Annotated in this window: 45 protein-coding genes (1 of these 45 cut by a window edge); 25 read left to right on the forward strand and 20 right to left on the reverse strand. The window is 55.0% G+C overall.

The window, feature by feature from the left end:
* The 3 genes in view from ACQK2Q_RS10985 to ACQK2Q_RS10995 are tightly spaced (at most 28 nt apart) and all read right to left on the reverse strand, a layout consistent with a single transcriptional unit that may run on beyond the window.
* A protein-coding gene (locus ACQK2Q_RS10985) for a hypothetical protein (protein ID WP_425409787.1) crosses the window boundary here: on the reverse strand, positions 1-448 show its 5' portion. 215 nt of this gene lie to the left of the window's left edge; 448 of the gene's 663 nt are visible here — the first part of the coding sequence; it begins with the start codon at positions 446-448; its stop codon lies beyond the left edge, outside the window.
* Complete coding sequence (gene icmF / locus ACQK2Q_RS10990) at positions 445-3,723, reverse strand: fused isobutyryl-CoA mutase/GTPase IcmF (protein WP_425409788.1); 3,279 nt, start codon at positions 3,721-3,723, stop codon at positions 445-447. Before icmF ends, ACQK2Q_RS10985 begins: the two co-directional genes overlap by 4 nt.
* A 28-nt stretch (positions 3,724-3,751) precedes the next feature.
* Entirely contained in the window at positions 3,752-5,542 is a 1,791-nt protein-coding gene (locus tag ACQK2Q_RS10995) for an acyl-CoA dehydrogenase (protein ID WP_425409789.1), read from the reverse strand.
* A 185-nt stretch (positions 5,543-5,727) separates the two neighbouring features.
* On the opposite strand from ACQK2Q_RS10995, the gene ACQK2Q_RS11000 reads away from it, so the two are divergent.
* Complete coding sequence (locus ACQK2Q_RS11000) at positions 5,728-6,624, forward strand: LysR family transcriptional regulator (RefSeq protein WP_425409790.1); 897 nt, start codon at positions 5,728-5,730, stop codon at positions 6,622-6,624.
* A 38-nt stretch (positions 6,625-6,662) separates the two neighbouring features.
* Positions 6,663-7,217, forward strand: a complete 555-nt coding sequence (locus ACQK2Q_RS11005; RefSeq protein WP_425409791.1) for a cob(I)yrinic acid a,c-diamide adenosyltransferase — start codon at positions 6,663-6,665, stop codon at positions 7,215-7,217.
* A gap of 35 nt (positions 7,218-7,252) precedes the next feature.
* Here ACQK2Q_RS11005 and ACQK2Q_RS11010 read toward each other — a convergent pair whose 3' ends face one another.
* The 8 genes from ACQK2Q_RS11010 to ACQK2Q_RS11045 all read right to left on the reverse strand — a co-directional run bounded on the left by ACQK2Q_RS11010 (position 7,253) and on the right by ACQK2Q_RS11045 (position 17,681).
* A complete protein-coding gene (locus ACQK2Q_RS11010; RefSeq protein ID WP_425409792.1) occupies positions 7,253-8,170 on the reverse strand; it encodes an ABC transporter permease in 918 nt (305 codons plus the stop codon).
* Entirely contained in the window at positions 8,163-9,095 is a 933-nt protein-coding gene (locus tag ACQK2Q_RS11015; protein ID WP_425409793.1) for an ABC transporter permease, read from the reverse strand. The genes ACQK2Q_RS11010 and ACQK2Q_RS11015 overlap by 8 nt, the downstream gene beginning before the upstream one ends.
* On the reverse strand, positions 9,092-10,735 hold the full coding sequence (locus tag ACQK2Q_RS11020; RefSeq protein WP_425409794.1) for an ABC transporter substrate-binding protein: 1,644 nt from the start codon (positions 10,733-10,735) through the stop codon (positions 9,092-9,094). Before ACQK2Q_RS11020 ends, ACQK2Q_RS11015 begins: the two co-directional genes overlap by 4 nt.
* Before the next feature lie 8 nt (positions 10,736-10,743).
* The gene (arcC, locus tag ACQK2Q_RS11025) at positions 10,744-11,667 is read right to left on the reverse strand and encodes a carbamate kinase (protein WP_425409795.1); all 924 of its coding nucleotides are present in this window, start codon (positions 11,665-11,667) and stop codon (positions 10,744-10,746) included.
* A gap of 31 nt (positions 11,668-11,698) precedes the next feature.
* Positions 11,699-12,709, reverse strand: coding sequence for a D-cysteine desulfhydrase family protein (locus tag ACQK2Q_RS11030; RefSeq protein WP_425409796.1), 1,011 nt, complete (start codon positions 12,707-12,709; stop codon positions 11,699-11,701).
* Positions 12,710-12,791: 82 nt separating this feature from the next.
* A complete protein-coding gene (locus tag ACQK2Q_RS11035; protein ID WP_425409797.1) occupies positions 12,792-14,354 on the reverse strand; it encodes a gamma-glutamyltransferase family protein in 1,563 nt (520 codons plus the stop codon).
* Positions 14,351-15,001: a cyclase family protein gene (locus tag ACQK2Q_RS11040; RefSeq protein ID WP_425409798.1), complete on the reverse strand. Its 651-nt coding sequence runs from the start codon at positions 14,999-15,001 to the stop codon at positions 14,351-14,353. Before ACQK2Q_RS11040 ends, ACQK2Q_RS11035 begins: the two co-directional genes overlap by 4 nt.
* Positions 15,002-15,104: 103 nt before the next feature.
* Complete coding sequence (locus ACQK2Q_RS11045) at positions 15,105-17,681, reverse strand: TonB-dependent receptor (protein ID WP_425409799.1); 2,577 nt, start codon at positions 17,679-17,681, stop codon at positions 15,105-15,107.
* A 303-nt stretch (positions 17,682-17,984) separates the two neighbouring features.
* On the opposite strand from ACQK2Q_RS11045, the gene ACQK2Q_RS11050 reads away from it, so the two are divergent.
* The 8 genes from ACQK2Q_RS11050 (at position 17,985) to ACQK2Q_RS11085 (ending at position 26,856) form a co-directional block, all read left to right on the forward strand.
* Positions 17,985-19,538 (forward strand): ABC transporter substrate-binding protein, encoded by a 1,554-nt coding sequence (locus ACQK2Q_RS11050; protein WP_425409800.1) that lies wholly within the window; start codon positions 17,985-17,987, stop codon positions 19,536-19,538.
* Positions 19,539-19,541: 3 nt separating this feature from the next.
* The gene (gene fdrA / locus ACQK2Q_RS11055) at positions 19,542-21,089 is read left to right on the forward strand and encodes an acyl-CoA synthetase FdrA (RefSeq protein ID WP_425409801.1); all 1,548 of its coding nucleotides are present in this window, start codon (positions 19,542-19,544) and stop codon (positions 21,087-21,089) included.
* A gap of 12 nt (positions 21,090-21,101) precedes the next feature.
* A complete protein-coding gene (locus ACQK2Q_RS11060) occupies positions 21,102-21,275 on the forward strand; it encodes a hypothetical protein (protein WP_425409802.1) in 174 nt (57 codons plus the stop codon).
* Positions 21,276-21,351: 76 nt separating this feature from the next.
* On the forward strand, positions 21,352-22,602 hold the full coding sequence (locus tag ACQK2Q_RS11065) for a DUF1116 domain-containing protein (protein ID WP_425409803.1): 1,251 nt from the start codon (positions 21,352-21,354) through the stop codon (positions 22,600-22,602).
* Positions 22,603-22,633: 31 nt separating this feature from the next.
* Positions 22,634-23,899, forward strand: a complete 1,266-nt coding sequence (locus ACQK2Q_RS11070) for a DUF1116 domain-containing protein (RefSeq protein WP_425409804.1) — start codon at positions 22,634-22,636, stop codon at positions 23,897-23,899.
* Positions 23,900-23,914: 15 nt separating this feature from the next.
* A complete protein-coding gene (locus ACQK2Q_RS11075; RefSeq protein WP_425409805.1) occupies positions 23,915-24,946 on the forward strand; it encodes an ABC transporter ATP-binding protein in 1,032 nt (343 codons plus the stop codon).
* Entirely contained in the window at positions 24,943-25,911 is a 969-nt protein-coding gene (locus tag ACQK2Q_RS11080; RefSeq protein ID WP_425409806.1) for an ABC transporter ATP-binding protein, read from the forward strand. Before ACQK2Q_RS11075 ends, ACQK2Q_RS11080 begins: the two co-directional genes overlap by 4 nt.
* A gap of 12 nt (positions 25,912-25,923) precedes the next feature.
* The gene (locus ACQK2Q_RS11085) at positions 25,924-26,856 is read left to right on the forward strand and encodes a DUF2877 domain-containing protein (RefSeq protein ID WP_425409807.1); all 933 of its coding nucleotides are present in this window, start codon (positions 25,924-25,926) and stop codon (positions 26,854-26,856) included.
* Here the strand turns inward: ACQK2Q_RS11085 and ACQK2Q_RS11090 are convergent.
* A complete protein-coding gene (locus tag ACQK2Q_RS11090) occupies positions 26,837-27,241 on the reverse strand; it encodes a GlcG/HbpS family heme-binding protein (RefSeq protein WP_425409808.1) in 405 nt (134 codons plus the stop codon). The genes ACQK2Q_RS11085 and ACQK2Q_RS11090 overlap by 20 nt on opposite strands.
* A gap of 191 nt (positions 27,242-27,432) precedes the next feature.
* Here ACQK2Q_RS11090 and ACQK2Q_RS11095 point away from each other — a divergent pair, with 191 nt between their 5' ends.
* Positions 27,433-28,953: an amidohydrolase family protein gene (locus ACQK2Q_RS11095; protein ID WP_425409809.1), complete on the forward strand. Its 1,521-nt coding sequence runs from the start codon at positions 27,433-27,435 to the stop codon at positions 28,951-28,953.
* Here ACQK2Q_RS11095 and ACQK2Q_RS11100 read toward each other — a convergent pair.
* The 6 genes from ACQK2Q_RS11100 to ACQK2Q_RS11125 form a co-directional block, all read right to left on the reverse strand.
* Complete coding sequence (locus tag ACQK2Q_RS11100; protein WP_425409810.1) at positions 28,950-30,257, reverse strand: NAD(P)/FAD-dependent oxidoreductase; 1,308 nt, start codon at positions 30,255-30,257, stop codon at positions 28,950-28,952. The two genes, ACQK2Q_RS11095 and ACQK2Q_RS11100, sit on opposite strands and share 4 nt — an antisense overlap.
* A 71-nt stretch (positions 30,258-30,328) precedes the next feature.
* Positions 30,329-31,702 carry an aspartate aminotransferase family protein gene (locus tag ACQK2Q_RS11105; protein ID WP_425409811.1) on the reverse strand — a complete coding sequence of 458 codons (1,374 nt, stop codon included), beginning with the start codon at positions 31,700-31,702 and terminating at the stop codon, positions 30,329-30,331.
* A gap of 144 nt (positions 31,703-31,846) precedes the next feature.
* Positions 31,847-33,157, reverse strand: coding sequence for a Rieske 2Fe-2S domain-containing protein (locus tag ACQK2Q_RS11110; RefSeq protein WP_425409812.1), 1,311 nt, complete (start codon positions 33,155-33,157; stop codon positions 31,847-31,849).
* A 12-nt stretch (positions 33,158-33,169) separates the two neighbouring features.
* Positions 33,170-34,948: an amidohydrolase gene (locus ACQK2Q_RS11115; RefSeq protein ID WP_425409813.1), complete on the reverse strand. Its 1,779-nt coding sequence runs from the start codon at positions 34,946-34,948 to the stop codon at positions 33,170-33,172.
* Positions 34,945-35,445, reverse strand: coding sequence for a nuclear transport factor 2 family protein (locus ACQK2Q_RS11120; protein WP_425409814.1), 501 nt, complete (start codon positions 35,443-35,445; stop codon positions 34,945-34,947). Before ACQK2Q_RS11120 ends, ACQK2Q_RS11115 begins: the two co-directional genes overlap by 4 nt.
* Before the next feature lie 293 nt (positions 35,446-35,738).
* Positions 35,739-36,560 carry an IclR family transcriptional regulator domain-containing protein gene (locus ACQK2Q_RS11125; RefSeq protein ID WP_425409815.1) on the reverse strand — a complete coding sequence of 274 codons (822 nt, stop codon included), beginning with the start codon at positions 36,558-36,560 and terminating at the stop codon, positions 35,739-35,741.
* Positions 36,561-37,002: 442 nt separating this feature from the next.
* Between ACQK2Q_RS11125 and ACQK2Q_RS11130 the strand changes: the two genes are divergently transcribed.
* The 8 genes from ACQK2Q_RS11130 to ACQK2Q_RS11165 all read left to right on the forward strand — a co-directional run bounded on the left by ACQK2Q_RS11130 (position 37,003) and on the right by ACQK2Q_RS11165 (position 47,448).
* Positions 37,003-38,379, forward strand: a complete 1,377-nt coding sequence (locus ACQK2Q_RS11130) for a glutamine synthetase family protein (RefSeq protein WP_425411150.1) — start codon at positions 37,003-37,005, stop codon at positions 38,377-38,379.
* A 58-nt stretch (positions 38,380-38,437) separates the two neighbouring features.
* Complete coding sequence (locus ACQK2Q_RS11135; RefSeq protein WP_425409816.1) at positions 38,438-39,574, forward strand: aminotransferase class V-fold PLP-dependent enzyme; 1,137 nt, start codon at positions 38,438-38,440, stop codon at positions 39,572-39,574.
* Between the two features lie 70 nt (positions 39,575-39,644).
* Positions 39,645-40,631 carry an aspartate carbamoyltransferase gene (gene pyrB / locus ACQK2Q_RS11140; protein WP_425409817.1) on the forward strand — a complete coding sequence of 329 codons (987 nt, stop codon included), beginning with the start codon at positions 39,645-39,647 and terminating at the stop codon, positions 40,629-40,631.
* A gap of 230 nt (positions 40,632-40,861) precedes the next feature.
* Entirely contained in the window at positions 40,862-42,274 is a 1,413-nt protein-coding gene (locus ACQK2Q_RS11145; RefSeq protein ID WP_425409818.1) for an aldehyde dehydrogenase family protein, read from the forward strand.
* A 1-nt stretch (position 42,275) separates the two neighbouring features.
* Complete coding sequence (locus ACQK2Q_RS11150; protein WP_425409819.1) at positions 42,276-43,547, forward strand: MFS transporter; 1,272 nt, start codon at positions 42,276-42,278, stop codon at positions 43,545-43,547.
* The gene (locus tag ACQK2Q_RS11155; protein WP_425409820.1) at positions 43,547-45,073 is read left to right on the forward strand and encodes an acyl--CoA ligase; all 1,527 of its coding nucleotides are present in this window, start codon (positions 43,547-43,549) and stop codon (positions 45,071-45,073) included. The genes ACQK2Q_RS11150 and ACQK2Q_RS11155 overlap by 1 nt, the downstream gene beginning before the upstream one ends.
* Positions 45,070-46,044, forward strand: coding sequence for a 2-dehydropantoate 2-reductase (locus tag ACQK2Q_RS11160; RefSeq protein ID WP_425409821.1), 975 nt, complete (start codon positions 45,070-45,072; stop codon positions 46,042-46,044). The genes ACQK2Q_RS11155 and ACQK2Q_RS11160 overlap by 4 nt, the downstream gene beginning before the upstream one ends.
* Before the next feature lie 30 nt (positions 46,045-46,074).
* Positions 46,075-47,448 carry an MBL fold metallo-hydrolase gene (locus ACQK2Q_RS11165; RefSeq protein ID WP_425409822.1) on the forward strand — a complete coding sequence of 458 codons (1,374 nt, stop codon included), beginning with the start codon at positions 46,075-46,077 and terminating at the stop codon, positions 47,446-47,448.
* A gap of 23 nt (positions 47,449-47,471) precedes the next feature.
* On the opposite strand, the gene ACQK2Q_RS11170 is transcribed toward ACQK2Q_RS11165, so the two are convergent.
* The gene (locus ACQK2Q_RS11170) at positions 47,472-49,037 is read right to left on the reverse strand and encodes a GMC oxidoreductase (RefSeq protein ID WP_425409823.1); all 1,566 of its coding nucleotides are present in this window, start codon (positions 49,035-49,037) and stop codon (positions 47,472-47,474) included.
* Positions 49,038-49,454: 417 nt separating this feature from the next.
* Here ACQK2Q_RS11170 and ACQK2Q_RS11175 point away from each other — a divergent pair, with 417 nt between their 5' ends.
* Positions 49,455-49,874, forward strand: coding sequence for a gluconate 2-dehydrogenase subunit 3 family protein (locus ACQK2Q_RS11175; RefSeq protein ID WP_425409824.1), 420 nt, complete (start codon positions 49,455-49,457; stop codon positions 49,872-49,874).
* A 122-nt stretch (positions 49,875-49,996) separates the two neighbouring features.
* Here ACQK2Q_RS11175 and ACQK2Q_RS11180 read toward each other — a convergent pair whose 3' ends face one another.
* Positions 49,997-52,630: a helix-turn-helix transcriptional regulator gene (locus ACQK2Q_RS11180; protein ID WP_425409825.1), complete on the reverse strand. Its 2,634-nt coding sequence runs from the start codon at positions 52,628-52,630 to the stop codon at positions 49,997-49,999.
* Between the two features lie 226 nt (positions 52,631-52,856).
* On the opposite strand from ACQK2Q_RS11180, the gene ACQK2Q_RS11185 reads away from it, so the two are divergent.
* Genes ACQK2Q_RS11185 through ACQK2Q_RS11205 form a run of 5 tightly spaced genes read left to right on the forward strand, consistent with a single transcriptional unit; the run spans position 52,857 to position 57,638 of the window.
* The gene (locus ACQK2Q_RS11185; protein WP_425409826.1) at positions 52,857-53,708 is read left to right on the forward strand and encodes a hypothetical protein; all 852 of its coding nucleotides are present in this window, start codon (positions 52,857-52,859) and stop codon (positions 53,706-53,708) included.
* Complete coding sequence (locus ACQK2Q_RS11190) at positions 53,701-55,947, forward strand: LamG domain-containing protein (RefSeq protein WP_425409827.1); 2,247 nt, start codon at positions 53,701-53,703, stop codon at positions 55,945-55,947. The genes ACQK2Q_RS11185 and ACQK2Q_RS11190 overlap by 8 nt, the downstream gene beginning before the upstream one ends.
* 40 nt (positions 55,948-55,987) lie before the next feature.
* The gene (locus tag ACQK2Q_RS11195) at positions 55,988-56,587 is read left to right on the forward strand and encodes a hypothetical protein (protein WP_425409828.1); all 600 of its coding nucleotides are present in this window, start codon (positions 55,988-55,990) and stop codon (positions 56,585-56,587) included.
* A gap of 2 nt (positions 56,588-56,589) precedes the next feature.
* A complete protein-coding gene (locus tag ACQK2Q_RS11200) occupies positions 56,590-57,066 on the forward strand; it encodes a hypothetical protein (protein WP_425409829.1) in 477 nt (158 codons plus the stop codon).
* 44 nt (positions 57,067-57,110) lie between these two features.
* Positions 57,111-57,638 carry a hypothetical protein gene (locus ACQK2Q_RS11205; protein WP_425409830.1) on the forward strand — a complete coding sequence of 176 codons (528 nt, stop codon included), beginning with the start codon at positions 57,111-57,113 and terminating at the stop codon, positions 57,636-57,638.
* The last annotated feature ends 33 nt before the right edge of the window (positions 57,639-57,671 follow it).

Here is a 57,671-nt window from a genome sequence, read left to right on the forward strand (position 1 = left end):
CACAGCTTTCGCAAGGGCGGGGACGCCTATCGCTGGGCGGCAATTCCAGCTTTTCGGCAATCGCCAGCGCGCCGCGCCAGGCGTGCCACAGCCCGTATTCGGGATGGATGAGCATGCCGATTTCCGATGGCGCCACGGGTTCCGCCTTTTGCGCCCAGCGTATGAAAGGCATGAGGGGCGTTGTGAACGGGAAGCAGGGTTTGGCGCCGAGTTCCCGCGCGAGCGCCGAGATAACGCGGTGCGACCAGCGATCCAGCGGATGCGGTTTGCCGTCTTTATATTCTGGCGAGGCTGCAAAGCCGGCCCACTGCTCGCCGCCGACAAAGCCCAGCATCACAATTGTTCCGGCGTCAAGACCGTGCGGCAAATCATCAGGGCCGGGATGGAATGCGCCGCGATGAGCAAGACCGGCGTCTTCGACCTCGGCCTTTATACTCTCAAGCCTCACATATTCCGCCGATACTGTCCGCCAACTTCAAACAATGTATCGGTGATCTGCCCGAGCGAGCAATATCTAACCGCCTCCATCAAGACGGAAAAAACGTTTTCGTTATTGACAACAGCATCGCGTAACGCCTGGCGCACGTCTTCCGATTTTTTCGGTTCGCGCTTCTGGAACGCTCGCAACCGGGTAATCTGGTTGTCTTTTTCCTCGGTTGTGGACCGCTGCAACGGCGGCGACGGCGGTTCAGGCGCGTCAGGATCGACAAACGTGTTAACACCTACAATTGGCAGAGAGCCGTCATGTTTTTTATGTTCGTAATAGAGGCTTTCTTCCTGAATCTTGCCGCGCTGGTAGCCGGTTTCCATGGCGCCCAGAACGCCGCCGCGTTCTGCAATCCGCTCAAATTCTTTCAAGACGGCTTCCTCAACCAGATCGGTTAATTCATCAATGACAAATGCGCCCTGATTGGGGTTCTCATTCTGCGCAAGGCCCCACTCCTTGTTGATAATCATCTGAATCGCCATGGCGCGGCGAACGGAATGTTCCGTCGGCGTTGTGTAGGCTTCGTCATAGGCGTTTGTGTGCAGCGAATTGCAATTGTCATAAATTGCAATCAACGCCTGCAAGGTTGTCCGGATGTCGTTGAAATCCATTTCCTGCGCATGCAATGAACGCCCTGATGTCTGGACATGGTATTTTAGTTTTTGAGACCGCTCATTCGCGCCGTAGAGGTCGCGCATGGCGACGGCCCATATGCGCCGGGCCACCCTGCCGATGACGGAATATTCCGGATCCATGCCGTTGGAAAAGAAATAGGAAAGGTTCGGCGCAAAATCGTCTATATTCATGCCGCGCGCGAGATAGGATTCGACGAATGTAAAGCCGTTGGACAGCGTAAAGGCGAGTTGCGAGATCGGATTGGCCCCGGCTTCGGCGATGTGATAGCCGGATATGGATACGGAGTAGAAATTCCGCACACGGTTTTCGACAAAATATTCCTGAATATCCCCCATCATTTTCAGCGCAAATTCGGTTGAAAAGATGCAAGTGTTCTGACCCTGATCTTCTTTGAGAATATCCGCCTGGACCGTGCCGCGCACCGTCTCCAGCGCCCAGGCGCGGACCTTGTTCGCCTCATCTTCCGTGGGTTGTCGGTCGTTTTCAGCGACGAATTTGTCAAGCTGCTGATCAATAGCTGTGTTCAGAAACATTGCGAGGATCATCGGCGCAGGGCCGTTGATCGTCATGGAAACGGAAGTCGTTGGCGAGCAAAGATCAAACCCGTCATACAGCGCTTTCATGTCGTCGAGCGTCGCCACCGAAACGCCGGAATTGCCGACCTTTCCGTAAATGTCGGGGCGTTCGTTCGGATCGAACCCGTAAAGCGTTACTGAATCAAACGCCGTGGACAGACGTTTTGCATCGGAATCTTTCGACAGATATTTGAACCGCGCATTGGTGCGGAACGGGTCGCCCTCGCCTGCAAACATTCGCGTCGGGTCTTCGCCCTCGCGTTTAAATGCAAAGACCCCGGCGGTATAGGGAAAAGAGCCCGGAACATTTTCACGCAGCATCCAGGTTAAGAGCTCGCCGTCGTCTTCGTAGCGCGGCAGCACCACTTTGCGGATTGTAGTGCCGGATAGCGTCTCTCGCGTCAGTTTTGTGCGAATTTCCTTGTCGCGAATTTTCACGACATATTCATCGCCCGCATAACTTTCTTTCACCTTCGGCCAGTTTTCGAGCAGTTTTTTCGCCCGGACATTCTGCCGTTCCTTCCGCTCGGTAATTAACGGCGCCAGTTGGTCGCTTTCACTTCCCGCTTTATCAAGCATCGCCTGCGTCGATTGCAATTGCTGGATTTCCCGCGCGAGGGTCGCTTCCTCTCGCGCCTTTTCATGATAGCCGCGCACCGTCTGCGCGATTTCAGCAAGATAACGCTGGCGCGAGGGCGGCACCACCGCTTCACGCGCGGAGGGCATGCGTTTGCCATTTGCCTCGAACCGCGTTTCGGGAACGATGAAATCCTTCTGTTCGATTTTTTCACGAAGCCCCAGATAAAGTCCCGTGACGCCGTCATCCTGATAGCGGGAGGCGATCGCGCCATAGACCGGCATTTCTTCCGTTGGGCGCGTAAAATCTTCGCGGTTTCGCTGCACCTGCTTCCTGACATCGCGCAGCGCGTCTTCGGCGCCCTTGCGATCGAACTTGTTGATTGCAACGATATCGGCGAAATCGAGCATATCGATTTTTTCAAGCTGCGATGCGGCGCCGAATTCCGGCGTCATCACATAAAGGGAAACGTCGGCGATTTCCGCGATCGCGGCGTTGCCCTGCCCGATACCGGGGGTTTCGACAATGATCAGATCGAAGCCCGCAGCACGGCAGGCTTTTACTGCGCGAAAAACAAAATCCGGAACTTCGCGTTCGGATTCGCGCGTCGCAATGGAGCGGAAAAAGATTTGCGGCGCATTGATTGAGTTCATCCGGATGCGGTCGCCCAGAAGCGCGCCGCCGGATTTGCGGCGCGACGGATCGATCGCGAGGACGGCGATTTTAAATTCGGACGAATCCATACGGAAACGCGTGATAATCTCATCACAAAGCGATGATTTCCCCGAGCCTCCTGTGCCCGTCATGCCGAGAACCGGCGCGCGCGGATTTTCTGCGGCGGCTTTTTCAAGCGCTTTTAGGGCATCGCCGCCGACGCCGTCCTGTTCGAGACTGGTGAGAAACCGCGCAAGCGGGCGCCAGCTCTCATCGCCGAGGTCGTCCACATTGGCGCCGGCCACCGCGACAGGGTCAAAATCGGCGCGCGACACCATATCCTCGATCATTCCCTGCAGGCCCATTTTCTGCCCGTCTTCAGGAGAATAGATCCGTTCAACACCGTAATCGTGAAGCTCTTTTATCTCTTCACGAACGATAACGCCGCCGCCGCCGCCGAAAACCTTGATGTGCCCGGCGCCGCGCTCTTTCAACAGGTCGACCATATATTTGAAATATTCGATATGGCCGCCCTGATAAGAACTGACCGCAATGCCCTGAACGTCTTCCTGGATAGCAGCGGTGACGATTTCATCGACCGAACGATTGTGACCCAGGTGAATGACTTCCGCGCCAAGGGACTGCAGAATGCGCCGCATGATGTTGATCGCGGCGTCATGCCCGTCAAAAAGGCTTGTCGCCGTGACGAAGCGCACATTGTTCTGGCGCGATCCCGCCTCCGCTTTTGTTTCGGCTGTTGCAGGTTTTTCGGCGAGCTTGATATCGTCAGGCATGAATTTCCTCCTGGGCGAATTTTTGACTTTAAAGATCGTTATCGGCGATCGCCATCAGCGACGCGGCGCCGGCTGTCGCTTCCTCTTTATATGAGAGTGCGCGCGGGAGGATGCGTTCTCCAAAAAATTGCGCGGTTGCAATTTTCGCTTTCAAAAACGCGTCGTCGCCTTTGCCCGCATCAAGGTCCGCTTTCGCAGCCAGCGCGGCCCGCGCCATCAACCAGCCGCCGGCAACAACGCCCCACAAGCGTAAATACGGCATGGCGCCGGCTGCCGCGTCTTCAATATCGCTTTTGGATTGTTCCAGCAGCCAGTCTGTGGCCGCCTCCAGCGCCGTTACGCCTTTGGCGAGTGCATCGCGCAACACAGCCATCTCGCCGCCGCCATCTGCGAGCGCGCCGTCAAGGTCGCGCATTTCATCGATCATCGCGCGCGCCGCCGCGCCGCCATCGCGCGCAAGCTTGCGGCCAATCAGGTCATTCGCCTGAATACCGTTCGTGCCTTCATAGATTTCCGCGATTTTCGCATCGCGCATGAATTGCGCTGCGCCTGTCTCTTCGACATACCCCATGCCGCCATGCACCTGTACGCCGTTCCACGCCGCTTCCGAGCCGCATTCCGTACACCAGCCTTTGACAATCGGTATCAATAAATCGACGCGGGCCTGCGCCGCTGCGCGTTCATCAGTGTCCGGCGCGCGCTGCGCTATATCCAGCTTGCCGGCCGTGTAATAGGCGAGCGCCCGGCCCGACTCCGCCAGCGCCCGCATGGTCATCAGCATACGGCGCACATCAGGATGGCGGACAATGGCGACCGGGTCAGGATTATCGCCGGTGATCTCCCGGCTTTGTATGCGATCGCGCGCGAAAGCGGCCGCCTTTTGATAGGAACGCTCCGAAATGCCGACGCCTTCAAGCCCGACGGAAAGGCGCGCATTGTTCATCATCGTGAACATGTAATTGAGACCCTTGTTTTCCTCTCCCACAAGATAGCCGATCGCGCCGTCATCTTCGCCAAAAGACATTACTGCGGTCGGGCTGGCGTGTATGCCCAGCTTTTCTTCAATAGAGACGCACCGCACATCATTGCGTTCACCGAGTGAGCCGTCGTCATTGACTATGAACTTCGGCACGATGAACAGCGAAATGCCTTTCACGCCCGCCGGCGCATCAGGCGTGCGCGCCAGGACCATATGGATCATGTTCTCGGTCAGATCGTGTTCGCCATAGGTGATGAATATCTTCTGTCCCGTAATGCGATAGGCGTCGCCGTCCTTCACCGCCTTGGTGCGCACCTGCGCCAGATCTGAACCCGCCTGAGGTTCAGTTAGCTGCATGGTGCCTGTCCATTCGCCGGAAACCATCTTTTCAAGATATTTCGCTTTTTGCGAATCGGAGCCATAACGCGTGACCGCTTCAACGGCGGCCTGCGTCAGCATCGGGCAAAGGGTGAACGCCATGTTGGAGGAATGCCACAGATCGAACAGCGCCGTCGCCACCAGCCAGGGCAGGCCCTGCCCGCCAAACTCCGGATCAAACGGCACGGCGTTCCAGCCGCCCTCTACAAATTGTCTGTATGCATCCTTCCAGCCGTCGGGCGTTTGCACCTTGCCGTCGACCAACCTTGACCCTTGGGTATCGCCAATCCGGTTCAGCGGCGCCAGAACGCCTGTGGCGAATTTACCGCCTTCTTCCAGGATGGCGTCGAGCAATTCCTGACTAAGCTCGTCTTTTTCGCCGTGCGATGCGATCTCATCGAAACCGGCGAGCCTCGTGGCGGCAAAACGCATATCGGCGATGGGTGCGGCGTAATCTGTCATAGCTGGTCTTTATCCTGTTGGATCGCTCGCGCCTTCTAACCGGAGCGATATGTTCTCAATGACGGTATAACAAAGAGGCGGCGCCGAATCTCGTCGCGCCAGCCATAATTCCTTTCGTCATGGGCTTTTGACTATTATTTGTCAAATTCATAATATGCTTATACTATGCAAAAAACGCATGCCTTATGATCGCAGCCAAGCTCAAGCATATTATCGCCGTTGATCACGCCGGCTCTATCACCGCCGCCGCCCGGGCGCTGGGGGTCACGCAATCGACAGTCAGCCGCAGCCTCGCCGATGTCGAGGCGGAAATTGGCTACGGCCTGTTTGACAGGCGCGCCAGAGACGTTGTCGCCACGGATCGCGGCCGGGATTTTATCAACCGCGCCGCCAGAATTATCTCTGACCTCGACCAGCTTTCTGAAGACGCCCGGCTGGGCCGCGAAGCCGGGGAAACCCTGGTCCGCGTCGGCGTCAGCCCGGCCTCGATGCAAGGTCTCGTGAACAAGGCGGCGGTTACGTTGATGCAACGCCATAGTGAACTGCGCATCCACCTTGAAGCGTTTTCCGCCGGCAGCGGCGTGCGCGCGCTCCGCCGCGGCGATATCGACGCGCTGATCAGCCCTCGCGCGCCGGTGACGGGCGACGGATCGTTTGTTTTCGAGCAGCTTGGCGATCTCAATACGCGCCTGTTCGCCCGCAAACGTCACCCGCTTGCCGGTAAGGCCGTGTTGAAACGCAGCGAAATCGTCAAATACCCGGTGATCGCGCCGGATCAGATGAGTTGGCATACGGATCAGTTACGCACGCTGTTCGGCGCAACCGGCGGAGATGCGGCACGGCGCATGCATGTTGTGGAATACTTTCCGCTTGTGGCGGATATTGTGGCGGAAACCGATTCAATTGGCGTCATCGGCGATGAATATGCCCAGTCAACCGCCTTTATGCGCCGGTTCACACTGCTTGAGATTGATTTTTTTGCGCCGCTCGCCGTCGGATACGCCGTACGAAAACGCTGGTTGCCAACCCCGGCCGTGCGGACTTTCCTTGCGGCGTTAAAGGAATTTCCACCGGGCGTTTGAGTATGCCATAAGGCGGCGAGCAAGCAGGAGATATCTTTATGGGTGACCCCAAAATTTATACGCGCGGCGGCGACGCAGGACAAACATCCATGCTCTCGGGCGAACGGGTCTCAAAAGCGGACCCTCAAATCAACGCGGTGGGCGATTTCGACGAACTCTCCGTCGCGTTGGGCTTTGCGCGGCTCGGTCATCCCAAAAGAGAACCCGAATTGAAGGATTTCCAGAAAAAGCTTTATCAGTTAAGCGCAACTGTAAGCTACACCGGTGAAAAGCATGCGGAGAAATTCGCGCTCGATCCCGGCGCCGTAAAAGCGCTCGAAAAGATGATCGACGACATTCAGGAAACCCTGCCGCCTCTGAAAGACTTCATTTATCCCGGCCAGACAGAAGGCGGATGCCGCTTGCACCAGGCGCGCGTCGTCGCCCGCCGGGTGGAGCGTAATCTGGCCTTGCTGCCCGCCGAAAAAGCGCAGGCGTCGATCCCTTACATAAATCGCCTGTCGGACCTGCTTTTTGTACTCGCCCGGGAAGCCGATATGGAGGCGGGCGCCGATGATGAAGCGTATCGCGGTTCTGGCGGCAAAAATCGGTAAAAATCGTCTGTATTATTGAAGGAAACGCGTTGCGCTCATCGCATGCGCTGGGTCGGGTCCAGCGCATCCCGCAAGCTTTCGCCGAGCAGATTTGACGCGAGAACGACGCACATAATTGAAAGGCCGGGAAAGACCGCGGTCCAGGGCGCCGCGCGCAGGAGCGAACGCGCATCATTCAGCATGCTGCCCCATTCAACGGTCGGCGGCTCGGCGCCGAGCCCGAGAAAACTGAGCCCCGCTGCGCTCAAGAGCGCCCAGCCATATGACATGCTCACAAGCACCAGCACCGGCGGCAATGCATTGGGCAAAATATGCTGGAAAATAATCCGCAAATCGCCGGCCCCGACGGCGCGGATCGCCTGAATGTAAGGTTGTTCGCGTACAGACAGAACACTGCCGCGAACAAGCCGCGCATAATTCGCAACGCCTCCGATTCCCACAGCGATCATCACATTGGTCAGTCCCGGTCCCAGCAACGCCACCACGGTCAGGGCAAGTAAAATACCCGGAAACGCCATCAGCATATCTATAAAACGCATGATCAGCGTATCTGCGAATTTTCCGTAAAATCCGGCGACAAGCCCCAGTAAAATACCGACGGCGGACGAAATCGCCACAGACACGAAACCGATGAACAGCGATAAACGCGCGCCATATAATACTCTGCTTAAAATATCCCGGCCGATCAGATCAGCGCCGAAAGGGTGCGCGGCGCTTGGCGGCGCCAGCGAATGTTCCGGGTTGGCCATGAACGGATCGTACGGCGCAATAACGGGCGCAAAAATCGCAATCAGAAAGAAAAACGCCAGCACGCTGGCGCAGGTGACGGCGACTTTATCCCGCGCCAGCTGGCGCATGGTCAGCGCCCACGGCGTTTCAGAATCGACAGGCGCTGACTGCTCCGCGTCCGGAGTTCGATTTACATCATCAGTGGTGGTCAAGATGTCACTCATAGCTGATCTGGGGGTCCACTGCGGCGTAAATAATATCGACTAGAAGATTGAGCAGCACATACATCAAGGCGGAGATCAGTATCGCGCCCTGCACGACTGGAAAATCACGCTCAATGATTGAAGACAGCAGTAATTGGCCAATCCCCTGGCGGGAAAATACGGATTCGATGATAACCGACCCCGACACCAGCCAGCCAAACTGCAGACCGACAATGGTAATAATGGGAATGAGCGCGTTTCGTAACGCATGTTTGTACAATACCATTCGCCGCGTCAGCCCTTTGGCCCATGCCGTGCGGATGTAATCCTGTTTCAAAACGTCAAGCATGCTCGTGCGCGCAGTTCTGGCGATTGTTCCCACGGCGCCGAACGCCATGACGCCCGCAGGCAAGACAAGATGCGCAAGCCCGCCGGCGCCAAACGCTGGAAACCAGCCAAGCCAGACAGAAAACAGCAGAATAAACATTAGCGCGAGCCAGAAGCTCGGCATGGAAACGCCGATCGAAGACAACACGATAATCGCGCGATCAACCCAGCTGTCCTTGTTGATCGCCGCCGCGACGCCGAGCCATGCGCCAATGGGCACGGCGATAAAAAGTGCGGCGAAAACGAGTTCCAGCGTTGTGGGCAGTCGCGACCAGAGAAGCGTTGCAACCGGCTCCTGACTGACAATGGAACGCCCCAGATCGCCCTGAAGCAGATTCCCGATATAATGGAAATACTGAATGAAAAATGGAGAATCGAGCCCCATATCAGCGCGCAGCTCAGCGATCTGTTCTGCGGAAGCGCCCGATCGCGCCAGCATCGCCGACGCCGGATCGCCGGGCAAGAGATACATGAGTGCAAACGCAATGGTCGCAACGCCGAAAACAACCGGCGCAACCATCAGAACGCGTCTGAACAGATAGGCTCCCTTGCCGCTCATTGCGAAACCGCCGTTTGATCAAGGGCTAATTCATCGAGATTCGGCGCCAGGCCGGCAATCCCCCATTTCAGCCCTTCGACCCGATTATTGACACCAACGAGCAAAACATAATCATAAATCGGCAGGATGAGCGCCTGTTCCATAATGCGCATTTGCGCTTTTCCATAAAGATCGTCGCGCACAGCCCGGTCCGTCACCAGCACGGCCTCGTTCAAATATGCATCGATCTCAGGGTCGGCGAATTTCGACCAGGCAAAGCCGGACGGTACATTGTCGGAATGAAAATATCCCCTCAATGAATCGGCGGCGGAATGGCCGGAGCCGCCCATGAAAAGCATATTCTTTTCGCTGCGCCGTCCGGCTTCCATCTGGACGGAGAAGTCCATCATCTCCAGCTTCAAATCAATCCCGATGCTGCGCAATTGGGAATAAAGCAGTTCGCTGAACATTCTGCTCTTACCCCATGTCACCATCGACATTTCAATGGTGAGTCTGCGTCCTTCTTTTTCGCGCACGCCGTCGCCGTCTTCGTCGACCCAACCCGCTGCTTCAAGCAGTGCGCGCGCTTTTGCCGGATCGTGATTATACATCGATTGCAATTCTTGCGAATAACCCGGCGTCACAGCTGAAAGCGGACCGAAAGCGCGCGGATTATATCCGCGCGTAATCGCCTTGACGGCGGCGTCCATGTCCGCGCCATAGAGTATCGCTTGTCGAACGCGGATGTCATCGGTGGGGGGGCGCTCTGCGTTAATAAACCAGAATGCCGGCTGTCCGCTCAGATATGCGCGGGAGATAAATACATTCTCCGAGCTTTCCAGTGCTTCCGCATCGACAGGATCGAGATCGAAAGCGATATCGATATCGCCGGAAGCCAATGCGGGAGAGCGCGTAGAGGGTTCCGGCAGAAACCGCCAGACCACTTCTTCGACTATTGCCTTTTCAACTGCTTTTCCTGTTTCATCTTGCCATTGATTATCGCGATTGCGCTGCAACCTGTAAAATTCGCCGACATTGTATTCGGCAAACGCAAACGCGCCCGTCCCCGCCTGATGATGATGATACTGGTCTCCCCACCTCTCAGCGGCCTGCGGAGACACCATGCCGAGATACGGCAGGCTCAATGAATAAAGAAAGGAACTGTCCGGCTGCGTCAGAACGAACCTAATCCTGAAGGGAGAAACGATTTCTACAGTTTCAAAATCCGGCAGAAGGCTTCTGGCCTTCAATGATTGCGGCCCCAGTTTCCGGATGCGGTCAAAATTAAACTTAACCGCCGCGGCATTGAACGGTGCTCCGTCATGAAATGAAATATCATTGCGAAGGTCGAACGTGTAGCTCAGCCCGTCCGCGCTGACGCGCCACGCGCTGGCAAGACGCGGTTGTGTCTCGCCGTTTTCATCCGTCTCAACTAGCGTATCATAGACCGCGGAAAGCACATAAATGACCTCCCACTGCGCATCCATATGCGGGTCGAGGCGCACCCCGGGTTTGGTCCCTGACAATACGAGCGACGTTCCTTCCGAACGCTCGGCCTGCGTGTCATTTTCACCAGCACACGCCGCCGCAAATATTGCAGACGCCAATACGCTGCTGAGTTTGAAAGCCTTTGAGACTGGACCTGCCCGCAATAATCCCATTCGACTTTCTACACCGTTTCAACATCTGCTTCGATACTTGTACCCGATTGGCCGCCGATAATCGTTTCAATTTCGTCTAACGCGCCGATGACCGCCCGCTTTCCCGTTTCGCGCACGAACCAGCTTGCAGCGTCCACTTTCGGTCCCATGGAACCGGATGAATAAGAGCCCGCTTCCAGTTTGTTCGGCGTGGTTTGTTTGATCAGGTTCTGTTCAGGCGTGCCAAAGCCCTCGTAAACGCCGTCCACATCCGTCGCGATGATAAACAGATCGGCGGACAACTCCTGCGCGAGAAGGCTGCTGGTTCTGTCTTTGTCAATGATCGCCTCCACGCCCTCCAGGCGGCCGTTGTCAGCATGGCGGATAACTGGAATCCCTCCGCCGCCGGCGCAAATCAAAAGGGCCTTTTGACCGACCAGCCACCGGATCGGCCGATGCCATACAATGCTTTGCGGCTCAGGAGACGGAACAACGCGGCGCCAGTTTTCATTGTCTTTTTTGAAAACCCAGCCTTTTTCGCGTTCAAGTTTTTGCGCGCCTTGCGCATCATAGACCGGGCCGACAAACTTTGTCGGATTTCGGAAAGCGGGATCATCGGCGTCTACGCAGACGCGCGTCAGCATGGTCGCGATCGGCACCTCATAGCCAAGAACATTGCCCAGCTCCTGCTCGATCATGTAACCGATCATGCCGGCAGTCGCAGCGCCGATAATATCCAATGTATAGGGTTCGGCTTTTTTATACGCTCCCGCCTGCAACGCCAGCAGCCCGGCCTGCGGACCATTTCCGTGCGTGATGACCAATTGATGCTCGCCAGCCACGTTCGCAATGGCGCGCGCCGCATTGCGAATATTCGTCCATTGCGCGGCTGAGGTAATTGGCTCACCTCTTTTTAGAAGAGCATTTCCGCCCAAGGCTATAAGGATCAACATGGCTGTTTACTACCGCAATAAGCCCAGTGAATCAGGCGATTTTCGCCACGTTCGCCGCGCTCGTTTTAATGAGATCGCTTTCATAGGCGAAGAGTGCCGGCCATCCGCCGGTGTGCAGAAAAATTACGGTTTCCTTGCGGCCGACCTCGCCTTTCTGGATCAGATCAATCATGCCCGCCATGCATTTTCCCGAATAGACCGGATCTAAAAATACGCCTTCGGTTTTCGCGACCAGTTGAATGGCCTCTTTGCATTCGTCCGTCATCGCGCCGTAGCTGTCGCCAATATACTCATCGTAAATAGAGAGGCGCGAACTGGCGCTGAATGATTTCATATCCAAGAGGGACGCGCCGTGATCGACATTTTCCGGCACTTTTTCCAACAGGTAGTCGCGTGTGCGGCTGACGCTTATGCCCGTAACTTCATATCCAACGTCATTATTCAGCGCCCCGAGTAATAGTCCGCTATATGTGCCGCCCGAACCGATCGCGACGAAAAGGCGGTCAGGCTTGACTGACTGAAGCCGGCATTGTTCTTTTAACTCAAGCGTCGCTTCAACATATCCGGCCATGCCTTCAGGGCTGGAGCCGCCAAGCGGAAGCAAATAAGGTTTCAGGCCATCGGCCTGCAATTTTTCCTTAAGGTCGTCTAGCGCCGATCCAAAATCCCATCGCGGCACGGTATTGACGTAGGTAATATTCGCGCCGAGCAAATGCTCGAGGAGCAGGTTGCCATTGTTATTGATAGCTTCCTCGGGCGCGCCTCCAAGGACTAGCTCCACATTGAGACCGAGTTTGTTGGCCAGCGCTGCGGATATTCTCGCCATGTTCGACTGATACCCGCCCGGCACAATCAGCGTATCGTAACCTTCAGATACGATCCGGCCCAATATGAATTCGAGTTTGCGAACTTTGTTGCCGCCAAGCGCACTCGCGGTCAGGTCATCGCGCTTAAATAGAATGCGCGGCCCGCCCAGATATTTCGATAAATTCGCCGCTTCTTCCAACGGCGTGGGAAGCTGTGCGAATCTCAGTCTTGGCATTTGTGATATATTCATTTTTATTACGCCGTTTTTGTAGTCATGTTTAAATGTTCTGACGCGCCAATTAGAGGCGCGCGCGGGTTCAGCATGTCAGGCCGACGCCGTCCGAGCGGACATCCGACGCGCTTTCGAAACCGCCCCCGCGGCGGCGCCTGACTGCGTTTGAATGGCCCATTCGATCATCTCGCGCACTAACGATTTCTATTGGCAGGCCTGCGCGTTCAAGCTGTGCGTCCCAGGCGTCAGGCGCGTCGCGTTCGATAGCGGTCATGACGCGGTCAAAACCGATATCCGCTCCGCCGAACACCCATCTCGGCGCCGCCAGAACATCACAGAGGTTGCGATCGGCGTTCAAGACGCCGGGTAAAATTTGCGCCAGAATTTGCGGTTGAGCCCGCCCGCCCATTGTACCGATTGAAGCCGCAATCGTTCCTTCTCGCAGCACCAGCAGCGGCGTCAACGTATGCGCCGGGCGCGCGCCCGGCTTCATTTCATTCGGCGCGCCCTTCTCCAACGAAAACCCCCGGGCGCGATTGTGCATGATGACGCCGGTTTCCGGCTCAAGAATGCCTGCGCCGAACGTCTGATAGACGCTCTGGATCAGGGAAACGGCGTTGCCTTGCGCATCCATGGCGCAAATTGAAACCGTATCGCCATGCGCGGGCGCTGCGTCCCTGAGTGTAATTTCACTTGCATTCAATGCTTCAATGAAACGCGCTTTGAGCGTGGATTTATCAAGCAATTTATCGAGCGGCACATCCGTATAATCGGGATCGCCAAGATATAGATCGCGATCGCCGGCTGCGATGATGCTCGCCGCCAATAAAAAATCCGGCCGCTCGATAATTTCCGCTTGTCCTATGCCGATGGAGTCGAGTGCGGCAATGGTCTCCAGCAAGACAATACCCTGGGAATTGGGCGGGGATGTGAGGAAAGTCAGATCCGCTAAATCCAGTTGTAATGGCGCTGTCATTTTACTGGCGTGAACGCGAAAATCTTCCACCGTGACAGCCGCCCCGAGAGACTGCAAACCATTGACAAGATTTTCAGCAACGGGCCCGTTGTAAAATGCGTCAAAACCGTCGGACGCCAGCGATTGAAGCGTTGAGGCCAGCGCGGGCTGTCTGAATCGATCTCCGGCTTTCTTGTGAGCGCCGCCGTCCATAAACACGGCGCCAAGGCCTGCATCGGTTTCGATTTGTGCTGATTGAGATTGGATGCCGCGCGCCAGAGAAGGTGAGATTTCAGCGCCGTTTTCTGCAAGCGTGATTGCGGTTTCGAGCTGTTCAGCCGGCGATAAAACCGCGCCGAGGCCGGCAATGTCTTTCCATCCCGCCACCATGCCGGGAATGGTGATGGAATGAACGCCGTTTGAAGGAACTTCATCACCCGCCGCGCGCAAACTTTCAACATCAACGCCTGCAGGCAGTACGCCCGAGCCATTAACGCTCGTTGTTTTCCCGCGCCGGTCATGGACAAGCGCAAACAAGTCGCCGCCAATTGCACATTGATGAGGGTATATGACGGTCAACACCGCCGCAGCGCTGATCGCTGCATCGATTGCATTGCCGCCCGCTTCGAGAATGCGAATCCCGGCTTCGGTCGCCGCCGCATGAGGCGTCGCTATGCCTCCTTTTGCATTCATTTACACTCGATTCCTTCGATAAGGACTGTGCGGGCCGGCGCGCCTTCAGAGCCTTTCAGCTTGATCGGCAAGCAGCAAAGGAAATATTCGCCATCCTCGATTTTCGCGAGATCGGCGTTCTCCAGAATGATTACGCCGTTGCCGCAAAGAATATGATGTGTCGGCCATTCTTTACACTGATCGGGCGCTTCTACGGTGACATAGTCCGTCGCGACAAACTTGACGCCTGCGTCAACAAGAGCCTGCGCGCCGTCAGCCGTAATACCGACAAAATCAGGTTTGTAATCTTTTTGCGTTAAAAGTTTCGTGGAATTCGAGGTTTTAAACAGTACGCGGGTGGCGCCGTTGAGATTTGCTTTCTCGACCATCGCGGCGTCAATTTGCGCGTCATCCGCCGTCGTCGCATCCACAACACGCGCCGGACCTACAAAAATATCAAGCGGTAATTTTTCAACTGTGTCGCCGTCTTCAATAAAATGACGCGGGGCGTCGATGTGCGTTCCCGTATGCGAGCCCAGAAGCCATCTCGTCACTTCGGAAGGAGCGCCTTCGGAAATCTTGAAGACAGAACGCATTTCCGGCTTTTTTCCTTCCCACCAGTAAATCATGTCTTCTTCAATATTGATCGAGATGTCATGAATGATCATTAGTTGAAACTTTCCTTTTCAAGTCAGAGCCGCGGTAATTTAAGGCGAAACCGCCGAAATATCGGTAGTTTCGCCTTGAGTAGGCTTCGATACGGCAATCGTATCAGAAGTCGATGACGGTTCGCGCGCCGAACTGGCGTTGTTTCGCAGGGATCAGCGTCAGGCTTTGATTGTCGCTGAATTCAAACGGGAAAATCGAACCGGTGTCAGCACTGAAATCGCTTGTGCGGCCGCCGGCCAGATATTGATCTTCGTTGAACAAATTGGTGACGAACAATTCAAACCGGATATTGTCCCGCTGAACGCCGCCGCGCAGATTAAATAACCAGCTCGACCCTATAAAGGAAAAGTTCTGCTCGTCGGTGAACTGCTTGCCGGTGTAAATACCATCCAGACGCCCGAACCAGCTCCAGTCGCTGCGATCTGAGAACGGCAAATCATCTAGGAAAGATAATGAAAAGGAGCTGCTCCATTTCGGGAATTGTAATGGCGTATTGCCGCTACAATCGACAATTCCGTCCGCGTTTGCAGGCGCGTAATCATCAGTGAACCCGCATTCGAAATTCTTGAATTCCGCATCAGAATACGTGAACTGACCGGCGAGTGTAATGACATCCGTCAGCCGCGCCGAGCCTTCAAATTCGACGCCCATCAAATCCGTGCTGAAGCCTTGCACCGCCGCGGTACTGACCTGCTGGCCGCCGCCCGGCGTATTGAACAGAACGCCTGTACGCGTTTTCTGGTTTGTCCAGTCCATCATGTAAGCGACGACGGAAAATGTGGCGTTTCCATTAAGGAGAGACTGACGCCAGCCGATCTCCCAGTTCTCGATCTCTTCTTCGTCCAGGAAAAGGGAGGCGTTCTGAACGAAGTCAGGATTGAGGTCCAATTCTTCCTGGGTGAAGCTCGCAAATCGCGAATTAAAGAAACCCGGATTGTTGCCTTTTGAATAGGTCGCCCAGAAGTTCGTCGTTGGCGTCGGCAATAATTGTATCGTCACGCGCGGCAGGAAATTTTTAAACGTGGCGCCAAGTTCCGTGCCATTTCCCGTTGCAAAGGGTTCGGTCGGCGGCAGGATTGAAGTTCGCCCTGCATCGCGCTGAGTGAGATCGTCCCACTGATAGCGCCATTCAAAATCCAGTCCCAGCCATTCGGTGAAATCGTAACCCAGTGCGCCAAAAACGCTGAACGTTTCGTTCTGACTGACTGGCGGCGGATTAAAGCCGTTGAAGCCGCATGGGCAAATGCCGTCAGCGGGAACGCCGAATGTCGTATCGAGATCGAAGGCGACCGGCGCCGTCATCCCGCCGTCATAGGCGACAACCGATTCGCCGCCATTGAGATAGTAACCGAAATTCTTGCCGTTAAAGTAACCGCCGCCCAGCATCCAGGTAAACCGCTGATCGCTCGGTGACGTTATCCGGAGCTCCTGGAAGAAGCTTTTGTTGCGGAAAAGATCGTAATTGATCCAGTTTTCAACGCCGGAATCATCGAGATCGCGAATGTTGGTTACCCGTTCGTCGTCAAAACTTGATACGGAACTGATCGTGTGTCCGTTGATATCGTAATCGATAAAGAAGGCGGCGCGAATCTGTTCACGCTCAAGCCCGAATTCCGTCAGCGTCGGGTAAACATCCGAAGCATCGACCAAGTCGAAATACGGCAAAATGACATCCGACGAGATTTGCGTATTGCTGTCTGTCAGATTTACGATCGGCACTTCGCCGCAGATAAAATCTGTCAGGCTGGTGCCTGGCACATTTCTTTTCAGCGCGGTAGCGAGCGACGGGTTTTGCGCAAAACAGTTCGCTACATTCGGCCCCGCCCCGCGACGGGAACTTGCGTTGCCAAGATGTACGGAAGCCGCCGGCCCGTCATCGTCAACGGCGTACATGCCGCGAAACTTCATCGATAAATTGGGCGTCGGCTCCGCGTAGAGCGTTCCCATATAGGTGCGCGTGCTTTCCTCGCCGAGCGCGCCGCCGTCAGATGAACTGCGATATTGTCCGCCTGTGCTGTAATCCTGAATGAACAGCCTTGCACTCAAAAAGTCTTGTATGATCGGCCCTTCCACGCCGAGCGAAACGGTATGCGTGGAATCCTGCGCGAATTCCAGCGCAGCCGTTCCGCTAAATTCCGTAAGACTTGGCGTTTTTGAAATATAGTTGATGGCGCCGGCGAAGGTGCTGCGGCCGAAAAGCGCTGAAGACGGGCCTTTGACAACCTCCACCCTTTCAATGTTCTGGGTGCCGATGCTGGAAGAGCCGCCTACAATCGGAACGCCGTCGAGAAAAATAGAGCCTACTTGGGCGAAAGGCTCCACCAACTCATTGCCGAGACCGCGAAAGCGAATATCCGTATAAATACGGCCAGGGTTGGCGACGCTGTTATTTTCAAATTGTACGCCTGGCGTGAATTCAACAATCTGCACGAGCGAATTCATGCCCGCCGCCTGCAACTGTTCGTCAGAAAAGGCCGTGACCGCCACAGGGACTTCAAACAGGTTTTCTTCACGCTTACGGGCCACAACGACCAGTCTGTCGCCGGTGGGCTCAGAAGCCTGCGTAGTCTCCTGGGCAAATGCAGGGTGCGCGCCAGCGCATGCGATGCCGCTGACAGCGCCGAGCAGCGCAGTTCGTAAGCTGAGAGTTTTATTGTGCACAAAAAAACGATGGTTCATTAGGTATCCCCTATGTAGTTGGCGTTTCGCCGTCGGATCGCACTGTCATCGTCGCAAGCATCGTGTCCTGCCCTACTTCAAATCTACTTTAAGAACTTCATGCGTTTGTTTTTTCACGCGAAGCTTATCGCGACTTGTGTACGAGACATTTTTACGCTACCACGCATTCATCATATGAACAAGTGTGCATAATACGAACTTTTTACAGCCAGTTGCCCAAAAACCACTGGCGTGGAATGCGGCAATGCGGAAAAATTCGAATTGCATTCGAGATTTATGGCCCAGGAATCAGGAACGTTCAGAATGACCATCACTAAGCTGAACATAGGCGTACACTATGAACCATCTGGCGTTGACCCGCATATCGGCTCGGCGGAACTTGCCTTGCAGATGACAAATGCAGTGTTCGACACGCTCGTAAACAGAACGCCTGACGGCGATTATTTGCCGGGCCTCGCCGATACTTTTGAGATCTCCACTGATGAATGCACGTACACCTTTAAGCTGCGCCGCGATGTAAAATTCCATGATGGCGAACCTTTCAACGCTGCGGCGGCGGCGTTTTCACTGGAACGGGCATTTGACCCCGCCAACAAATCGCAATTGGCGCGCGCCATGCTGGGGCCATTCAAAAATGCTACGGCGTTAGATGATTATACGCTCTGCGTAGAACTTACTCGCCCATATGGATTGTTACTCGACGCCTTGAGCCAGGGCTGGCTGGCGCCGGTCTCCCCGGCCGCGGTAGAAAGTCTCGGCGCCGATTTTGCCCGCGCTCCGGTGGGAACAGGCCCTTTCATATTTGAACGCTGGAACGCCGGTGAGACCATCACTTTAAAGCGCAATCCGGCATATAATTGGGGTCCGCCCCTTGTCGATAACAAAGGCCCGGCGCATTTCGACGAACTCGTTTTTACTTTTCTGAGCGATGGCGAAGAGCGCGCCCAAGCGCTTGAAAACAACAGCGTGGATGCTGTGTTTTATGTGCCGCCCGACGCCGCGCAGCGTTTACGCGATGATCCGCGCTATTATGTAGAAACATGGCCCATACGCGGCGTACCCGTTTCACTGATGATGAATATTAAACGTGCGCCGACCGATGATATAAAAGTTCGCCAGGCCATCAATTACGCTATCGATCAGGATGCGCTCGTTGAGGAAGTCTTTCACGATGAGTTCGAGCGTTCCTACGGACCGGTTTCGCAATTTACGCTTGGATTTTCGCCAGAGGTCAAAAACAAGTATGATTTTGACCCGGTAAAAGCGCAAAAGCTTCTTGACGAGGCGGGGTGGCGCGCAAACCAATCAACCGGAATGCGCGAAAAAGACGGCGTTTCATTGAGCGTTTCTTTTTATGCTTTGCCGGTCAATTTCTATCCGGAATTTGGAAAAATTGTTACGCGCCAGCTTGGCGATGTAGGCGTACACGTTGAAGTCTGCTTACTGAATCCGCAGGACTGGATCAAAGCTGGAATGAAAGGCGATCACCATCTTATCCCGCAAGGCAAATATGGAAGCTCCGCGCAATTGCTGAGTTTTGTCTATCATTCGCGGCACAGCGGCCCGGCTGGCTATGGCTGGAGTAAACGCGAGGCGGATCATGCGCCGGGATTTGACGCTCTGCTGGAAAAAGCAGAAGCGGCGATTGCGCCAGCGGACTACATTCCGCTGTACAAGCAGGCGCAAGAGATAGTCATGGACGAAGCGCTGATTGCGCCGCTTCACTGCAATACGAATATTGTCGCCGCCCGTAACGGCGTACAGGGCGTTAAGTTTGACGCAATCGGCGCCTATCCGCTTGTTCACGACATAACAATTGACGATCCCGCCAAGACCAGCGCGCAAGGAAACAGTTAAGTCATGGCCTCCCGCGTCACAATTCGCAAAGGCGAGTATCACGACTCCGTTCGATTGATGCAGGCCTCACAGCAGGTTCGCCGCCATCCCGGCGTCAAGGAAGCCATATTAATGATGGCGACCGACAACAATAAAAAAATACTCGCCGCAGCCGGTATGTCCGATGACGCCGTTGCAAACGCCGCCCGCGACGATTTGGTCATCGCCGTTATGGCGGATGATGATAAAGCCGCTGAGTCTGCTCTCGCGCTCGCTGACGAAGTGCTTGCGAAGGGCGCAGCAGGCGGAAACCGGCAGGAATATCGCTCGCTCGATGCAGCTTTAAAGGAAAATGCGGGCGCCAATATTGCATTAATATCCGTACCGGGAGAATATGCCGTTGAGGAAGCCAGAAACGCGCTTGATCTGGGCCTGAACGTAATGTTGTTCAGCGATAATGTTTCCATTGAAGATGAGCTGGCGCTGAAGCAACAAGCGCGTGCGAACGGTCTGTTGCTGATGGGCCCCGATTGCGGCACAGCGATTATCAGCGGTTGCGGGCTCGGCTTCGCCAATGCCGTGCGCCGGGGCAATATTGGCCTCATCGGCGCATCCGGCACCGGTCTACAGGAAATAACAACGCAAATTGACCGGCGCGGTGGCGGCGTTTCTCACGCCATCGGGGTTGGCGGCCGGGACGCGAAGTCTGAAATTGGCGGAATGTCGATGTTGCAGGCTTTGAAAATGCTTGCTGAAGATGACGCCACAGAAGTCATCGTCCTGACATCGAAACCGCCAAACCCGTCCGTGGGTAAAACGGTTCTGACAGCGGCGGGCCAATGTAAAAAACCGGTAATTGTGAATTTTCTGGGCATGGATCGCCCTTCGGAAGTTGCGGAGAATTTGACCTTCACAAAAACCCTTTGCAGCGCTGCTATTGAAGCGGTTGTAAAAGCAGGCGTCGAGATTAAGACCGAGTCGAACGCCGCAGAGGACGCGCTTTTTGAAATAGCGCTTGGCGAAATTGAAAAGCTGGCGCCCGTTCAGAAAAGCTTGCGGGGTTTATACGCTGGCGGCACGCTGTGTTATGAGGCCATGCTGACGCTGCAAAGCCAGACAACAATTTATTCCAATATTGCAACAGATCCGGCAAACCTGTTGAGCGACCCCGCCCATAGCCGCGACAACACACTGCTTGATCTTGGCGAAGATTTTTTCACACAAGGCCGGGCGCATCCCATGATAGACCCGGAACAGCGCAACCAACGCCTTCTGCAGGAAGCCGCGGATGAAAGCGTCGCGGTTATTCTCTTTGATGTTGTGCTTGGGTTTGGCGCGCATCCCGACCCGTCCGGCGATCTTTGCCGGACAATCTCCAAAGCGCGAGAGCAAGCCGCCGCCGGCGACCGCCATCTGATTTTTGTGGCGAGCATCTGCGGTACGAAGCAGGACCCGCAGGATTTCGAGCGGCAATTGTCCCAGCTTGCGGCGGCCGGCGTTATTGTCGCCGCCAGTAACGCGGAAGCTGTGGCGGTGGCAAAACGAATTCTGCAACAGATTGCGCCAGCATAGGGAGTATGAATTATGCCCAAACCTGAAAGGTCACTGCTCGCGGCCGCTCCAAATGTCATCAATATCGGGTTGGAGCTTTTCGCTGACGCTCTGGAAGATCAATCGGCCGAGGTGGCGCATGTCGCCTGGCAACCGCCCGTTCAACTGGAGGACGATCTGAAGGACATTCTGGACGATCTTTTGTAACCGCCGCGCCGCACCGCCAGTTGCGCCGCAAAACATTGACTTACACATTCAAAAAAACTTACGGAGAAAAAGTCCGATGCTGAAAGACAAAATCGAACAAGCGAATAAAAAAGCATTGGATCTGTTTCTGACCGGGCGCCCCACCCTCGTCGATGTGCGCCCGGCCCTGGACGTCGTGCCCGGTATGAAAAAAAACATGGTGCTGCATTCCGCGCCGCCGGTCGCGTGGGCTGATATGTGCGGCCCGCACCGCCATGGCGTGATCGGCGCTGTTCTGTGGGAAGGCCTGGCGGACAACGCAACAGACGCGCAAGCAATGATCGAAGCTGGCGATATTCTGATTGAGCCGTGTCACCATCACGATACGGTGGGCGCCGGAACGGGTATTACCTCCGCGTCGACGCCGATGCTGGTTGTCGACAATCTGGCGCATGGCAATCGGGCGTTCAGTTGTCTTTCGGAAGGCGGCGGTCTTCAGCTCCTGAAATGGGGCAGCTATGATGATAAAATCGCCGCGCATATGCATTGGCAGGCGGAAACCCTTGCGCCGGTGTTACAAAAAGCAGTGAAAGCCGTGGATGGCGTCGACATCAAAAACCTGATCGCGAAAGCGGTGCAGATGGGCGACGAATGTCATAACCGGAGCATTGCGACCAACAGCCTCTTCTTTAATGAAATCGCCGTGGCGCTTTATGACACATGCGAGGATCGCAAGGCTCTCACGCAATGTGTACAATTTCTGACGGAAGCCGACCAGTTTTTCCTGCATGGCATCATGGCCGGCGTTAAGGCGATGCTGGATGCAGCCGCCAACGTTGAATACAGCACAATGGTTACGGCGATGGCGCGCAACGGTGTTGAATTCGGCATACGCGTGTCAGGGCTTGGCGATGAATGGTACACGGCGCCGGCAAATAACGTTGACGGTTTGTTTTTCCGTTCCGAATGGGGACCGGAAGACGCCGCGCCCGATCTTGGCGACAGCGCAATCACCGAAACAGCCGGGCTTGGGGGTTTTATCCAAGCCGCCGCCCCGACCGTACAGTCTTATGTAAATGGCTCCATGCGGGACGCCATCGCGAACACGCAGCAAATGGCGACAATCTGTATCGGCGCCAATCCCGATATTCAGATACCGACGCTCGATTTCGCCCCGGCGCCGGTTGGCATTGATATTCGCAAGGTCGTTAAGACCGGCGTTCCCCCCCTCATCGATACGGCGATCACGCATCGCGAACAGGGATTGATCGGCGCCGGGCAGGTGCGCGCGCCTATGGGATGTTTTGAATCCGCCCTCAAAGCGTTTTCATCGCGCTACGCCAGCTAACGCGCCCCCGCCGCTGAATGTTGGAAATTCAATGACTGAAAAAAGCCAAGCGCTGCGCGACAGGATCGACCAGGCCAACAAAATTGTCCTGAACAAGCTTAATGAAAGCCGGCCCGTCTGGTTCGATGTTCAGCCTGCCATCGAAGCGCTTCCCAACATGACGCGCGATACAATTCTGCACGCCGGTCCGCCCATAGAATGGGAAAGAATGTGCGAACCGCAACGCAACGGCGTAGCGCACGCCGCCGTCTTTGAAGGTCTCGCAAAAGACACCGCTGAAGCTGGCCGCGCTATTCAAGCCGGGGCAATCAGACTGGCGCCCTGTCATGAGTTTGGCGCCGTTGGCGGTATGGCCGGCATCACCAGCGCGTCGACGCCGCTAGCCATGGTTCGCTGCGAAAAAACCGGCGCCGTCGGCTGTTCTCAATTGTTTCAGGGGCCGCGCGGTCAATTGCCTAGTCGTGATGCTTATGATCGCGAAGCTGCAAAACAATGGCGTTGGCTTTCCGAAGTTCTGGGGCCGGTGCTGCAGGATGCGATCCGCGCCAAGGGCGGGCTGGATGTAAGAGCCGTTACCGCAAAAGCCCTGCAAATGGGTGACGAATGCCACAATCGGAACAGCGCCAGCAGCCTTCTTCTGCTGACGGGCCTGGCGCCATGGTTGATGCAGAGCAAATTTGATGCGTCAATGGTTCGGGACAGCCTTTCCTATCTTGTCGCAGCGGAACAGTTCTCGCTGTGCATTTCTATGGCGGCCGGAAAATCGGCGGCCGAAGCGATGAAAAACGTATCGCACAGCACTGTGGTGACGACGTTCTGCAGAAACGGCGTCGATTTCGGCATCCGGGTCAGCGGACTGGGCGATCAATGGTTTGTCGCGCCGGCCAACAAGGTCAACGGTTTGCTTTTTTCGTCAGAATGGAACGATGATGACGTGGTGCCCGATATGGGAGACAGCGCGATCATGGAAACAGTCGGACTTGGCGGTTATGTGCAGGCTGCGGCGCCGGCGCTTCAGCAATTTGTCAGCGGCTCATTCGTCCGCGCCAAACGTATTACTGAAGAAATGCGTGAGATAACAACAGGGCCGATTGACGACTATCGCATCCCCAATCTTGACTTTGCGCCGGCGCCGGCAGCGACGGATATCAGAAAAGTCATTCGCACAGGGATAACGCCTGTCATTGACACCGCAATCGCCCACAAAAAGGGCGGCGTTGTGGGCGCAGGGCAAACGCAGGCGCCCATCGATTGTTTTAAAAAGGCGCTGCGCGCCTTTTCCGAGCGATATGCGTAATGGATCGCAGCGAGTATGGATAAAAATTCTGTGTTGCTGGAAATAGAAAAGCTCGCTGTAAGGTTCGACACGCGCGCGGGCGCTGTTGCGGCTCTCTCCGGCGTTTCATTCCATGTGCAGCCGGGCGAAACGCTCGCTATCGTTGGCGAAAGCGGAAGCGGGAAAAGTTGTTGCGCTTTGTCCATTCTGGACTTGATCCCGTCGCCGCCCGGTCAGAGAACCGCCGACATCATGCGTTTTGGCGATATCGATCTTCTTAGCTTATCCGGCGCACAACTACGCAAATTGCGCGGCGACAGGATCGCCATGGCGTTCCAAGATCCTCTGAGTTCTCTTAATCCGTTATTGACGATCGGCGATCAGATTGCCGAAGTCTTGCGGACACACCGGAATGTTGATGCAAAACAAGCCCGGCGGCGCGCCGTCGAACTTTTGAATCTGGTCGGCATTCCGGACGCCGCGTCGCGATTAAAGAGCTACCCTCACGAAATGTCCGGAGGCATGCGCCAGCGTGTGATGATCGCTATCGCGCTCGCCTGCGAGCCTGAACTTTTTATCGCCGACGAGCCTACTACAGCGCTCGACGTAACCGTGCAGGCCCAAATTGTTGAACTCGTCAAAAACCTGCAGCGCGACAACAGCATGTCGATTATCTGGATTACCCATGACCTCAGCGTAATCGCCGGGTTCGCCGATCGCGTTATCGTGCTTTATGCGGGCAATATTGTTGAAGAATCCGATACGCAAACGCTCTTTTTGTCGCCGCGCCACCCTTATACAGATGGATTATTGAAGTCTTTGCCGCGTATCGATCAGGAGCCAGCGGCCCGCCTGTCGGCCATTAAAGGACTGCCGCCGGATCTGACAAATTTGCCGGTCGGTTGCGCCTTTGAGCCGCGTTGCCCCCGCGCGGTTGAGCGGTGCAAGACAGAGCGGCCCAGTCTGGAATCTCACAGTCCCGGCCATAAAGCCGCCTGCTGGAACCCGATAATTGCGGATACGCCTGAAGGCGTTTCACGCGCCGCCGCCCGGAACAAATTCTCATGAGCGTGCTTGTTAGTGTGTCGGATTTGGGTGTTCACTTCCGTCAAGGCGGCGGCGTCTTTTCTGCAAAAAAACCAAAAACGATAAGGGCTGTTGATCACGCGACCTTCGACATAAAAAAAGGCGAAACATTCTCGCTCGTGGGTGAATCCGGTTGCGGCAAGTCCACGCTCGCACGCGCTATCTTGCAGTTGCAGCCGGCGACAAGCGGCAAGGTGTATTTTGACGGTATAGATCTCTCATCATTATCGCCAAAAGACATGCGCAAATTACGACGGCGCATGCAGATGATATTTCAGGATCCCTTCACCAGCCTCAACCCGCGCATGACGATCGGGCAGATTATCGGCGAGCCGCTGGTGATTCACGGCATGGCCGCCGCACGCGAAATCAGTCAAAAGACGGCCGAGATACTGGAAACGGTCGGCCTCAGCCGCAAGCTGGCCAATCGATATCCGCATGAATTTTCAGGCGGCCAGCGGCAACGGGTGGGCATCGCGCGCGCTATTGCAGTCAATCCGGATTTTATAATTTGCGATGAGGCCATCGCAGCGCTTGATGTTTCTGTACAGGCGCAAATTATCAATCTGCTGTCCGACCTGCAGGAAGAACTTGATCTCACCTATTTGTTTATCGCGCACGATCTTGCTGTTGTTAAACATTTATCGCACCGCATCGCCGCCATGTATGCAGGCAAGATCGTCGAAATCGCAGATCGCGATTCGCTATATAAAAATCCTCGCCACCCTTATACGCAATTGCTTCTGTCGGCGGTGCCAACGCCCGATCCAAGGGCCGGGCGCAAAACCGTCAGCGCGAGTGTTACGGCGAAAGACCGGGACATACCGCTGACGGGATGCGTATTCGCCAATCGTTGCCCCCTCGTTACCGATGAATGCCGTCATGATTCACCAGCCTTGCGCGAGGTCGCCCCGGGCCACCATGTCGCGTGCATTCACGTGCAGTAAGGGCAACGGGAAATGAAACGGACGGTGATCAATGCGATTTCTGTCAGCAATTCCGTCTCCGACCGGCTGAACGGCGCGGTTCTGCAGGGCGTTGTCCTCCATCACCATACGCGGACATGCACGCTTGCATTGAAACCTGAAGCTAACCCGGAAGCTCTATCCCCTATCGTCGTCACACTCGCAGATGCGAGTGTTGAAGACGGCCCGCTGAACATTCTGCTTGATGCGTTTAATTTAATCCGGGAAAGGAATATCGCCGCTGGGGCTTCAGTAATCTATAAAGAAGATCGATTGGAATTGCCCGGCGTTATCGTCTCCATTGCCGGCGCCGCGCGCTGGAACCCGGCGCCGGATTGGCAAAAGGCCAGAGCGGCGACAGGATACGCATTGGATTTACGCACAGAAATATTGCGTCAGGCGAATTCGCGCGTCAGCCACGCCACGCTTCTGGATTTCCTCTCACCTTCAAGGCCGTCAGCCGGCGCCGCGGAGACAGACGCGCTGACAATGCGCTTTACGAGCGTATTCCAGCAGCTGCGCCAGATAAGCGCCACATCGTTAAAAGACACGCTCGCCGCCGGCGCTGATAAACTGGCCGGCCTGGGCGGCGGATTAACGCCGGCCGGTGATGATTTCTTGTGCGGCGTGATGATGGCTGTCTGGTTTTCGCATGATGACGCGGCGAAATTATGCAAGCCGCCGGCGGAAATCATGGCCCAACGAACGACAACCTTGTCAGCAGCACTATTACGAGAAGCCGCCATGGGACATTGTTCCATGAGCTGGCGGCGGTTTATCGCGAGCCTCATATTACGAGACCGGGCTTTAATCGAATCAGCGGTCACCGGCGTGTTGTCGCACGGCGCCACGTCCGGCGCCGACAGCCTGGCCGGATTTCTCTGGATGCTTGAAAGAATGGAACCGGTTAGCCGTGTGTCTTCATAATGGCGTCGGCGCCCGCCAAAGCGCAAATTTCATCCTGTTCCGCACTGGCGCCGCCGGTCCCGATTGCACCGACCACACGGCCCTCCAGGCGGATGGGCGCCGCCCCCTGGGCATATATCATTCTATCGCCCGCCAGTTCATTGATCCGGCGCATCACCGTCAGATCTGGCGGAATGCGCCCGCTCGGCGCCCCGGTCGCAGCAGAGGCCACCGCTTTGCCTTGCGCGCCATAAACGCCAGCCCATCCCGCGCCGTCCATTCTCGAAAAGGCCAGCAAATGGCCGCCTTCATCGCACACGGCGACACTGATCAAGACATCGAGTTCTTCGGCTTTGCGAATTGCCGCCTCGACGGCCTGCTTGGCTTCAGTCAAACTGATTGGCAAAATCAATCTCCAGGGTTCATTACTGTGCACGCAATCACGTCAAACGAAATCTTTCCGCACACTGCAATTTTATGGACAGTTTCCGGTAAGCTATCAAAATTTGCACTTTTAGAAAAGTGGAAAACACGCTTAACGGGTTCGCAGCGCAGTCCGGATTTTGCCTGTGCCGAAGCTGAAAAACGGTGCGCGCCATGAACGCATCCAAAATTGCAAACGAGCCTGCGTCCTGCCGCGCATTAGTGCAAGGCGCGATGGTCCTGCCGGATGAACATGAAAACGGATCCGGCGGCCCGCTCGTTATACAGAACGGCGCTCTGTGTATTGAGCAGGATCGCATTATCGCCATAGGCGATTATACTGAATTGCGGCGCCGCTTTAATCCCGAGGACTTCTACGGTTCTGAAAATCATCTGATCCTGCCGGGCTTTATCAATGCGCACGACCATGTCCGCGCGCCGTCATGCCGTAGCCTCGGCGTTTCAGATGATCGTCTTGAGGCATGGATTATCGATTTAATGCGCATGCCTGATCTCGATCCTGAACGCGTCAGCGCCCTCGCCCACTGCCAGATGCTTGAAGCCGGCGTCACGACCGTGGTGAACAGCTTCTACCAGCCGGATGCGACCCGCTATGACGAAAATCTGAGATCCGTCATGAAGGGCGCCCGGCAAGCCGGCGCCCGCGCCGTCGTGGCCATGAGCACAATGGACCAGAGCATCGTCAGCAAATTGATTGGCGACATACTACACCATTTGCCGGAAGATCTGCGAAAACAGGCTGAGACCTTTCTTTCCTCACGCAAAGCGCTGGCGTTTCAGGATTATGAGAGCCTTGTCCGGTCCTGGTCGGCGCAAACCGATTTTGATCGGGCTTCGGTCATGATGGGGCCTGTTTCGGTGCATTGGTGTACTGATGCTTTGCTTGAACAGATCTGGGGGCTCGCGCAATCATTGGGTTTAGGTTTACAAACACACCTTCTGGAAAGCGCGTTTCAACGCGACGCCGCTGATGCGCGTTATGGACGTTCCGCCGTGGAATATATGCACGATGCGGGATTGCTGCTTCCAAAGCTTTCATGCGCCCATGGCGTTTTCACCACGCGCCAAGATTGGGAACGGCTTGCCGAAGCAGACGTATCGATCATCCACTGTCCCGGCTCCAATATGCGTTTGCAGAACGGCGTTGCGCCCATCGGCGAGATGTTGAAAACCGGCGTCAATATAGGGCTTGGCCTTGATAGCATGTCGTATCATGATGACGGCGACATGCTGCGTGAAATCCGGTTCGCCTATGACATGCACGCAAATCACGCAGCAGATTCGTCATCAATTCCGAAAACAACGCTATTGCAAATGTCTGCGGCTGGCGGCGCGCGCGCCATCGGCATGAACGAATCAATCGGCTCTCTTCAAATCGGCAAACAGGCGGATATCGTTGTTTACGCGCCGCGGCCTGGACAGGAATATAAACGCAGCGCAGGCCCGTCTATCCAGAATTTATTTGACGATGATCCCCGCTATGGCGTCGATCTCGTATTTGTCGGCGGTGAACTCATTGTCGAAAAGGGCCGCCATAAAAAGATTGACAGCGCGCGGCTGCATGCGGATCTAGTGCTGGAAGCCGAAGCGAAAAGCCGCAAAAATCACACTTTAGTTAAATTCGTTCGCGCGCTTAACCCGTTCATACAAAAACACGCCGGCAGAAACCCTTAACCGCGTACCGAAAAGCTGCTTTCGCGATGTATTTTCCGCCGACGCGAAAAAACACCGAGATCAATCTTCTGATCGATGTAGGTACACTCATATTGCAGCGGTTCCTGATCGTGGTCGAGACCATTTTCGCAAGCATCGATCAATTCAGCCATTAAATCGCCGACGACGCCTGCATTCTTGAACTGATGCCCGCTCGTGCCCACGGCCATATAATAACCCGGCAGGTCCGAACAGTCATAGATCGGAATCCAGTCATCCGAAACATCGTACAGATCCACAACGCCAGCCGCATTATTGGGGATCGGTAATTCAGGGATGCGGCGTGCGGCGCGATAGACCTGGGCGTTCCACTGACTCTCAGTAAATCCCCGATCAAAGTCGTCCGGATCGTCAACCCAGACCTGCGGATCACAAGGCGGGTCCCCCGACCCGATCGTAACTTTATTTCCTGTCTCGGGCCGGAAATAGAGATAGAGATCGTCATCGGAGGTCATTACGCCTTTGCGTTCAAAATCGAAATCCGGCGGGCTTGGCAAATGGTGCACTTCGCGACGGAGCGCTTTGGTTTTTATGGCCATGCCGTCCAGCACGCCCGCCATTTCGTTGATCTTCCCGGAATACGGCCCCGCCGCATTGACGACGACGTCCGCTGCAATCTTTTCACCGTCATCAAGCTCTACGCTCGACACGCCCTTGTCGCTGCGGTTTACGCCAACAACGCGCCGGCCGAGTTTGAATACGCCGCCGGCCGCTTCGACAGCGCGCCGCAGATTGTGTGTTGCAAGGGAGGGGTCGCCGATATAGCCGGCAGCCGGCACGAAAACACCTCCCGCAATTTCGCCATTCGCGGAAGATTCCTCCCAGAATTCCGGATCGTCGACAGGCACGACCGGGCCGCATTTGTTTAGGTTAAAGACAGGCAACCGTTCACTGATCGTTGCGTTATCCCATTCTTCATAAGGAATGCCGAGCTCTTCATAAAATTTAAGTACGTGAATACGGTCATCCGGGCTGTGTTTGAGCATGAGATGACCGCATTGATGATATTCTGCGAGCCCGCGCTCATCATTGACGCCAAGAAAGTTCTCCCAGTCTTTCCAATAATGATACCCCTCATAAGCGAGCGCAGTCGTGGCGATACTGGAATAGGAGAATCGGACAACAGCGCAGGAATTGCTTGTCGAGCCGTATCCAACCTCCGGGTTTTTGTCGACATTGATCGTCTTGTAGCCTTTGCGGCCAAGCTGCAGCGCGATCGCACATCCAATCACGCCAGCCCCGACAATTACTACGGTCTTACTCATAAGTTTCGCTCATTTCATGTTCGCCGGCGCAAAAGTAAGTTTGGCGGCGCGAAATTTCTTCCGTACATCGATTAATGGATGCCGACTTCGTCACAGAACCACTTCACTGTTCGCTCCGTGGCGTCGACAATCTTTTCGATTTCGGCCTTTCCGGCGCATAGCGGCGGCCCGAATTCCACGACCTGATATGTCCGCGCCAGAACGCCAAGGTCCATCAAATGACCGTTAAACCGGGCTGGCATCTGATCTTCGGGACCAAACGGTTGGCGCGTTTTCTTGTCGCGAACCAGCTCTACAGCGGCGAGCAGTCCCAGGCCGCGCACATCGCCGACGATGGGATATTTCTTCAATTCCTGCAGGCCTTCCAAAAGATACGCGCCCATGTCGGCGGAATTTTGCACCATGTTTTCCGTTTCGATGATCTCGATATTTTTAAGGGCCGCAGCGGCTGACGCGGCGTGCCCCCCGAAACTGATCACATGGTTTAAGCCGGCTTCGCGCCCGCCGCGAGATTCGAAGCGTTCGGTAATTTTGGGCCCGGCGATAGCGGCGCCCATGGGCGCGTATCCGCTGGTCAGTCCCTTCGCCATGGTCATGATGTCTGGCGTGACGCCCCAATGTTCGCATGCAAACATTTTTCCGGTGCGGCCAAATCCGTTGATAACCTCGTCTATAATCAGCAAAATTCCGTATTTGTCTGCAATTTCACGAAGACGCGGCAAATACTCGTCTACAGGCAAATATATCGACGCGGCCGACGGTATGGGTTCGGCAATAATGGCGGCGATCGTTTCAGGGCCTTCATGCAGGATCGTCTTTTCTATCATCTCTACACAGAGCACATTGCAGCTTGGATAAGAGAGATTGTATTCGCAGCGATAGCAATTGTGCCAGGGAACCTGAAGACAGCCCGGGACAAGCGGCGAAAATATCTTGTTGTTATATTCGTGGCTGGCGCCGGTAATACTCATGGCGTAAAATGTCGACCCATGATAGGAGCCGCGGCGGCTGATCACTTTCGTGCGCTTCTGATCGCCATTGAACCAGTGATACTGCTTGGCGATTTTCATGGCGGTCTCTACCGCTTCAGAGCCGCCGGAAGTGAAAAAGACGCGATTGAGGTCGCCCGGCGCCAGCTCGCTAAGCTTTTCCGCGAGCGCCACAGTGGGTTCAGCCGCGAAATTATACGGCGTTACATACGCCACTTTGCCCGCCTGCTCAGCATAAGCCTGGCCGACCTCTTCGCGTCCATGACCAATACTTGTTACGAAAGCGCCGCCGGAAAATGCGTCCAGATAAACATTGTCATCGACATCGGTAAGATAGCACCCCTTGCCTTCCTTAAACAGCATCATGCCTTTTTCGGAACGAAGCGTCTGCGGCGGCGTTACGTGAAACCAGATATGGTCCAGCGCTGTTTTTTTCAGATCTGCAACAGATGACATTAATAAATCTCCAAATCTCACTCAAATTCGAACGCGAATAATTGCGCCCGCCATCTAAATCAAAACCATCGCCAGGAAAGGTCAGCAGGCGTTCCCGCTGCGGAAAAAAAGAGTACCGTCAGAAAATAACATTTTTTGTTTGGTCTACTGAACAGTCTCAGCCCAGCTTTTGCCCTTCCGCCTTTCCTCATCAAGCCGTTTCCAGCATTCCGGATCGCGCGCCGCGCCCAGAGCATCAATCGCCACCGGACCTGTCAATTTAGAGGCCGACTCATTATCGGGGCGGCACGGCATATCCTCAGGCGCTGACGCCTGCATTGCCTGTTTCAATATGCGCCTGTAGCGCTTGATGCCGATGTCGGATTTTCCGAGATGCTCGCGCGTCCGATCCTGTATGGGCCCGAGAGACTCAACCGCCCATTGATCGTGCACATTGATATCAAAACCCATGCCCGTATAGGTTTGAGTCTTTTGTTCTTCCGCGTCAAAGCCGTAATTGTTGGATTTATTTTTGACCGGCCGGTAGTCCGGCAATGTATGCTCCTTCAGGCGCTGGGCTCGCATTAAATCACGGTTCACCGGACCGGCGAAGCTTGTGAAAATGGAATACCAGTAACAATTTTCATTATCGATCGGCACATGCCATTGGGTGATCGTCATTTCATCGCTCATCGGAATCGCGATGGCGTTTGGGAAGAGCATGTTGGTAATTCGATAGTGTACGGTTTGCGGATCGATTTCGCGTGTCGTGCATAGTCGAAATCCATACTGCGTTTCCTCAAGATCGATATTCGGGCGATCAAAATCGCGCAGTATTTTCGTCATGGGTATGTTCGTGCCCGCCGCCCCTGAGCGAAACTGCTTGCCATAGGAGTCTTCCGGACTTTCATCCTCGAAGAACCGGTGAAGAAAAGAGGCGTGTGCAGGATCAATCCCGACTTCAAGCGCTTGCAGCCAGTTGCATTCCCACCATCCTTTAAATGCAAATGTATGCGACGCCGGCGCTTCGAAACAGTCAAATTTCGGCATGGGGGGCGGGTCGCCTTCGCCAAGATAGGCAAAGATGACGCCGCTCGCTTCGACGCACGGATAAGCCGTATGCGATAAACCTTCGCGAAACCGGCTGGTTTCAGGTTCGGCGGGCTGGTCGAGGCATCGCCCCTCTTCGTTGAAAAGCCAGCCATGAAATGGACAACGCAGCCCCTCGCTTTCAAGCCGTCCAAAACAAAGGTCAGCGCCGCGATGCGGGCAATGGCGGCCGATCAGCCCGTACGAACCATCCGCTTTGCGAAACAGCGTGAGCTCTTCGCCAAGAAGCGTGACGGGCGCAATGGGCCGTTCCGGGTTTAACTCTTCAACCAGCGCCGCCGGCTGCCAATAGTTTCTCAAAACGGCGCCGGCGGGGGCGCCCGGTTGAATTTCTGTAAGCTGACGGTTTTCCTGTTCGCTAATCATCCAGTGTCACTCTTATTCACTCAACGTATAAACCAGATCGCCGTTCAAATAAGTCTGAACAACGCGCGTGTTGCGAAAGTCTTCCAGACTGCATTCGAGCACATCGCGATCGACAACGATAAGATCGGCGAATTTTCCCGCTTCGAGACTGCCAATCTCATTCTCCCTGAACAGAAGAAATGCATTGTTCGTCGTATACATCCGCAACGCCTCACGGCGCGTCAGCGCCTCTTCCGGAAAAAGCGTCTGCTCATTAAAGAAGCGCGGCGTGCGCGCCATCGTGATCCACATGCTCAGAAACGGATTAAACGGATTGACCGCTGTGTCCGGGTCCAGACGATGCCAATGATCCGATCCGCCTCCAATCATGACGCCTTTACCAAACAGTGTATTCAGCGGCTGGAAATACCGCATCCGGTCTTTTCCAAGCTGTTCGACCATCATGGCGCCATCAAGGTAAAACCACGCCGGCTGTATATCGGCGACGATACCGACATCGGACATCGTCTCAATCACATCGGGCGTCATGAAATTGGCGTGCGTCAACGAGGGACGGGTCTGGCGAAGCGGTGCACGCTTGCTGACAGCTTTATATGCGCGCACCAGTTCCGTCACCGCGCCATCGCCGACCGTATGACCGGTATACTGAAGTCCTGCGCGCGCTGTCGCCTCGATGATTTGTTCCAGACGCTCTCCGGATAAATTCAGATTACCGCGATAATCGGCGTCTTCGATTGCGTATAGATCACTTTCCCCCCAGGGCTCCAGCAAATAAGCCGTGCCGCTCGTTATTCCGCCGTCCAGAAAAGTCTTTACACCGATGAGTTGCAGGTTGGGACTGTTTAATCCCTCTGCGCGATCGGCCAGGGCGCGTATGTCCTGCTGGATTTTTGAAATCTGACGGTCTTTTGACGTATTCAACTCGCCCATCATGGATAACCGAACGGTCAATGCGCTATCGCTGTCCAATTGTTCATAGACATCCATCCATTCGCGGGTGGCTTTGCGGTCGCTGATAGTCGTCAGTCCCGTTGAATTGTAGATTGTCATCATCTCCCGGAAGAGCGACGCTTTCTGCAAGTCCGTTGTTTCATCAACCGACCCGGCGTCAGGCGCGTACCGCGTATGATGGCGAATCAGGCCTGTTGGCTCACCTGAAACCGGATCGCGCTCGATATCGTCAGGATTATCCGCGACAAAATCCTTATCGACGCCCATGAGCGCCAGCGCAGCGCTGTTGAACGACGCTTTTGGAAAATAAATATAGGCTGCGTATCCGACCGGATGATTGGGCGCCGCCGCGTCCAGCTCCGCACGCGTGGGGTATCGCCGCTCCTTCAGCCGGTCGGGATGCACCGTACGCACCCAAATCCATTCGCCATCCGGCAAAACGGCCGCCCGTGCGCGTACATAAGCCAGCACATCGTCGATTGACGCCATGTCGGGAATAGAATGGTCAATTTCGGACACCGCCGCCTGGTTCGGATGCATGTGCGAGTCGATAAGACCCGGCAGCATCATCCGCCCCGCGAGATCGATGCGTTCCGTGCGGGCGCCTGACATCGCCCGGATCGTTTCATCATTACCAACCGCTGCGACGCGGCCGTCTTTTACTGCAAGCGCTGAAACGATGGAAAACTCATCATCCATCGTAACGATTTTGCCGTTAAAGAAAATCTTGTCGGCAATTTCGCTTGGCGCCGCCGGACGGTCATGCGCGCAAGCAGCAAGACATGCCGAAAACACGGCCAGAAACAGTTGCGAAACAGTCTTTTTGAGATTGCTGATCATGGCCTGAGAGCGCCCGAGAACATTGGCACGGTCTTACGATCCGTAATTTTGCAGCCCTCGCCCGTCATCAAATATTTGTCATGATACTCGCCCATGAAAACAATAAAATCGGTTACCGGCAGGTCGGGCTCATTTCCTTCCGCCGCCATGAACATGGTAAAGTAGGTGACGCCCGACGCGGTATCGCCTGAGGTGGGCTTGATCTGAACGGTGTTGATCAACAAGCGCGCAAAATTTGCAGATGCGCCCGGCTTCAGCCGCTCAAGAATTTTTTCGCGCCCGGCAAAGGTCTGCCCCTGCATTGTAAACACTGCATCTTCCGTAAACAGCCCGGCAAATGCATCCGCATCGGCGGTATCTCGCGCTATGGCGTAATCATGATTGAGGCCTGTGCATGCCCGCACCATTTCCGCCGTCGATGTTTCCGCATTGGCTTTCGCACCCAGCACCATCATCACCAGCATGACCGGCGTCGTTGCAAGTTTAAAAAGCTTCATAAGATGCTCCATGCTTGCGCCCGGACCGGGCGTTTACGTGATGGTTACCACAGCGAGGCCGTATTTCCGGCCAGAATAGAAGACCGGCGGCGCCGTCACTCTGCAAGCGGGGTTGTGCAGCACCCCGCCGCCTTCAAATCTTCCATACACAAAATTCTCATAAAGAACAAGTATTCATATTGCGAACATTTTTCGGCTGCGGCCAAAGCCCCATCAGGCCGCAAGGCGCAGCGGCGTACGCCCGCCGAAAAACGGCGGCGCGGGCCCTGCCTTTTCGATTGACCGCGCTGAAATCAGTCTACAATAGCGTGTTGAATTTCCGCCGCCACAGCCTGCATCCGGGGCAGGCATTCATTCATCAAATATTCTTTCTCTATCTTTGCGATATTCGTCAGAATATTAAGGGCCGAAACAACCTCGTGGGATTGATTAAATATGGGGACTGCGAGCGTTCGAACGCCAATCTCGATTTCCTGCTCGACCATGGCGTACTGATCGCGCTGGGCTTTTTTCAGCGCTTTGCGGATCGAATCGACATCCTTTTTGCGCAAAGGCCCGTTAACGGACGGATCCGCAACGTCAAGATATCCTTCAACATCGGTCTCTCCCTTCAGCGCAATCATCACGCGCCCGGGAGAGGTGTATATAGCTGGAAACCGCCGCCCGATCGTCAGTGTCGGCGCCATCAAGCTGCGCTTTGAATTGGCGCGGGCGATGTGCACGATATATCCGTCGTCAAGCACCGCAAGACCTATCGTTTCGCCTGTCGCATCTCGGAGCTGATCAAGATAAGGCTGAACAATCGCCGTCATGGGCTCGGATGATAAATAAGTGTATCCCAGCTCCATCACTTTCGGGGACAGACGGAACAGGCGTTCATCATGATAAACATAGCCAAGATCAGCGAGGGTCAATAAATAGCGTCTGGCGCCCGCCCGCGACATGCCGGTTCGTTCAGCGACTTGCGTCAGGGTCATTTCGCGATGCTCCGCATCAAACGCCTTAATTACATTGAGACCGTGCGCGAGCGAGCCCACTGAATATCTGGATTCAGCTTTGGTCTCATTCGACGTTTCGGTTTTTTTCTTCTCCGATATTACTGCCGATCCAGCCATTGAATTGTTAAATCCATTTTTAACGCCGTTACCCGGTAATACCGCGCTCGCTCCATTAAGTCACTCATAACTACGCTATACCGGCTCTGATTGTTGCGCCGCAGCATTTCCCCACGGTTTACCCGCAGCCTTTTGAAGGCGAAAGAATGTTCCCGCGCCTGGCCTTCGCGCATCGCCGCATTCCATTGCGCTCCCGCACTAGGTCAGCGATGATTGAAGAAATAAAACGCCCTTTAATTTCTTGCCGCCGCCCGAGAACACACAAGACACTTGCGTTCTAAAGCGCCTGTCGATAGTTTGCCGTAAAATGTTCTCTCTGTAAACTAATGTTCACATAGGTTTCGCAAAGGGCAGTCAATTGGGCCAGCAGTTCGATCTAAAAGGCAGTTTCGTCGATCGTTTTGGTTTATGGGACGATGACCAAGTGCGGCGCGCCAAAGACATGCTTGAGGCGGTAGAGCGCGACGATCTGGAAGTCGTGCGATTTGGATTCGCCGACCAGCACGGACTGATGCGCGGCAAAGCTATTGAGCGCGACGCCGTTGCATCAACAATGGTCGACGGCTGCACAATGGTGTCGACCCTTATTCTAAAAGACACGTCGCATAAAACTGTCATGCCCGTATGGGAAGCCGGCGCCGGTATTGGCTCTCCCCGCCTGACAGGCGGCGCCGATCTGATCATGGTCCCCGATCCCTCGACTTTCCGGCGCCTCCCATGGGCGAAAACCAATGGCTGGGTTCAATGTGACCTTTATTATCCGGACGGAGAACCCGTTGCATTTTCAACCAGACGAATATTGCGGCAGGCGCTTGATCGTCTTGATGAAAAGGGGCTTGAGTTTGTCAGCGGACTGGAGCTTGAATTTCATGTCTTTCGCCTGCTGGATCGCAATCTCGCAAGTCACGACTGCGTTCAGCCCGCAACGCCGCCAAGCATCTCATTATTACAGCACGGATATCAGTATCTCACAGAGATCAGGTATGATGAGTTAGAGCCGTTGTTCGAATCCTTTCGCAGGGGCCTCATTGATCTGAACTTGCCGCTGCGGTCTGAAGAAATTGAATTCGGTCCAAGCCAGCTTGAGTTGACGTTCAGCCCGCGTAAAGGACTCGTCACCGCCGATAACGCCGTACTCGCGCGGAATGCGATCAAACAAATTTGCCAGCGTAAAGGTTATCACGCAACTTTCATGTGCCGTCCGCATATCCCCAATACTTTCTCAAGCGGATGGCACCTGCATCAAAGCCTCGTGGACAAGAAAACAGGCGCAAATTCTTTTGCGCCGGATGGCGGGAATGCGTTTTTTTCAGAACTGGGCATGAACTATCTCGGCGGACTTTTAAAGCACGCCAAAGAATCATGCATTCTCGCCGCCCCCACCATAAACGCGTACAAACGATACCGGCCGGGGTCTCTCGCGCCTGATCGCATTCAGTGGGCGCGCGACAATAAGGGCGCGATGCTGCGCGCTGTAGGCGGCGCGCGCGCCTCGGCGACGCGTATTGAAAACCGTATCGGCGAACCCGCGGCCAATCCGTATCTTTACTTGTCGTCCCAGCTATTATCCGGCCTGGACGGCATGGACGCTAAAGTGACGCCGCCGCCCGCCGTAGAAGAACCCTATTCATCGCAAGCCGAGCGCTTGCCGAAAAGTATTACCCAGGCGCTTGCAGCGTTTACGCAAAGCAGCTTTTATCGAGAGACGTTGGGCGAAGACTTCGTCAATTATTATACGTTGATAAAACAAGCGGAAATTGACCGCTTCTTATCGGAAGTAACGGACTGGGAACAGCGGGAGTATTTCGAAATGTTCTAACGATTTCGATCGTTCCTGTTCGCCGCTTCCGCCATTTGCAAATTATGGATTTCTATCGATGCCAGGCCTGTTACCCGACCTAGACCCTGACGGACTTCTGGAATATTCAGTCGTCTATACGGACCGCGCGCTAAACCATATGTCGGTGAAGTTCCAGACGGTCATGCAGGACATTTCATCCGCATTAAAGAGTGTTTATAGCGCCGAGGCGGTAGCCATTATCCCCGGCGGGGGCACATACGCGATGGAAGCCGTGGCCAGGCAATTCGCAAAGAAAAAAAGATGTCTTGTTATCCGCAACGGATTTTTCAGCTACCGGTGGTCGCAAATACTTGAAACCGGAAACATCGCTGAAAGCATCGCGGTTTTACAGGCGCGCCGCGCCGGCAATGACTCGCAGGCGCCGTTTGAACCCGCGCCGATCGATGAAGTTGTCGAGAAAATTAGCACGGATAAGCCGGACATCGTCTTCGCCCCCCATGTAGAAACCGCTTCCGGCATATTGTTGCCAGATGATTATCTTCGGCAAGTCGCCGCGGCCGTACACGCGCAAGGCGGGCTGTTTGTCCTTGATTGCATTGCGTCCGGCGCGATCTGGACAAACATGAAAGACATTGGCGTTGATATTTTAATCAGCGCGCCGCAAAAGGGCTGGAGCAGCCCGCCATGCGCCGGGCTGGTGATGACGAACGCCGTTGCGCTCGACGCCCTAAGCAAAACGAAAAGCGACAGTTTTTCCTGCGATCTTGGAAAATGGCTGCAGATTATGCGCGCTTATGAGGATGGGGGCCACGCCTATCACGCCACCATGCCAACCGGCGCCCTCACTATATTCCGGGATGCCATAGACGAAACGGCGGCGTTCGGATTTGAGAAAACGCGGGAGTTACAATTCGAACTTGGCGATAAAGTTCGGGCGCTGCTTTCAGAAAAAAACTTTCCAAGCGTCGCGGCTCCAGGTTTTGAAGCGCCGGGCGTGGTGGTGAGCTATACCACAGATCGCGCAATCAGCTCCGGCGCCCGATTTGTGCGGTCAGGGCTTCAAATTGCGGCGGGGGTGCCGCTGATGTGCGGTGAGGATGATGGTTTCAGGACTTTCCGGCTAGGCCTCTTCGGGCTCGACAAGCTCTTCAATATTGATCGCACTGTCGAAACCCTCGAGAAAACACTGTACGAGGTCGCTGCGGTTTCATAGAAATCGCCACACGATCTGTCTTGTTTCATAGCGCGCCAGCACAGGCCGCGCTGCTATGCGGGTGTTGTCCATGCTTCATGTCATCACGACCGATATTTTCGATCGCGAACGTCTTGACGATTTATGCCATCTTACCACAGTAACGCGCCGAATCGCGCGCGAACCGGACGGTCTTCGATTTTTGCAGCAGCTACTGCCTGTTCGCCGGGCGATGCTGTACTTTACACAACCCTCCACCCGCACATTTCTATCCATGAATAATGCGTGTCACATTCTGGGCGTCAGAACGAGTGAAATCAGAAATCCGGATGTTTCTTCTGAATTCAAGGGCGAGACTTTTGAAGACAGCATCAGAACATTCGCCGCTTATGTGGACATGATTATCATGCGAACGCCGCAACCGGGTTACGCTGCGCGCGCTGCGGACTTGATGGACGATATGGATCGCAGGGTGCCGGTCATCAACGCCGGCAGCGGTAAAGACCAACACCCGACACAGGCGCTGCTTGATATTTATACGCTGGAGCGCAGCTTTCGCGATTCCGGCGGCATAGAAGGCAAAACCATCGCCATGATGGGGGATCTAAAGCGCGGCCGCACAGTTCGTTCGCTCTGCAGACTTTTGCGTCATTATAAGGACATTCATATTGTCTTTATCGCCGCGCCAGGTTTCGAAATGGAGCCGGACATACTGGCTTACCTGGACGATCATGAAATTTCTTATGAGCAATCGGACCGGCTAGACGATTATTTGACGTCGCTTGACGCAATTTATGTCACGCGCATGCAGACAGAACACGACACTTCGGGAGAGTCCGCCCGGGTCGATCTTTCCGGCTATTCAATCGGTCAATCACAAATTGATCGTATGAAGCCAGACGCTGTCATCTTGCACCCCCTGCCGCGCGGCGCGGAAATTCATCCGGAAATCGATGACGACCCGCGCGCGGCCTATTGGCGCCAGGAGCGCAACGGCTTGTGGATCCGCGTCGCCCTGATCGCCAGCGTTCTTGAAGCCTCGGAGCAGATACTTTCAGCGCAGGCAAAATTTCTCTAAGGACCGCCGGACATCCCTCGTCGCCGCCACAACCGACGACTGTTTTCGGTAAAAAATCGTACATTGCGCCCGCAAAAAATCTGTGCGAATATTATTGCGAACGTTAGTTCTCATAGCGCACTTTTGGCAGACAAGCTTTCGGTAACAGTTTGCCGCAATCAAATATCACTTTGCTATGGGCGTTTGCCAGAAGGCCAGATCCAATTGGCCGATGACGGAGTCATACCAGAATGAAAATGCTAATCAGCGGCATACTGATGGAAAGCGCCGAAACCTTTCCGGTTATCAACCCTGCGAATGAAGAAATTATCGCGTCCGCGCCACAATGCTCGCGCGGGATGCTTGATGATGCTTTTTCAGCAGCCGAGACGGCTTTTGAAAGCTGGTCGCGCGATATTCACGTCCGGCGTGATGTTCTGACGGCATGCGCCGCGGCGATGCGCGACAACGCCGATGAACTGGCCCGGCTGGTCACGCAGGAACAAGGAAAACCGCTCGCCAAGGCACAGCGTGAAATCGGCGGGGCCGCGCGATGGTTTGAATATACTGCAGAGCTCGATCTGCCGGTTGAACCGATTACTGTTCCGGGACAGCGGAGGGCTGAAATACACCGCAGGCCGCTGGGCGTTGTCGCTGCAATCATACCCTGGAATTACCCCATTATGACGGCCGCATGGAAAATTGCGCCCGCCCTGTTGGCGGGCAATACGGTGGTTTTGAAACCCTCGCCTTATACGCCGCTGGCGACCTTGAGATTGGGTGAAATTTTACGCCCGCACATTCCGGAGGGCGTTTTGAATATCGTCTCCGGCGGCGATGATCTGGGCGTCTGGATGACAGCGCATAAAACGCCCAGAAAAATCGCATTCACGGGATCAACTGACGCCGGGAAATCCGTCGCCGCAGCAGCAGCCAACGACCTGAAACGCGTAACGCTAGAACTCGGCGGCAACGATCCGGCGATAGTTCTTGCCGACGCTGACCCGAAAACCGTCGCGAACGGCATTTTCACCGCCGCTTTTGAAAACAGCGGACAGGTCTGCGTGGCCATCAAACGTGTCTATTTGCCGGATAATTTATACCAGCCGGTGCTGGATGAAATGACGGCGCTCGCAAACAACGTGAAACTTGGCGACGGCTTGAACGAAGATGTAGATATGGGACCTGTGAACAACCGCGCTCAGTTTGAACGCGTTCTGGAACTGATCGAGGATTCGCGCCAGCGGGGAGGCGCTGTGATTGCGGGTGGAAAACGAAAAGGCGATACCGGCTACTTTATCGAGCCGACAATCATAACGGATCTCGCCGATGACGCGCGCCTGGTTGCAGAAGAACAATTTGGTCCGGCTTTGCCGATCTTGCGGTATAGCGATATCGATGACGCGCTGGCGCGCGCCAACGCCGGACATTTTGGACTGGCCGGTTCGGTTTGGGGCGCTGACGGCGATAGCGCAGCGGAGGTCGCCGGCAAGCTCAATTGCGGCACAGCCTGGGTAAACCAGCATCTGGCGATCACACCGCAGGCGCCGATTGCCGGGCGCAAATGGTCCGGCGTCGGTATTGAAAATGGTCCATTGGGCTTGCTTCAGTATACGGACCTGCAAATTGTTGAAGTGCCAGAAACGCAAGCCGCCACCGCCTGACATGACGTCCCGTCTCCAACCCTCGGCGACACGGCTCGATTCGCCAGCGGCGCTAGCGGCGATCCTTCTGCCGGCGACCGTCGGCGTGATGACGCCATTTTTGTCACCCATAACCGTGGGGGGGCTGGTCGATGTTGCGGGCTGGAGTGAAAAAGAGGCCGGTCTTCTCATCGCAGCCGAAATGAACGCTTTTGCCTGGTCAGGACTGGCCGGGATAATCTGGCTCAATCGCGTGCCGTGGCGGGTGGTTTCTCTTGTGGCGTGTTTTCTGTTCGTCTTCGCCAACATCGCCAGTTGCATTTCCTCAAATGACGCGCTGGTTTTGTGGCGCGTCCTATCAGGCGTTGGCGCAGGGACACTGATCGCCCTTTGTTATGGTGCGCTTGCACAGAGCGCAAAGCCGCACAGAAATTACGCCTTTTTCTCCATGAGCCAGATGGCGCTGGCGATGGCTTGCCTCACGGTTCTGCCTGTCGCCATTCGTTTGAATGAGAGTGCAGAGTCATCGATTGCATCAATCCTGCGCACGCTCGGCGTCAGTGACGGTCTTGGCATGAACGCTTATTTTGGCGCATTGGCTGTGCTTGGCGGGGTTGCAATGATGGCGGCGTTCTGGGCGCCGCGTCGTCCTGAGCGTCCTCCAGAAGCAGCGGCCGCAATCAGCAGCGAGCGTAATATCGTAAAAATTATAATTACGCTCGCCATGCTAGCTGCAATATTCACGCTCATGGCGTCACATCAGTCTATTTGGACGTATGCGGAACGGCTTGGCGCCAGCGCCGGCATAAAACCAGCCTCGCTGGGGCTGGCTTTGTCATTCGGAACGCTTGCCGGTTTTATTGGCGCTTTTTCAGCCGCTGCTGTAAGCACGCGTATTAATCGTCCACTGGTTATAGCCGTCATATTCGGGTTGCACATTCTCGCTTTGCTGATTTTGCTGACAAATCTCAACAAAACCGGATTTGTCATTGCGATATTACTCCACAAATTCGCATGGAATTTCATGATCCCGTATCAATTGGGGATGATGGCTGAAATTGATCGCGGCGGCCGCGCCGCGATTTTAAGCACTTTCATTACCTCAATGGGAATCTCAGCAGGCGCTGCGGTCGCCGCATACGCTGTTTCAGGATTCGGCTATGCAGGCGTTATTTTTGCTTCAATGCTTCTCGCTGTCGGATATTTCCTGATCATGCAGATACTTGATGCGCGTTTGCGGCCTGCAAATCCACTTCACAGTTTGTTTTACCGTAGAAAAGAGCAACAAGCCTGATGTCCACTGTATACGATCTGATTACATCCGCGCCGGAAGAAACAGACGCCCTACGCGCACCCGGCAGACCGCCTCTCAGCAACGCGGCGCTGCGAACCCTTATTACCGATACGATGACGACCCTAAACGGCTTGGGCATCGGTAGAAATGATCGCGTTGCGATTGTTTTGCCAAACGGCCCGGAAATGGCGGCGTCGTTCATTGCTGTTGCGGCTTGCGCCACGGCAGCCCCCTTGAACCCCGCTTACAAGCGCGATGAGTTTGAATTCTATCTCTCCGACCTTAAAGCCAAGGCCCTTATCGTTCCGAAAGGTTCAGTCAGTCCGGCGCTTGAGGCCGCGCACGCCGCCGGCGTAGCCGTGATTTTCCTCAATTTTGAGGAAACTAATCCCGCAGGCGCGTTCACGATTGAAGCTGCAGAACAGACGGGCGCCGCCGTAACGCCCCAAACCGGATTCGCCAAGCCCGACGATGTGGCGCTAGTTCTACATACGTCCGGGACAACCTCGCGGCCAAAAATTGTGCCGTTGTCCCAGCGGAATATTTGCGCCTCGGCCGGCAACATACAAAAAACTCTTAGGCTTGAAACTTCGGACGTCTGCATGAACGTCATGCCGCTGTTTCATATACACGGATTAATGGCGTGCACCCTGGCGCCGCTGAGCGCGGGTTGCCCCGTATTCGCAACACCGGGTTTTGATGCGTTAAAATTTTTTTCATGGCTCTCAGAATCCAGACCCACATGGTATTCGGCTGTGCCGACCATGCATCAGGCTATCCTCACCCGGGCCAAACGCAATCAAGGAGCGATTGAAAGCGCGCAGTTGCGTTTTATCCGCTCATCGTCGGCTTCGTTGCCGCCTTCTGTTCTCGCTGATCTGGAAAGCACGTTCAGCGCGCCCGTTGTCGAGGCTTACGCCATGACGGAGGCTGCGCACCAGATGACATGCAATCCCTTGCCCCCGGAAGTCCGCAAACCTGGCACGGTCGGTCAGGCGGCAGGGCCCGAAGTCGCCATTATGGACGAGGAAACGGCTGAACTTCTGACGCCGGGAAAGGCTGGCGAGGTTGTCATCCGCGGCGAGAATGTAACTAAAGGCTACGAAAGCAACGAAGCGGCCAACGCGGTTTCATTCGTAGAAGGCTGGTTTCGGACCGGCGACCAGGGCGTGATGGACAATGACGGTTATCTGACGATTACGGGGCGTTTGAAGGAAATCATCAATCGCGGCGGTGAAAAGATTTCGCCGCGGGAAGTTGATGAAATATTGCTCGATCATTCGGATATCGCGCAGGCCGTTACATTTGCAATACCGCATAAAATGCTTGGCGAAGAAGTCGGTGCGGCGGTCGTATTAAAAAGCGGCGGGACAGCGGGGGCGGATGAGATTCGCGCCTTCGCAACAGAAAAACTTGCTGCATTCAAAGTACCGCGAAAAATCGTCGTCCTTGACGAAATTCCCAAAGGGCCAACGGGAAAATTACAGAGAATCGGACTTGCAGAAAAACTTGGACTGACCTCGTGAAAATTTGCATTTATGGCGCCGGCGCTATTGGCGCATGGCTTGGGCTGGAACTCGCAAGATCAGGTGAAGACGTAACGCTGATCGCCAGAGGCCCGCACTTGAAAGCAATGCAGGAAAACGGCGTTAAAATTCTCATCGGCGATGAAGAACGCATAGCGCACCCTCGCTGCGTCGAAAGCCCTCGTGACGCGGGGCCGCAGGATTTTGTCATATTGACGTTAAAGGCGCCGGCGTTGCCAGGAATCGCCGAAAATTTACCCGACCTGTTCCATGACAACACGGCCGTTGTCACCGCCGTGAACGGAATACCGTGGTGGTACGCATACGGACTGGAAGGCCCCTTAGAAAACCGCACGCTGGAAAGCGTCGACCCGTCGGGAAAACTCTGGTCGACGATTGGGCCGGAACGGGCAATCGGCTGTGTGGTTTATCCGGCCACCGAAATCATTGAGCCCGGTGTGATCCGGCATATTCAGGGCGACCGCTTCGCACTTGGCGAGCCGACTGGCGAGACTACCGACCGACTTCAGGACCTTTCAAAAGCGCTGAAGAACGCCGGCTTTACGGTGCGGCTGCGCGATCGTATCCGAGACGAGATCTGGGTGAAGTTGTGGGGCAATCTTTGTTTCAATCCTATCAGCGCGCTCACAGGCGCAACCCTTGACGCCGTGGTCGCAAACCCCGGAACCGCCGGGATTTGCCGCGAAATGATGCAGGAGGCGAAGGAAATCGGCGAAGCGATAGGCGTACGCTTTCCGATCACTATTGATAAACGTCTTGCCGGCGCTGCAAAGGTCGGCGCGCACAAAACTTCGATGCTGCAGGATCTGGAACGCGGGCGTACGATGGAAATCGACGCATTGGTTACGGTTGTACAAGAACTGGGACGCCTGACCGGTACGCAGACGCCAACGATCGATACTGTGCTCGCTTTGATCCAGCAGCGCGCACGCGAAGCCGGGCTGTATTAATTGACAGCTTAGACAAACAGGATTGCGCGAATGAAAGCTGTATTTCTTGCAAACGCCGCCGCCGCCATGGCGTCTTTAAAATCGGTGTTGACGGCGCTGATAATTTTTACATGCATTCCGGGCGCGGGCGCTGAGCCTACCCCCGTAAATCAATCAATTGAATGGAACCGGCTCCGCCCACTGGATCATGATCCGCAGCTTGATTCCGGAAAAGCCCTGAAGCGGCCATGCGCGCCAGGTGAAACCGTGATAATGCGCGCGTCAAAAGGTGAAGACAGCGCCAGCAAACTGGGTTTGCGCCAGGGCCAATTCGTTATCTGCACACAAAATACTGACACCGGCGATCTTACTGTCGTCGATGGCGCCGGAAATGAATGGATTGTCGCGCAGGACGACGTCAACGCCACAAGAGGGTTTCCGGCAAACTGGCTTTCGCATGATCGCGATTACCTCATATGGTCTTATAGCCGCGACACCATTATTTTTCGCGAAAGCCTCGGGAATTCCTATGAAGGCAATTTCTTTTACCTGCTGCTCGATATTGACGAAGATGACAACGTCACAGCAGGCTTTCTCATTGACTCCGGAACGGGCTATGCGGATCTGAAACCGTATTTGCTTCCCGTTATTGGCGACAGCCCGCTGACCGTCGTCAGCACCCATAGTCACTGGGATCATTTTGGCGGTCACCGCCATCTTGCGGGCTGGAAAAATGCGACACTGATTGGTTACGCCCCCCGTGAGCGGTATAATCCTTACCCTGAACCTCCCGAGTATGACCTCGACGGCCTGGTAGACTATTTCGATCTAAAAGACTGGCCGCGCGAGACCGCCGACTACCAGCTGGGAACGCGTAAAATTACCATCATCCCGACACCCGGGCACACGCGCGACGCGATCGCTTTTTATGACGCCCGCGAAAGACTTCTCTTTACAAACGACACGCTCTATCCAGGCTTTCTGTTTATTGAAGATTGGGATGCCTATCAGAACAGCATCCATCGTTTGGACCAGTTCCGCAAAACCAATACTGTAAAATGGGTGCTCGGCGGACATGTCGAGATGTCCGCCAAAAAAGAATGGAATGGCATGCATGAAATTTTCTTTTTTGGATCGAATACGCATTTCGCGGAACTGCCGCCAAACATGCCGCCCGACGCGCTGCCGGTTGTTAACGCGCTGATCCATGAACAGATGGGTCAGTCTGAGAATAAGACGCCGCACTACGATGCACGGATTATTGATCGCGAATTTCACGACATCCCGTATGTTCCTGTGCCCTTTCCCGGCATACCGTCATATTACCGTATCAACGCCCAGCGATTAGTGGACACGCTCATTGAACGCCATCGCGCGCATGATTTAAACGACACATCTTTGTCCGAAAAAATCGAAAAAGAATAAGCATGCAAAGAACCGCAGAAGTTTTATTGAAACGCTTCCGGTTCATCCAGCAACTTCAGCACCGTCCTGCGGGCCAGCGCCAAAATTGTAAAGGTCGGACCGGCCGCCCCGCCGCTTGGAAAAAGGCTGCTGCCGGCAACAACGAGATTGGGCGCACTATGCAATCGCCCATAAGAATCGGTCACTGACAAGGCTGGATCGTCCCCCATGATCGTTCCGCCCAAAGCATGCGCAATCGCCGGATTGGACGAAGCCCACGCGTCTTCGGCGCCTGCGGCGCGCATGGCGGCGACGCCTTTTTCTATTGCGTTTCGCCACATCGCGAACGCTTCGTCCGACGCTTTGTAGACCATGCGCGCGACAGGCCGGCCTTGTGCATCTTTTTCACCGGTCAGCTCTATCCGGCTTTCGCGAATAAATTCAGTTTCGCAAATGCCGTTGGCAAGCGCGATATGATGTGTCGCTTTCCGCATAAATGCATCTAACGCCTGACCGAACAATTCAGATTTTGCAATGGCTATACCCATGAAATCGTTCGGCTTGACGGCCGGCCCGATTCCCCAGGCGACAGTGCCAAACGGATTATCTGTATCCGGCGCCCACCGGTCATAACTCATTAATGCGCCCGTACTGAGTCCCATATAGGGCTCGGTCTCTTCTTCAAAGACGCCATGCGTATTCGCGATAAAATGACTGCCGAAATATTTTCCGACAAGATCGTTTTCATTTCCCAGCGCCGAGCCGTTTCGTCCCTGCGAAGATAATAATAAACGAACATTATGAATAGCGCCTGCCGCCAGCACAAAAGTTTGCGCGCCTACGCGATTTAGCCGCCCTTCAGGGTCTGAATAGACCAATGCGTTGACGCGCCCGTCCTGATCCGTTTCAAAATAACGAACATCGCAGTTGGGATGAAACTGAGCGCCTGCTTTTTCCGCTTCAGGCAGGTACGTGACAAGAGGGTTGGCCAGCGAGCCGATGGGGCAACCTGCGTCACACCAGCCGTCATAGATGCAGGGCGGGCGATTCTTATAAAGAACCGACGTCGCCGCGATTGGCGTGGGAAAAACATGATTTCCCAGCTTTTCAAAACCTTTCGCAACAATGCGGCCGCCTGCAAAGGTTTTAAGCGGCGGCATGGGATAATCCGCGCCCGGCCCGCGATGCGCTTCTTGAGAGGCATCGCCGGATATGCCGACTTCCGCCTGGATTTCATCATAATGCAATTGCAGATCATTGTATTCCAACGGCCAGTCCAGCCCCCTTCCGTATAAAGAGGCGTTCTTAAAGTCGCTCTCCATTAAACGCGGCCATTGCGCGTAGTGATGGAGTGCGGCGCCGCCAAAACCCCAGCCCATATTTAAGTTATGACCGAAGCGGGGCGCCCCCTCGCTCTCTACGAATGGTCCCGCCCATTTGAGCCGGCGCGCCCATATTTGCGAACTGGCGAGATCATGTATTGTCCGCGCCGGGCCGGCTTCAAATACGTTAACCTTGTAACCCGACGCGGCAAGCTTGGCTGCGAAATAACATCCGGCGGCGCCGGAACCGATTATTGCAATTTCAGTATTATTACCCTGACCTGACATTATTCCCTATCCGGACACTGAAAACAAAAAAGCGGGCCTAAATTGATTACACCGGATAAGGAACAACCGGAACTTTCACATAAAAAATTTTAAAAAACGCACGAACCTTTGTCAAAAGAAAACAGGCGGAATCAACGAGCATATTCAGGCAATTTTATGAACGATACGCCGTGAAAAATATGGGACGCCGCGCCGCCTCAAGCGCGGTTTTTTGTTGCTCATGATAGTGCAAATTGATATTCTATCGCCTCTCTTAAAAAGGTCTGAACGGCGGACATGCAATCATCAAGACGCGACATACTACGTCAGGGCGGACGCGCCTTGATAGCGGTCGCTGCAGGTGGCTCGTTGCAATATTTAACGCCGCGCGCCGCACGCGCAGCCGGAACGCCGCTCCGTGTTCTGATGAATTCAGATATGGTTGAACTGTTGGATAGCGTTTGCGATACTTTGGCGCCGGGCGCGGGCGAAGCTGGGGTTGCGCATTTTATAGACGATCAACTTGCCAAACCGCATCGCGATTGCCTCCTGATTGTCCGCTATTTAAGCGTGAAGGTTCCTTTTAAAGAGTTTTATATGAGCGCGCTTGGCGCGATCGATCATGTTGCACGCAAAGAGTTTGGCGCGCCGTTCCAACAGCTATCCGATGAGCGGAAGGCCGCGTTCGTCACAAAGCTGAGAGACGGAAATTTTCAGTCCTGGCGGGGGCCTCCATCGCAACGCGTTTATTTTGTCTTGCGTTCGGATGCAGTGGATGTCGTTTACGGCACAGAAGAGGGGTTTGAAAATCTGGGCGTTCCCTATATGCCGCATATTTGGCCGGACGCGAGATGGTAAAACCGCAAACCTGAACGCGATTGTACAGCGCCATCGCCGCGACCAACAATTTTCCAGATAGCAAAGGCGTTTTTGCACACAATTGCGCGTTTACCCGTTCGCAACATGAAATGCCCGGCATTTTACGCTTTGGAGAGAAGCCAGGGCTCGCTTTGCACCCGTAGCATCGCTTCCATTCGGTTGGCGACATTCATTTTCCGGAAAATTGAAGACGCGTGATGTTCGATCGTTTTTTTTGAGCGCGACAGCTTTTCAGCGATTGAAATATTATTCTCTCCGGAGCAAATCAATCGCAACACCTCTTGCTCCTTCGCTGTCAGCCCCAGCGGATGGTGACGCGAAGCTTTATAAGGGCCGCGGCGTTTTGCCGGTAATTTGGATGAGACGCCCTTTTCCGATGCGATTTGCCTGGCTTTTTCCTCAATGGCGCGAGCGCCGATGGCGCGTGCTTCCCTGATAGATTGCGCCAGGTCTTCAGCTTCGGGTTCTGGCGCCGCGACAATGGACAGGATCGCCGCATACATCGCCTCGCGCTTGCGCCATTGAGCCGCGGCCTGTGCGTTGCGTCCGTCAATCTCCAGCGCGTGCGGGGCTGGCGCGCCACTGATGAAATCTTTTGGAACGTCCACACCAAAACGATGCGCCCAGACGGCGGTTTCACCAACGTTCCAGTCATGCATGCCCCTCACCCCAAGATCAAACAGGCGGCGCAACTCTTTGTGTGCAGCGACGGCGTCGTTATTCAGCCACGCGGCTTCAACAAGACATAGCCGAATGGGTACAATGTATTGTGCTTCGTCCGTGGCAGTTGCATCCGCAAGGGCCTGAGCCAGCAGCCGGCCCGCGCCGCTTTCGCCCAATCTGAGTTTCGCCTTGCCAAGCACGGTCAGCGCGGGAAGCTTCATCAAAAGCGTCAATTCGGGCAGTTGCAGAACGCCGTCGGCGATGGTCGCCGCATCGTGCAGGCGGCCCTGCTCCACACGCAACTGCGCCTGGCGGCCAACAAGATAATGCGTCCACGACAAGAGATCGTTACGTGAGTCATAAGCGATTCCCTCCGCCAGAATGTCTTCCGCCAGCGCGAAGTCGCGAAACTCGACGGCGTATTCCGCAAGGTTTGTATACACGCGCGCAGCATGCTCGTGAAATCCTTGCGCGCGAGCAATGCGCAAGCTTTCGCGCATGGCGGCGACGCCTTCGATATTGCCGCGAAATATCTTCGCCGTGCCAATATTGTTCAGCGCGTGAACCTTGGCTTCCGCATTGCCAAATTCGTCAGCGAGCGCCAGAGCCTTTTCGCCCCACGCGACGGCCTCGTCCATCCGGTCGTTCAGCATATGGAGCTGCGAGCGCAGACTGTAGGCCATCGCTCGCTCACTGGAGGGGGCGGCTTTTTCTATAACCCTGACAGCTTCGTCAGCATACCGTTGCGCTTTGGAAGATTCGCCGCGATACCAGTGAAGCCGTGAGAGCCATCTCAGATTCTCGCCGACTTTTTCCGGCCGCTCAAGCGCACGCCACAATGTAAGCGCATGCCTGCGCGCTTCTATGACATCATCGTCGATCCGTTCGGAAAGTCCCGCCTCATACGCCCAGCTTTCATAAAGCGTCGCGGCCAGTTGGGGTTCAGCTTCGTCGATAAATTCCAGCGCAGATTGATAATGCGCGGCGGCCTCACGGTGAGCGCCGACAGATGCCGCCTTTGCCGCCGCCGCCGGCGCCGTCGCCAGAACCCGCCCGGAGTCCAGCGCTGCAGCGGCGTGATGAACGATCTTGTCAATTCCGGGATCAACGCCGGCGTCCTCATAAGCCTCAAGAACATCGCGATGGTAGGTTTTCGCCTCAGTCGCTGTGATGCGCGCAAGCGTAGCAAGCCGCGCGAGTTCGTGTCTGAATTTTAAAGCGCCATTGGCGTTTTGCATCAGAATTTTTCGCCCGACGCAGGCCATGGCGTATGTCTCGCCATCTTCGCCGAACAACGCATAAAGCAATTTAGAATGGACCGCACCCGGAATGACGCTGATCTTTTCGAGAAAGGATTGTTCACTTTCGGAAAGTCGCGAGAGCCGGCTCGAAACTGCATCTCGTATGGAAACGGGAATGTCCTCAACGCCTCCGGCGTGAATGATCTCGGTAACGAAGAACGGGTTGCCGCCGGAAATCTCGAATATCTTATCATTGTCAAGCGCCCCGTCCGTGCAGAGTCTTTCAACCCCTTTCGCTGTTAATGGCGAGAGCTCAATGCGATGGACGCTGCTCTGCGGCAGGGCGCCAAGAACGCGCCGAAGCGGGTGTGTTCCGGCGACCTCATCGCTTCGATAACTGAGCACAAGGAGAATCGGAAAAAACGAAATACGCCGTCCCAGATAGAGAAGAAAATCAAGCGTGGAATGATCCGCCCAGTGGACGTCTTCAATAACGATAACAGTCGGCGCCTCGGCGTTTTCCAACGTTTCCAGAATGGCGCTGAATAATTTTGGCGTTGCATCAGGGTCAAGAAGAAGCGCCTGTACTTTTTCATCAAGCGCGCGCGCAAAGTCATGAACTGGCCCAAGAGGTCTCGGCGTAAAAAGCGCGTCGCAGGCGCCCCAGAGAAATTTGCATTCGCATGCTGCGCGTTCCATGAACGCTTCAAGCAGGCTGGTTTTGCCGATCCCGGCTTCGCCGCTGACAAGAACGACGCCGCCGCGTCCGCGCTCCGCAGCTTGCAACCTGTCGTTTAGTATCAATAGCGATGAATCGCGCTCAACAAGCAAGAAATCCCTCCTGCCGACTGTCTTACGGCGAACATGATCGGAATTTCAAGAAGAGACCCACGAGGAAAGTCAGGGTGCGCGACGCGCAATAGCGCCACGAAAATTCAGGGTGTGTGAAGCCGAAAATTCAGGGTTCGCCCCGACAGAAATCATAGAGCGCCGTCAGTATCATCCGGCGTCGCAGATTGGTGTCCCTGTTAAACATCACAATGGGAGGCAAAAGAAAATGCCGGTTGAGTTGGGCGCCCAACAAGTGATCACAAGAATAGCGTCAGTGTTTGCGGGCGTAGCCTGCGCCGCAACCGCCGGCTGCGCGGCGCAGTCACCATATAAGGCTTATCTTGCGTGCAACGAGCAGATCAAAACGGCGAAAAATGACCGCGAAATGTTCGCCTGCTTCACGAAAGAAAAACGCGAAACAATCCTTGCCGAGCACGCCGGGGACACGCCGGACATCTGGCGCGAACAGTTTCGCAACTGGCGTCCAGCGAATGTCAAACTGTTTCGAGAAATGATCGCCGACGATGGCGATAACGCCGATCTTTATATGTACAGCGGCGTAAACGTCTATCTCGCTAGACATACGGCTAAAATGGAAAAAGTCCGCAATGTGTGGAAAATCACGGACGAAAATACGCTTGGAATGTCGCCGGGATTTAATGACGACCTTCGCGCCCCCGCCGCTGTGGAATTATCCTTTACAGGCGCGATTGAATGGGAAAGCAAGGATGCGCTGACGGTAGGCGCCCCGCGGCGCCCCCGATGTCATCTTCAGATCCGCCATATCTACGATTACACAATCGTCCAAATGCAGGCCGATTGCGACAAGCTTCAATCGCCGGGCGATTATTCAGCAGCGGATATACAACATCCGCAAGCGCAGCGTCCAATTCTCATCCAGGCCCCTGAAGGCGGCGGCCTCGATGAAGTCACGAGCGGAACTTTCACCGTAGAGTCGATTTCAGGCGGGCGTTTCACCGCGTCATTCGCATTCTCCGCCGACGGCGTCAAAGGCCCTTATACGGTACGCGGCCGTTTTGAAAATATTCCGATAACGGGAGAGGCAGAAAATGAGTAATCATCGACGGTATGCATACCTTATTGGCGCCGCTTGTCTTGGCGCGACGGCGCTCGCCCAGTCGCCCGGCGGCGAACTCGTCTATTTGCCAATGAACGGCTCCATTGAAGACACGGCATCCGGATTACCGCCCGTTTACGCTGAAGGTTTTACCGAGACCGAAGGCAAGATCGGGAGCGCTCTTCACTTTGCAGGCGCGGGCAGCGCCGAGTTGCCCGTTGACCTCAACCCCGACGTCATGCCCGCCCAGACCGTATCAATGTGGATAAAGATTGATCCGTTACCGGAAGATGTGGAAGCTATTGGCGACATCAGCTCTAACGGTATTCTTCTGTCAGGCGGCGGCCTTGAAATCAGCGTCGCCGATGCGCGCAAACGGCGCCCCTACATCGCCTCCACCCAATGGACCAGTAAACATCTTGGCATTCGCGATTACTGGATGCATGTCGCCGTCACACGAAAAATCGAAGATCGGGAAACGCCGGACGGGCTGGCGCCGCATACGGTAAAAACCGTATACTTAAACGGCGTTCCCCACGAATATGCGCATCCCGGCAAAACCAGCGGGTCACGCTCGATTTTTATCGGTAACTTAAACAAAAACGCCTGGTCCGCTTATCATGGCGCGATTGATGAGTTGCGGATTTTTCCTCGAATACTGACAAAAGACGAAATTGACCAGCTTCGCACCGCATCGCCCGACGCATCGGTGCAAACAGCGTCTGTCGATCAATCGGTTGCCTTTCCTGGCGATCAATTCGAGGAAGAGCTTACAGAAGAACAATATGAAGAGATGAGCCAGCGCGCCGCAGAGCGCGAAGCCGCCCGCCGCGCCGAGGCGGCAAAAAGCGCCAGTGAAACAAACGAAAACGTCCGTAAGGCAATAGCCGGCGATGTGGATGGCGGCGACCCCATTGGCGATTCTCCAATTGCGCGCAGGGCGCGCGAGGCGGAAACGCAGCGGCGCATTGAAGACGCAGCGGAAAGCGTCAGCTCGAAGACGCCAGGCATTTCAGGTGTCGTTCGCCGGGAAGAGTCGCGAGGGGATATCGACGCCGCTGTCGCGCCGCCAATTTCCGGCGTCGACCGCGCCGCGGCTGACATCGCGCGCAATGACAATGCTGTCGTCAGTTCGAGTACGCCGAACCCGAATGTAGATCCAAATGTGCGCATTGATGAGGAAACGCAAAAAGCGCTTGCCTTCGCCGACTGGCGGATCGCCGGACGGGACCGCATCCCCGACGAAGTTCGCGCCGGGATGACGCCAGGTGCTGAGATGACTCTCAACATTCGGATCAGAAAGAATGATCCGGAGAATAAAATCCCGGATGTGCGATTGGTGTTCAATCCGCGCAAATCCGGTTCGGAGACAATTATCTTGCCGCTCCGGGTGATGACCAGCAAAGTGAAGCCGGAAGCCGCGCGTACGATTCCAGTTACGTTCACCATCCCCAAAGATTTCGATTTTGACGGAGGAAGCAGCGTTCTCTGGAAGCCGCTGGTGCGGCTGGTGCCGCATGAGCGCGGCGTCCATCATCTTGAAGACTCCGATCCGGAAAATCACCGGCTCGAATTGTCGCTTCGGATTCTCAACACCGCTACACAGCAGAATTGTCTGGAAAATGAACGAAATCCGAATGGTTCCGCGACGAAAAAGGATTGTCTCGTTTTACTTTTTAACCGAGCGCCCGAAATTCCGAGTGACGCGGACACGAATATTGAATCGATCGGCAACGGCTTAGTAGCGACAGCGATCACCGGTTCGCGCGGCGATAATGCTGAAACGGTTCTGATCGACAAGTTCAATATTTCCGCTTTCCACACACGTGAGCGGAAAGACAAACCCTGCGCCTTTGACTACGGCGCAGGCCGGGTCGGTCCTTGCAAGCATAACGGAAATAAAACGCCTAAGAATCTTTTTACAGTTTCGGCGCCTACGCTTGTGGAAATCGTCGAAGGCGCTGTTACAGGCCTTCAACTGTGCCATAGGCGAGCGAACGACCGCGTCAAGGGCGCTCGCCTGTTCTGGCGCGGGCGTAATCCCGATGGATCTTTGTCAGTTGAAGAGAGAATGGAAAGAACGTTCGAACGGCCGAATTGCAACGAATGGAAGCGTGTCGCCGCATGTCCGATAGACCGTGAGGCCGTAGGCTTGCGGGTTCACTGGAGAGATGGATCTGGCCTGGCGCCGATGGCTTATCTTGTTGGTGCTCAACTTGTTTGCGGCCCTCTGAAATAATCGAAACATGAAAAAATCTACGCGTAAAGCGAAGTATAAAATGAAACTTAGTGGCAACATTATTGAGCGTAGCGGCGGATTGGCGTCCATGTCTCGCGCCGCAATGAAAATCGCCTCATTATATATCGGCGTTTTATTTCTTGCAGCCTGTTCGCAAGGAGCACAAAACGATACGCATACGGCGGACAAGACCGAAGATTTTCCGGCGGCGCGCGCGCCTTCTACGCCGGCGGAAAAAAAGGATATAGCGGAGAAGGCGCGTAAAGAAGAACGCGCCGTTGTGACGATCGGGGACCAATCATTTCAACTGGATCGCATATTCTGTATTCCGGGCATGGCGCAGACTATTATCATTTCGGATTCACAGCGGCGCAGCGGATATCCGGAAGTCAAACTCGTTGATTTTGGCGACAACGCGCCGGGTCTTCCGCTCGATCAGGCGTCATTCGATTTCCGCGACGGCGATCAACGGACACTTTGGCAACTGGAAGCCGGCGACGTCGTCAAAACCGGCGACCGGGTCCGCGCGTCGGGAACGTTGCACGGGGGTAATATGATTGAGCGCGCTGACGGCAATGAGAAATCGGCGCCGCTTGGAGAAAACAATATTCTGGACTTTTCTGTGGAGGCGGCATGTTGAACATGGCTATCAAAATTGGAAAAACTTTGCCGCTGCTGTTTTCGGCAGCCATTTTCGCTGCGTGTGGAAACGCGCAAACTGCGCATGAAAACAATACGGGCGAAACAGAAATTGCGGCGCAATCGGATACGACGACTGACGATGCCCCCCAACCGGCTGCCATGGATAACTCCGGCAAGGGCGCGGCGATCCTTGCCATGTGCGACGATCAAGGCGAGCCGGGGCCGGTTTGCAGCTGCGGCGTTGCTGAACTTCGTAAAGAGATTGGCGATGACGATTTCATCGTTTTCAACCGCATCGTCGCCGAATATCGCGCAGGCCAGGCGCGCGGCGAGATGGACGGCGCCGCCTGGCAAAACGCGGTGAGCGCAGAAGCCACCCGCGCTGATCGCACTCAAGACGATATGACAGCCGCCGTTTACAAACTGGGAGAGAGCTTCCAAAAAGCGGTCGCCGCATGTGGCGGAAAGACACAATAAGTCTCATCGAAGAAAAATGTTTGGCGCTTGATCAGGAGAGTAAAATGAAAAGTATTGGAAACTCTTTGGCCGGAACTTTCCTGATCGCAGCCGCAGCGTTAACTTCCATCGCCTGCAATTCGGAGAACGAGGAAGGTGGCGAAACGGCGGAAGCGCCGTCGATGCAACAGTCCGAACGCAGCGCCGCCAGCAATAATACCGCCGCTACTGAGAACGAGACCGCTGCTCAAGACAAGAAAACTGTCCGCATCGACTATAGTGGCCAGCTTTATGAACTGATAGTGTATCCGATGTGCCTCGTTAGCAGCGAGGAAAACTATGTCATCAACGCGATGACCCCGCTCGAAGATGAGCCCGACACGCCCGATGAAACGACGCCCTCAGTGAGTATTCGAACCGATCCGACTGCGACGAAAATTGAATTCTGGATCAATAAAGACGCGCCGCAACCAGCGGTGAATCTGCTGCTGGAAAATGATGAGCGGTTGAGCCTCATCGACGGCGTCGTGAGCTATGCGGGAAGCGCCGGCGACGGCTCAGGAAAGTTGATTTCCATCAAGGCGAAGTGTTGAGCGACAGCAAACGCCAATTTTGAGCGTCCCGCG

It is taken from the genome of Hyphococcus sp., from assembly GCF_965228385.1.
GTDB lineage: Bacteria > Pseudomonadota > Alphaproteobacteria > Caulobacterales > Parvularculaceae > Hyphococcus.

Bases quoted from the DNA above. Each gene is read 5' to 3' on its own strand.
- ACQK2Q_RS11165 (WP_425409822.1), top strand. From the start codon at position 46,075: ATGAAAGCTGTATTTCTTGCAAACGCCGCCGCCGCCATGGCGTCTTTA.
- ACQK2Q_RS11110 (WP_425409812.1), bottom strand. From the start codon at position 33,157: ATGATTAGCGAACAGGAAAACCGTCAGCTTACAGAAATTCAACCGGGC.
- ACQK2Q_RS11000 (WP_425409790.1), top strand. From the start codon at position 5,728: ATGATCGCAGCCAAGCTCAAGCATATTATCGCCGTTGATCACGCCGGC.
- ACQK2Q_RS11040 (WP_425409798.1), bottom strand. From the start codon at position 15,001: ATGATCATTCATGACATCTCGATCAATATTGAAGAAGACATGATTTAC.
- fdrA (WP_425409801.1), top strand. From the start codon at position 19,542: ATGGCCTCCCGCGTCACAATTCGCAAAGGCGAGTATCACGACTCCGTT.
- ACQK2Q_RS11020 (WP_425409794.1), bottom strand. From the start codon at position 10,735: ATGGGATTATTGCGGGCAGGTCCAGTCTCAAAGGCTTTCAAACTCAGC.
- ACQK2Q_RS11175 (WP_425409824.1), top strand. From the start codon at position 49,455: ATGGTTGAACTGTTGGATAGCGTTTGCGATACTTTGGCGCCGGGCGCG.
- ACQK2Q_RS11010 (WP_425409792.1), bottom strand. From the start codon at position 8,170: ATGAGTGACATCTTGACCACCACTGATGATGTAAATCGAACTCCGGAC.
- ACQK2Q_RS11085 (WP_425409807.1), top strand. From the start codon at position 25,924: ATGAAACGGACGGTGATCAATGCGATTTCTGTCAGCAATTCCGTCTCC.
- ACQK2Q_RS11015 (WP_425409793.1), bottom strand. From the start codon at position 9,095: ATGAGCGGCAAGGGAGCCTATCTGTTCAGACGCGTTCTGATGGTTGCG.
- ACQK2Q_RS11115 (WP_425409813.1), bottom strand. From the start codon at position 34,948: ATGATCAGCAATCTCAAAAAGACTGTTTCGCAACTGTTTCTGGCCGTG.
- ACQK2Q_RS11125 (WP_425409815.1), bottom strand. From the start codon at position 36,560: ATGGCTGGATCGGCAGTAATATCGGAGAAGAAAAAAACCGAAACGTCG.
- ACQK2Q_RS11045 (WP_425409799.1), bottom strand. From the start codon at position 17,681: ATGAACCATCGTTTTTTTGTGCACAATAAAACTCTCAGCTTACGAACT.
- ACQK2Q_RS11185 (WP_425409826.1), top strand. From the start codon at position 52,857: ATGCCGGTTGAGTTGGGCGCCCAACAAGTGATCACAAGAATAGCGTCA.
- ACQK2Q_RS11200 (WP_425409829.1), top strand. From the start codon at position 56,590: ATGGCTATCAAAATTGGAAAAACTTTGCCGCTGCTGTTTTCGGCAGCC.
- ACQK2Q_RS11030 (WP_425409796.1), bottom strand. From the start codon at position 12,709: ATGCCAAGACTGAGATTCGCACAGCTTCCCACGCCGTTGGAAGAAGCG.
- ACQK2Q_RS11195 (WP_425409828.1), top strand. From the start codon at position 55,988: ATGAAACTTAGTGGCAACATTATTGAGCGTAGCGGCGGATTGGCGTCC.
- ACQK2Q_RS10995 (WP_425409789.1), bottom strand. From the start codon at position 5,542: ATGACAGATTACGCCGCACCCATCGCCGATATGCGTTTTGCCGCCACG.
- ACQK2Q_RS11080 (WP_425409806.1), top strand. From the start codon at position 24,943: ATGAGCGTGCTTGTTAGTGTGTCGGATTTGGGTGTTCACTTCCGTCAA.
- ACQK2Q_RS11065 (WP_425409803.1), top strand. From the start codon at position 21,352: ATGCTGAAAGACAAAATCGAACAAGCGAATAAAAAAGCATTGGATCTG.
- pyrB (WP_425409817.1), top strand. From the start codon at position 39,645: ATGCTTCATGTCATCACGACCGATATTTTCGATCGCGAACGTCTTGAC.
- ACQK2Q_RS11120 (WP_425409814.1), bottom strand. From the start codon at position 35,445: ATGAAGCTTTTTAAACTTGCAACGACGCCGGTCATGCTGGTGATGATG.
- ACQK2Q_RS11070 (WP_425409804.1), top strand. From the start codon at position 22,634: ATGACTGAAAAAAGCCAAGCGCTGCGCGACAGGATCGACCAGGCCAAC.
- icmF (WP_425409788.1), bottom strand. From the start codon at position 3,723: ATGCCTGACGATATCAAGCTCGCCGAAAAACCTGCAACAGCCGAAACA.
- ACQK2Q_RS11105 (WP_425409811.1), bottom strand. From the start codon at position 31,702: ATGTCATCTGTTGCAGATCTGAAAAAAACAGCGCTGGACCATATCTGG.
- ACQK2Q_RS11130 (WP_425411150.1), top strand. From the start codon at position 37,003: ATGCTTGAGGCGGTAGAGCGCGACGATCTGGAAGTCGTGCGATTTGGA.
- ACQK2Q_RS11190 (WP_425409827.1), top strand. From the start codon at position 53,701: ATGAGTAATCATCGACGGTATGCATACCTTATTGGCGCCGCTTGTCTT.
- ACQK2Q_RS11095 (WP_425409809.1), top strand. From the start codon at position 27,433: ATGAACGCATCCAAAATTGCAAACGAGCCTGCGTCCTGCCGCGCATTA.
- ACQK2Q_RS11100 (WP_425409810.1), bottom strand. From the start codon at position 30,257: ATGAGTAAGACCGTAGTAATTGTCGGGGCTGGCGTGATTGGATGTGCG.
- arcC (WP_425409795.1), bottom strand. From the start codon at position 11,667: ATGTTGATCCTTATAGCCTTGGGCGGAAATGCTCTTCTAAAAAGAGGT.
- ACQK2Q_RS11170 (WP_425409823.1), bottom strand. From the start codon at position 49,037: ATGTCAGGTCAGGGTAATAATACTGAAATTGCAATAATCGGTTCCGGC.
- ACQK2Q_RS11145 (WP_425409818.1), top strand. From the start codon at position 40,862: ATGAAAATGCTAATCAGCGGCATACTGATGGAAAGCGCCGAAACCTTT.
- ACQK2Q_RS11155 (WP_425409820.1), top strand. From the start codon at position 43,547: ATGTCCACTGTATACGATCTGATTACATCCGCGCCGGAAGAAACAGAC.
- ACQK2Q_RS11075 (WP_425409805.1), top strand. From the start codon at position 23,915: ATGGATAAAAATTCTGTGTTGCTGGAAATAGAAAAGCTCGCTGTAAGG.
- ACQK2Q_RS11005 (WP_425409791.1), top strand. From the start codon at position 6,663: ATGGGTGACCCCAAAATTTATACGCGCGGCGGCGACGCAGGACAAACA.
- ACQK2Q_RS11050 (WP_425409800.1), top strand. From the start codon at position 17,985: ATGACCATCACTAAGCTGAACATAGGCGTACACTATGAACCATCTGGC.
- ACQK2Q_RS11035 (WP_425409797.1), bottom strand. From the start codon at position 14,354: ATGAATGCAAAAGGAGGCATAGCGACGCCTCATGCGGCGGCGACCGAA.
- ACQK2Q_RS11205 (WP_425409830.1), top strand. From the start codon at position 57,111: ATGAAAAGTATTGGAAACTCTTTGGCCGGAACTTTCCTGATCGCAGCC.
- ACQK2Q_RS11135 (WP_425409816.1), top strand. From the start codon at position 38,438: ATGCCAGGCCTGTTACCCGACCTAGACCCTGACGGACTTCTGGAATAT.
- ACQK2Q_RS11150 (WP_425409819.1), top strand. From the start codon at position 42,276: ATGACGTCCCGTCTCCAACCCTCGGCGACACGGCTCGATTCGCCAGCG.
- ACQK2Q_RS11060 (WP_425409802.1), top strand. From the start codon at position 21,102: ATGCCCAAACCTGAAAGGTCACTGCTCGCGGCCGCTCCAAATGTCATC.